Below are 55,122 nucleotides of genomic sequence, written 5' to 3'. Positions count from 1 at the left end.
CGTCGCGCAGCACGCCCATCGGATCGCCGCTGCCGGCGATGTCGGGGAACCAGGCCCGATCCTCCTCGGTCGGCTCGGTGCAGATTCGGGCGATGTCCGTCATCATCGCGAAGCCGATGGCGTAGGGGTTGTGCCCGCCGTAATGCCGGTCGTCGTAGGTCGGCTGCCGGATCACGTTGGTGTGCGATTGCAGGAATTCGAGGTAGGCCGCCTCGTCGATCTGCCCGGTCTCCGACAGCCGGGTCATGATCCGGTAGTGGTTGTAGGTGGCGCAGCCCTCGTTCATCACCTTGGTCTGGCGCTGCGGGTAGAAGTACTGCGCGACGTGGCGGACGATGCGCAGGATCTCGCGCTGCCAGGGCTGGAGCCGCGGCGCCGCCTTCTCCAGGAAGTAGAGGATGTTCTCCTGCGGCAGTTCCAGCAGCGCCCGGCGGCGCTCGGCCTGCGGGTCGGGCTTGCCGGCCTGGGTCTTGGCCGGCAGGGTGCGCCACAGGTCGTTGTACATCCTCTCCTGGTGCTCCTGGCGCTCGCGCTCGCGGCGCTGCTCGGAGGAGAGGTCGGGGCGCTTCTTGCGCGGATAGCGGTGGACGCCCTGGTTCATCAGCGCGTGGGCGGCGTCGAGCACCGACTCGACGGCGTTGTGGCCGTAGCGCTCCTCGCAGCGGGTGATGAAGGTCTTGGCGAAGTCCAGGTAGTCGAGGATGCCTTCCGCGTCGGTCCACTGGCGGAAGAGATAGTTGTTCTTGAAGAAGTGGTTGTGGCCGAAGGCGGCGTGGGCGATGACCAGCGTCTGCATCGTCGCCGTGTTCTCCTCCATGATGTAGGAGATGCACGGGTCGGAATTGATGACGATCTCGTAGGCCAGCCCCATCAGGCCGCGGCGGTAGCCGGCCTCGTGCTGGGCGAAGTGCTTGCCGAACGACCAGTGCTTGTAGAACAGCGGCATGCCGATCGACGCGTAGGCGTCGAGCATCTGCTCGGCGGTGATGATCTCGATCTGGTTCGGGTACCAGCTCAGGCCCAGCTCCGGCCCGGCGATCGCCTCGCAGGCGTCGTGGATGCGCCGGATGGTGTCGAAGTCCCAGTCGTTGCCGGTGAAGAGCGGGGTGTTCTTGACGATCACGGCCGGGCCGGCGGGCCGTGCGCCGAAGGTGGCGGAACTCATCGGGCTTCGGACCTCCCGGAACCTCTGGAGCATTTTCCGACGAAGTGGGTACCGGTTCGTCGAAGAAAATGCGGCTAAACTGACTCGAGAGCATCCCCCGGCGGGATGCGAACCCTGAACGTCGGACCCGCGGCTCCGACGGAGCCGCGGGCCCGTCACGGCGACGCGGCGTCCTGCCCGGCCTTGTTGCGGGCGAACAGCTCGCGGAAGACCGGATAGATGTCGCGGCGGTGGTTGACCTTGCGCATCGCCAGCACCGAGTTGGCCTTGGAGACCGGCTCGTAGGTGCGCCACAGGGTGGTGCGGTGCTCGACGAAGCCCGCCCGCGGACCGCCCTCGTCGCCGACCTCGAGATAGGCGAAGTACTGGCAGGCCGGCAGGATCGCGGAGCGCAGCAGATCCTGCGAGGTGGGGCCGTCGCTCGACACGTTGTCGCCGTCCGAGGCCTGCGCCGCGTAGATGTTCCAGTCCTCGGGATTGTAGCGCTCGGCGATGATCCGCTTCATCTCGACCAGGGCCGAGGAGACCAGCGTGCCGCCGGTCTCGCGCGAGCCGAAGAACGTCTCCTCGTCGACCTCCTTGGCGTGGTCGGTGTGGCGGATGAAGACGATCTCGACGTGCTTGTAGCGCCTCGTCAGGAAGATGTGCAGCAGGATGTAGAACCTCTTGGCGAGGTCCTTCATGTGCTCGGTCATCGAGCCCGAGACGTCCATCAGGCAGAACATCACCGCCTGGGCGACGGGGCGCGGATAGGGCTCGAAGCGCCGGTAGCGCAGGTCGATTGGGTCGACGTAGGGAATGCGCTGCGAGCGGGTGCGCAGGCGCTCCAGTTCCGCCTTCAGCTCGTCGAGGATCACCGCGTCGGGCTGGCTCTCCTCCAGCGCCCGGATCTCCTCCTCCAGAACCTCCATCTCGGCGGCCTTCGGCCGCTTGAGGGCGATGCGCCGCGACAGCGAGTTCCGCAGGGTGCGCCCGAGCGCGAGGTTGGCGGGCGAGCCGGACACCGTGTAGCCGGCCCGGCGCAGGGTCGCGGTCTCGACCACCGCGAGGCGGCGCTTGGCGAGGTCGGGCAGTTCGAGGTCTTCGAGGAAGAGTTCCAGGAACTCCTCGCGGGTGAGGACGAAGCGGAACGTGTCCTCGCCGTCCGCCCCGCCGTCGCTGCCCTCGCCGCTGCCGCCGCCTCCCCCGCCGCCCCCCGGCGGGCGCTCGATCAGGTCACCCTCGATATAGGTCTTGTTGCCGGGCAGGATGTGGTCCTGCATCCCGGTCGAGGGATTGCGGGTGAATTTCGGCTCGCGCACGCCGTCGACTGGAACGGTGACGTTGCCGTCCTTCCCGAGGTCCTTGATGTCCTTCTCCCGGGCCGCCTCGCGCACGGCGCGCTGGGCCACGTCCCGGACCCGGCGCAGGAAGCGCTGCCGGTTCGCCAGGCTCTTGCCGCCGGGATTGAGGCGTCGATCGATGATGTGCATCCGCTTCGCGCTCTCCGATCACGCCACCATACCGTATCGGGGCCATCCCCCGCCACCGCTCCACCCGGGGGAGGCCGGACGGCCCGCGGGGCACTTCTCCTCGCGGGCCGCGATGGGTTGCCTCAGTCTTAGCCAGCTTGCTTGACGCGCATGTACCACTCGACCAGGCGGCGGACCTGCCGCTCGGTATAGCCGCGGTCCTTCATCCGCTCGACGAACTCGCCGTGCTTCTTCTCGGTCTCGCTGTCCTTCTTCGAGCCGAAGGAGATCACCGGCAGAAGCTCCTCGACCTGGCTGAACATCCGCCGCTCGATCACCTCGCGGATCTTCTCGTAGGAGGTCCAGGACGGGTTGCGCCCGCCGTGCTGGGCCCGCGAGCGCAGGGCGAACTTCACCACCTCGTTGCGAAAATCCTTCGGGTTGGCGATGCCCGCCGGCTTCTCGATCTTGGTGAGTTCCTGGTTCAGGAGCTCGCGGTTCAGCAGCTGCCCGGTCTCCGGATCCTTGAAGTCCTGGTCCTCGATCCAGGCATCCGCATAGTCGATGTAGCGGTCGAACAGGTTCTGGCCGTAATCGTGGTACGATTCGAGGTAGGCCTTCTGGATCTCGTGGCCGATGAACTCCGCGTAGCGCGGTGCCAGCTCGCCCTTGATGAATTCCAGGTAGCGCTTCTCGGTCTCGGGCGGCAGCTGCTCGCGGCGCAGCGACTGCTCGAGGACGTACATCAGGTGCACCGGGTCGGCCGAGACCTCGGTGGTGTCGTGGTTGAAGGTGGCGGCCATCACCTTGAAGGCGAAGCGGGTCGAGATCCCGTCCATGCCCTCGTCGACGCCGGCGGTGTCCTTGTACTCCTGCATCGAGCGGGCGCGGGGGTCGACCTCGCGCAGGGACTCGCCGTCATAGACCCGCATCTTGGAGAAGACGTTCGAGTTCGCGTGCTCGCGCAGGCGCGAGAGCACCGAGAACCGGGCCAGCATCTCCAGCGTGCCGGGGGCGCAGCGGGCGGTGGCGAGCTCGGAGCCGGAGACCAGCTTCTCGTAGATCCGCTGCTCCTCGGTCACCCGCAGGCAGTACGGCACCTTGATGACGTAGATGCGGTCGATGAAGGCTTCGTTGTTCTTGTTGGTCTTGAAGCTCTGCCACTCGGCCTCGTTCGAGTGGGCGAGGATGATCCCGGTGAAGGGAATCGCCCCGATATTCTCGGTGCCGACGTAGTTGCCCTCCTGCGTCGCGGTGAGCAGGGGGTGCAGCATCTTGATCGGCGCCTTGAACATCTCGACGAATTCGAGGATGCCCTGGTTCGCCCGGTTGAGGCCGCCCGAGTAGGAATAGGCGTCGGGATCGGCCTGGCTCAGGGTCTCGAGCTTGCGGATGTCGACCTTGCCGACCAGGGACGAGATGTCCTGGTTGTTCTCGTCGCCAGGCTCGGTCTTGGCGATACCGATCTGGCGCAGGCGCGACGGGTTGACCTTGACGACCCTGAACTTCGAGATGTCGCCGCCGAACTCGTCGAGGCGCTTGAGGCACCACGGGCTCATCAGGCCGGTGAGGCGCCGCCGCGGCACGCCGTAGCGCTCCTCGATCATCGCCCCCATCGTCTCGGGGTCGAACAGCACCAGCGGGCTCTCGAAGACTGGGCTCATCTCGTTGCCGGCCTTGAGCACGTAGATCGGGTGCACCTCCATCAGGGCCTTGAGCCGCTCGGCCAGGGACGACTTGCCGCCGCCCACGGGACCCAGCAGGTAGAGGATCTGCTTGCGCTCCTCGAGACCCTGCGCGGCATGGCGGAAGAACGAGACGATGCGCTCGATCGTCTCCTCCATGCCGTAGAACTCGGAGAAGGCGGGGTAGGTACGGATGGTCCGGTTCATGAAGATCCGGCCCAGACGCGGATCCCGCGCCGTATCGATGAACTCCGGCTTCCCGATCGCGTCGAGAATGCGCTCCGGCGCACTCGCGTACATCAGGGGATTGTCACGGCAGGCTTCGAGATATTCGGACAGGGACAGCTCCGCGTCCCGACGGGACTCGTAGCTGCGCGCGAAAGTTTGAAAGAGGTCGCTCGCTGACGGCATTGGCATTCCGGACCCTCACGACATCGCCAGGATCATCCTGTCCCGCCTCGGATGCAATCGATATCCCCATGTTTGTCGCAGCGCGGCGACGGAAGGAGGGGTGCGGAGGCGGCCAGGAGCCTGTATGCAGGCCGGTTGCGGGCAAGGCGCGTGCCGCGGTGGCCGGGAAAGTCTCAGATCCGCCAATACGAAAGCCGGTGACCCACCGGCCCTGTGCCGTAAAGGACACGCCTGTTCCGGTTTTTCCACACCCCCCGGAGTGCCGTCGGCAGCCCCGCGGGACTAAGTAAAGAACGCCGGCCGCGAGGTCGGCGTTCCCGCTTCGTTTCGCCCTCTACCAGGGTCTCACACACTGAGTGCGGAGCTGGCCGGCGATCAGAGGTCGACGGAATCCTTCTTCGCGCCGTCCTTGGCCCCGTCCTTGGCCCCGTCCTTCGGGCCTTCCTTGGTGCCGGCGGCCCCGACCGTGAGCTTGATGGTCTGGGTGCTGACGGCGCCGTCGGTGCCCTTGATCTCGACGGTGACCTCGTCGCTGCCGGTGAAGCCGGCCTTGCTCTCGTAGAACAGAGCCTGGACGTTGGCCTCGACGTTCGGGCAGCGATAGGTGGCCGGCGTCTTCACCTTGCCGGCGCGCTGGATCGTGGCGCCGTTCTTCGGCGCACCCGTCACCTTCAGTTCGGGCTGCGGCCCGAGCGAGCAATCCTTCTTCAGGTTCGGCACCATCACGAGCCGGACCTGCTTGCCGGAGGCGACGGAGTGCTCGCGCACCTTGGCGGCCTGCGCCAGGGCGGGGCCTGCGGCCAGCACGGGCCCGGCGGCCATCAGGACGGCGAGCGCCAGGGTCGGACGGAAGGGGCTGGTCATGTGGCTCTAAGCTCTCCGAGGGGATGCCGGCCGCATGTGGGGAGCGGTCCCGGCGCCGTCGAGGGCCGGGACGCGGGTTCCGTCGAGGAAACCGCCTAATGCAGGACCAGCATCACGAACAGGTTGAACAGCCCGAGCAGGGCCACGCCGCCGAGCCAGATCCAGTAGCCCCTGCCCTCGACCGGATAGTCGCCGATCATGCCGTCCCCTCCCCAGGCGCGTCGCCGGTCGCGGCCTGCAGCACCGCCAGGGTCGCGCCGGTCACCCGGGCGATCTGGGCCGGCGTGAACTCGCCCGCAAGGGCCGAGGCGAGCCCGCGCTCGATCCGCGCCCGCTCGCCGGCATCGCCGATCGGGTCGGCCGGGATGTCGCTCTCGCGCAGGCGGCAGGCGTCGCGAATCGTGTCGGCGGCGCAGGCCAGCACCTTGCGCTGATCGGGCGTCATGTCCCAGAGCGGCTGGCGCAGCCGCGCGATCACCCGCTTCGCGTCGCGGTAGTCGCGGTCGACGACGGGAATCGCCTCGATCTGGCTCACCAGCAGCACCAGTTCGAGCACGTCGGCGGTCGCCTCCGGGCAGGTGCGCACGACGCGCATCAGCCGGGCGATCAGCTCGGTCGTGGGAGAAACGTGGCGGCGGGGCTCGGCCATGTGCGCGTAACGCGGGCCCGCGCGTTCGGTTCTGAAACAGGACGGAAAATCATGTCGGTGGAACGAGGTGCGGAGCGATGCGGCGTCGAGGGCGATCGTTGCACCCACGCATCCGACATCCTCCTGGTCATTCCGGGGCCGCGAAGCGGAGCCCGGAATGACCAGAAGGGCGTGATCTCCGGCAAGCAAATCGGCGGAGGTCTTGCGGATGACGATGCCTTGGCGTGACCGACGCTGCCGTCACTCGCGTGCACAATCCTCGTCCGCCATCCGCAACCCGGCCAACGACCGCCGGCACGCCCGCAACTCGTCCAGCACCGCGGTGAGGCTCGCCCGGTCCGCCCGCCCGAGAGGCGGCGGGGCGGTCTCCGGCTCCGGCTCGTGGTCGGATTCGACGAAGGCGGGGGCGACCTGCTCGCCGCGGCCGACCGCCTGAACGAAGCGCATGCCGCGCTCGCGCAGCACCCGCTGGGCGCCGCGGATCGTGTAGCCCTGGCCGTAGAGCAGGCGGCGGATGCCGCGCAGGAGATCGACGTCGTCGGGGCGGTAGTAGCGCCGGTTGCCGCCGCGCTTGAGCGGTCGCACCTGGGTGAAGCGCGTCTCCCAGAAGCGCAGCACGTGCTGGGGCAGGTCGAGGTCCTGGGCGACCTCGCTGATGGTGCGGAAGGCGCCGGGTTCTTTCTCGGGCAGAAGGGCGCGGCCCGGGGTGTCGGCTCCGCCGGACTCCGGAAAATCCTCGTCCTCGATCGGCATCCCGGTCATCGGCCCGATCCTGCGTGAGAGCACTTCACGATTGCATTGCGCTCGTGAAGTGCTCTGGGTCTTTGATTTTGCCGCATTTTCTACGACGAACCGGTGTCCACGTCGTCGGAAAATGCTCTAGCCCGTGCGGCGCCCGGGCAGGCTCAACTGTCGTCGTCGTCCGGGGCGGCCTCGCCGTTGATCCGGGCCTTGAGGACGTTCGAGGGCTTGAACACCATCACCCGGCGCGGCTCGATCGCGACCTCGACGCCGGTCTTCGGGTTGCGGCCGACCCGCTTGCCCTTGTCGCGCACCACGAAGGAGCCGAACGAGGACAGCTTCACGGTCTCGCCGGAGGAGAGGCAGCCGCAGATCTCCGACAGCACGGTCTCCACCAGGGCGGCGGATTCCGTCCGCGACAGGCCGACCCGCTGGTAGACGGCCTCGCTCAGATCGGCCCGCGTGACCGTCTTGCCTGCCATCGTGCTGCTCCCCCGGCGGCTGATTCACGAACAACGTATGTCTATGATTGCGCACGCTAATCGGCGATGCGCGCCGGGTCAACCGGGCACCGGGCGGCTTCCCGGATAGTTTGCCGGCCTCACTCGGCCGTTCGCGCCGGAGAACCTACCAGCGGATCAGCGCGCTGCCCCAGGTGAAGCCGCCGCCGATCGCCTCGATCATCACGAGGTCGCCGCGCTTGATCCGGCCGTCGCGGCAGGCCGCGTCGAGCGCCAGCGGGATCGAGGCGGCCGAGGTGTTGCCGTGGCGGTCGACGGTGAGCACCACCTTCTCGCGGGCGATGCCGAGCTTGTCGGCCGAGGCCTCGATGATGCGGCGGTTGGCCTGGTGCGGCACGAACCAGTCGAGGTCGTCGGCGGTGGTGCCGGTCGCCTCGAAGGCCTGCGCGATCACGTCGGTGACCGAGCCGACGGCGAACCGAAACACCTCCTTGCCGACCATGCGCAGCTTGCCGGTCGTGCCGGTCGAGCCCGGGCCGCCGTCGACGTAGAGTTTTTCCCGGTGGCGGCCGTCGGCCCGGAGCTGACTCGTCAGCACGCCGCGGTCGCCCGAATGGCCCTCGCCGGGTTGAGCTTCCAGCACCAGGGCGCCGGCGCCGTCGCCGAACAGCACGCAGGTGGTGCGGTCCTCCCAGTCGAGCAACCGTGAAAAGGTCTCGGCGCCGACGACGAGGGCGCGGGTGGCCGCACCGGTGGTCAGGAACTTGTCGGCGGTGGCGACCGCGTAGACGAAGCCGGCGCAAACCGCCTGGAGGTCGAAGGCGGCCCCCGTCTGGATGCCGAGCCCGGCCTGGATCTGCGTCGCGGTCGACGGGAAGGTGTGGTCCGGCGTCGAGGTGGCGCAGATCACGAGGTCGATCGAGGCAGGGTCGATGTCGGCGTCGCGCAAGGCGGCCTCGGCCGCCTTGATGCCGAGCACCGAGGTGGTCTCGTCGGGCTCGGAGATGTGGCGCTGGCGGATGCCGGTGCGCTGGATGATCCAGTCGTCCGAGGTCTCGACCCGGGCGGCGAGGTCGTCGTTGGTGACGATGGTCCGCGGCAGGTAGGAGCCGCAGCCCCGCACCACCGAGCGAAGGCGGGTCATGATGCGTCCTCCCTTATGCCGAGGCGGTCTTCACGCCGAGGCCTGCGCCGGGGTCGCGTCGAGGCGCTCCCGGATCGTCCGCATCAGGTCGTGGCGGGCCATGTCGTAGGCGAGGTCGATCGCCGCGGCGAAGCCCTCGGCGTCGGCGGCGCCGTGGCTCTTGATGACGATGCCCTCGAGGCCGAGGAACACGCCGCCATTGGCCCGGCTCGGGTTCATCTTCTCGCGCAGGGCCCGGAAGGCGCCGCGGGCGAACAGGTAGCCGATCTTCGCCATCAGGGTCCGGCCCATCGCCCCTTTGAGGTACGCGGCGATCTGCTTGGCGGTTCCCTCGGCGGTCTTGAGCGCGATGTTGCCGGTGAAGCCCTCCGTCACCACCACGTCGACGGTGCCGCGGCCGAGATCGGTGCCCTCGACGAAGCCGTGATAGGCGAGCCCCGCCAGGTCGCCCTCGCGCAGCATGCGCGCGGCTTCCTTGACCGCCTCGTTGCCCTTCATCTCCTCGGTACCGACGTTGAGGAGCCCCACCGTCGGCCGGTCGAGGTCGAACACGATGCGGGCCATCGCGGCGCCCATCACCGCCATGTCGACGAGGTGGTTGGCATCGGTGCCGATGGTGGCGCCGACATCGAGCACCACGCTCTCGCCGCGCACCGTCGGCCACAGGCAGGCGATGGCCGGGCGCTCGATGTGCGACATCGTCTTGAGGCAGATCTTCGACATCGCCATCAGCGCGCCGGTATTGCCCGCCGACACCGCGGCATCGGCCTCGCCGTCGCGCACGGCCTGGATCGCCTTCCACATCGACGACTTGCCGCGGCCCGAGCGCACCGCCTGGCTCGGCTTCTCGTCCATGGCGACCGCCACGGTGGTGTGGCGGATCTCGACCGCTCCCTTCAGGCGCGGCTCGGCCGCGACCAGGGGAGTGAGCACCGCCTCGTCGCCGAACATCAGGAAGGTCGTCTCGGGGTGGCGCTCGCGGGCGAGCCCCGCACCGGGCACGACCGTCGAGGGGCCGTGATCGCCGCCCATCGCGTCGAGCGAGATGCGCACTCTCTGGGACATGGGGGTGTCGAACAGCCTCTCGGATCCGCCGGGGGCGCGCGAACGAGGGGTCCGCGGCGCGGCGGAAAATAGCGACCCGGGCCCAAGCCGCAAACGAATTCTGAACTCTTTTCGCTGCGACGGCTTCCGGGCGTCGTCAGTCGTCCTTGCCCTTCAAGCCTTGCAGCGCGGCAAAGGGCGTCTCTTCCTCTTCGGCCGCCGGTGCCTCGAAGGCGACGCCGGGTTTTCGCGGATAGGGATCGAGGCCGAGCGCCAGGAACTCGGCGGCCAGGCTGCCGAGGTCGATGCGGCCGTTGACGATCGGGTCGGGGATGTCGGCATCCTCCGCCGGCGTACCCGCGAAGGCGTCCTGGGCGGCGAAATCGACGTCGACCTCCTCGCTCACGCTACCGTCGAACGGCTCCAGCGTGACGACGCAGGTCTGCGTGACGGCCGCCTCGACGGTGCCGGTGACCTGGAGCCGGTGCAGCGAGCCCGAGAGCCGGAAGGTGCCGGTGAGCCGCGCGATCCCCGGCAGGCCGAAATCGCGGGCCAAAGCCGCGCGCTCCTCCTCGTTCGCCTCGACGGTGACGGGCTGACCGGTCTTCAGGGTGCGTTCGACCAGGATCGGGCGGGAGAACGGGCCGACGCTGTCGGGGGTCATCAAGGGCTCCTTCTCGGATCCTGGGGTTGGGACGGGCGCGGCAGCCTGAGGGGCGCTCGCGCGGCAGGCGGTCAGACGCTCGTCGCCTGGAGATGCGTCGCGGCCCGCTCCGGTGCAAGAGCCGTCCTGGTGCAAGAGCCGCCCCGGGGCGACGGGCTTCTCCGGAGCGGGAGCCGTCAGGCCGGGCCTGCGGCGAAGCCCGCCGGATCGGGCAGGACCGGGCCCGTCGCCATCAGGGCGTCGAGGTCGGTCGCGGCCAGCCCCGCATCGGCCGCCGCCACGTACGCGGCGAGCCCCCGTGCTGCCTCCGGCTCCTCGCGCGCCAGCACGTTGCGGGCGAGCGCCGCCGCGAGCGCGCCGCGGTCGCCGGCATCGAGGGCGGCATCGTAGGCGCTCGCGCGGCCGTAGAAGGCCTGGGCCAGCTTCTTCATCCGCTTCGAGACGCCCATGTCGCCGACGCCGAGCTCGCGCAGGGACGAATCGAGCTGCGCGAAGACCGAGTTGACGAGGTCCTGGGCGATGTCCGCCGCCGGGGCCGGCAGGCGGCGCAGGTGGCGCAGCACCAGCACGACGTGCAGGCACAGGGCCTCGAACCGGCCCTCCACCGTGTCGGGCACGCCGAGATCGAGGTAGAGCGCCGGCACCCGGGCCCCGGCATTGATCCGCACGTGCAACGCCTCGATGGCACGCCGGCGGGCATCCTCGCGGCGGAAGGGGTTTCGCATCATCGTGAGGTGTCTCGCCTTCCGCCATCGCCCCGCGCCGGCGGGGCCTCACTCGCATCCATCGTCGAACATCGGCGGCGCCAACCTTGGCCGTGCCTTGCCAACGCCACAACCCCGGGGTACGGCAGCGGTCGCTTCTCGCGCAAGGCTGCCATCCGGCCGGCCGACACACTGTCCCGCACCTGTTTCCCGAGGTCTCGATGCCGCGCCGCTTCACACCGTCGCTCCTCCGCCTCGCCGCGGCCGGCCTGATCGGTCTGTCGGCCGCGGGCTGCGTGATCGGCGAAGAGTTCCGGCACGGCTACATCATCGACGATGCCGCCGTCGCCCAGGTGCGGCCCGGCGCCAGCGCCGAGCAGGTGCTCCAGCTCCTCGGCACGCCGACCACCGTCTCCACGGTCGGCAACAAGTCCTGGTACTACATCAGCCAGAACACCCAGCGCCCGGTGATGTTCATCGGCGAGCGCCCGAAGGACCAGCGAGTCCTGGCGGTGTACTTCAACGCCGGCTTCAAGGTCGAGCGCGTCGCGCTCTACGGCGAGCAGGACGGCAAGGTGTTCGACTTCATCTCCCGCACCACGCCGACCAGCGGCGGCGAGCAGGCCTTCCTCGGTCAGCTGATGCGCGGCCTGACCAAGTTCGAGCCGTTCGGCAACGCGCGGTAAGGGGTCGCGGGGCGCGCCCCGCCTCCCGGAATTCCAAAAAACTTGAACGACCGGCGGAGCAGGTCCGCCGGTCGCTGACGTGCGTCCGTCTGCGGGTGAATCGGCGCTCAGGGACGCGTCACGGCCGCCCGGTGAGCTAAGGTCTTCCGGTCAGCCAGGTCTTCGCCCGCACGAGGTCCGCCTGCGACAGGCCGTGGCTGGCGGGCAGCACCTCGTGGGTGACGGCAGCACCCGCCTCCTTCAGCATCGCGGCGAGGCGCGCGGCGTTGTCGGCGGGCACGATCGGATCCATCCGGCCCGACAGGATCAGCACCGGTTCCCCCGTCAGGCGCCCGGCCGGCGGAGTAGAGAGCGGCACCATCGCCCGCAGCAGCACGGCGCCGGCGAGCACGCCCGGATGCAGCAACATCACGGCGGCGGCGATGTTGGCGCCGTTCGAGAAGCCGACGGCGAGCGGCGCCGCGAGGCCGTATTCCGCCCGCGCCGCCGTGACGAAGCCGGCGAGGTCGCCGGCCCGGCGCACCACGTCCGCCTCGTCGAACACGCCCTCGGCGAGGCGGCGGAAGAAGCGCGGCGCGCCGCCCTCCAGCACCTGGCCCCGGGGCGACAGCAGGGCCGCCCCGGGCAACAGCGCCCGGCCGAGGGGCAGGAGGTCGTCCTCGTCGCCCCCGGTGCCGTGCAGGAGCAGGAGCGGCACCGCGCCTGAATCCGTGGCGGGCTCGAAGCGGTGCTGGAACGACAGGGCGGTCATCGGCTCGTCTCCGGAGCGGGGTTTCAGGTATCGAAGAGCTTCGCGACCCGCTGCGTCTCGCGGGCGAGGAGGTGCGCGTCTCCGGCCACCGCCACGAAGCCGAATCCGGCCTCGAAATCGGCCCTGGCGCCGGCCTCGTTGAAGTTGAGCAGGCCCGCGGCCTTGCCGGCCCCGCGGATCCGCGGCAGGGCGGCGGCGATCGCCGCGCGGACCGGGGCCGCGTTGGGCTGTCCGAGATGGCCCATGCTGGCGGCCAGATCGTTGGGGCCGATGAACACGCCGTCGACGCCCTCGACCGCGGCGATCTCGCCGGCGGCCTCCAGCGCTTCCTTGGTCTCGACCTGCACCACGACGCAGACCTCGTCGCCCGAGCGGGCGTGGTAATCGGGCCGCAACCCGTAGCCGGTGGCCCGGGAGGTGCCGGCGAAGCCCCGGATGCCGTGCGGCGGGTAGCGCGTCGCGGCGACCGCCCGGCGCGCCTCCTCGGCGCTCTGCACGAACGGGAACATCAGCGAGCGGGCGCCCTGGTCGAGCAGGCGCTTGACGATGACCGGCTCGTTCCACGGCACCCGCACCACCGGCTCGGCGGTGCCACCCTCGGCCGCCCGCAGATGGTCGACGACCTGGATCAGGTCGTTGGGCGAGTGCTCCATGTCGATCAGCATCCAGGCGAAGCCGGCGCCGGCGGCGAGCTCGGTGATGCCGGGCGAGCCGGTGGTCATCCACAGGCCGGCCTGGCGGCGTCCCTCGGCGAGGCCGCGCTTGAACGGGTTGTCGAAGGATCTCATGGCGTGTTCTCCCCTCTCTCGACCGATTTCACACCCTCCGGGTCATTCCGGGGCCGCGCAGCGGAGCCCGGAATCCGGAAACTCAGGTGCCTCCGAAGAGAGCGGCCTCGTCCCGCCCCTTCCTGCACACTCAGCGCTTCTGGATCCCGGGCTCTCGCCAAGGCTCGCCCCGGGATGACCCTGTGCGGTGGAGACCGGTGTGGAATTTTCTCTTGATACCGCCGACTCTCAGGCCGCCGGCGTCAGGTGCTTGAACATGTGCCCGCGCGCCTCGGCATCCAGCTCGGCCTTGAAGGTGAAGCGGTCCTTCAGGGCGATGGCCTTGGCGGCGGCGGGACGCGCGGCGATCGCGTCATGGTGGCGCTTCACGTTCGGGAACGCCGCGAAGGCGCCCTCCCCCAGCACGAAGGGCAGCATCCGGGACCAGCCCCAGACCGCCATGTCGACGATGCCGTAGGCGTCGCCCACCATCCACTCGCGCCCGGCGAGGTGACCGTCGAGCACGCCGTAATGGCGCTTCACCTCGTACTGGTAGCGGTCGTTCGCGTAGGCCACCGGCTCGGGGGCGAAATGGCGGAAATGCACCGCCTGGCCCGAGAACGGCCCGATCCCGGTCGCCACGAACATCAGCCAGGACAGGAGCGCGCCGCGCTCGGCGGGCGGGGCCAGGAAGCGGCCGGTCTTCTCGGCGAGGTAGAGCAGGATCGCGTTCGAGTCGAACACCACCGTGCCGTCGTCGACGATCGCCGGCACCTTGCCGTTCGGGTTGAGCTTCAGGAACTCGGGCGCGAACTGCTCGCCCTTGCGGGTATCGACCGCCACCGGCTCGTAAGCGAGCTCCGCCTCTTCCAGGAAGAGCGCGACCTTGGTCGGGTTGGGCGAGCCGTTGAAGTAGAACGTGATCATCCGGGCCTCCGGGCAGCGGCGTGGAGCCGTGGGCCACAGGGCCCCAGATCCGGGCGCGGATCAATCGAACGGCCTGAAACCCAGCGTTGCCGTGCAGGGCCTGGACTCCGGGCGCCGATCCGCCATGGTGCGGGATCGGATCCTCGGGAAGCCTCCATCCTGTTCCTCACCCCCGACGAGTGGAGCGCGCTTCGGCTCAGCCTGCTGGTGGCGAGCGTGGCGACGCTGGCGAGCCTGGCCCCGGGCCTCGCCGTCGCCTACCTCCTCGCCCGCCGGGAGTTCCGTGGCCGGGCCTTCCTCGACGGGCTGGTCCACCTGCCGCTGATCCTGCCGCCGGTGGTGACCGGCTACCTGCTGCTCCTCGCCTTCGGGCGCCGCGGCTGGTTCGGGGCGGCCTTGGCCGAGGTCGGCATCGTGTTCTCGTTCCGCTGGACCGGGGCGGCGCTCGCCTGCGCGGTGATGGGCTTCCCGCTGATGGTACGGGCGATGCGGCTCTCCCTCGAGGCGGTCGATCGCAAGCTCGAACAGGCCGCCGGGACCCTCGGGGCCTCGCCCGCTTCGGTGTTCCTCGTCGTCACGCTGCCGCTCGCCCTGCCGGGGATCCTGGCCGGCGCGGTGCTCGCCTTCGCCAAGGCGATGGGGGAGTTCGGCGCCACCATCACCTTCGTGTCGAACATCCCGGGCGAGACCCAGACCCTTCCCTCCGCGATCTACACCCTGACCCAGGTGCCGGGGGGCGAGGCCGGGGCGCTGCGCCTCACCCTGGTCTCGGTCGCCCTGTCGATGGCGGCCCTCCTCGCCTCGGAGGGGCTGGCCCGGCGGGCGCGGCGGCGGCTGGGCGCATGATCGAGGTCTCGGCATGATCGAGGTCGCGGTCCGGCACGTCCGCGGCGCCTTCGCCCTCGACGCGGCCTTCACCGCCGAGGGGCGGGTCACGGCCCTGTTCGGCCGCTCCGGCTCCGGCAAGTCGACCCTCGTCGACGTGATCGCCGGGCTCGTGCGGCCCGATCGCGGGCGGGTGGTGGTCGACGGCGTCACCCTCCTCGACACGGATCGCGGCGTGCGGGTGCCCGTGCACCGGCGCCGGATCGGCTACGTGTTCCAGGAGGCGCGGCTCCTGCCGCATCTGAGCGTGCGCCAGAACCTGCTGTTCGGGCGCTGGTTCTCCCGCGACCGCTCCGGCGGCAGAGGTCCAGCGGAGGACCCGAGCCTGGAGGCGGTGGCCGATCTCCTGGGCATCGCCCCCCTGCTCGACCGGCGGCCGGCCGGGCTGTCGGGCGGGGAGCGCCAGCGGGTGGCGATCGGCCGGGCGCTGCTGGCGCGCCCGCGGCTCCTCCTGATGGACGAGCCGCTCTCGGCCCTCGACGAGGCGCGCAAGGCCGAGATCCTGCCCTACGTGGCGCGCCTGCGCGACGAGGCGCGGGTGCCGATCGTCTATGTCAGCCATGCGGTCGCCGAGGTCGCGCGCCTCGCCGACACGGTGGTGGTGCTCGATCAGGGCAGGGTCGCGGCCTGCGGCCCCGCCGCCGAGGTCCTGCGCCGGGGCGCCCTCTTCCCGGGCGGCGAGACCGGCGCGCTCCTGCACCTCCGGGTTGCCGCCCACGACGACGTCTTCGGCCTCACCCGCCTCGACGGCCCGCCCGGCCGGCTGACGGTGCCGCGCCTCGGCCTGCCGGTGGGGGCCGGCGTGCGGGTGCGGGTGCGGGCCCGCGACGTGCTGGTGGCGCGCGAGGCGCCGCGCTCCCTGAGCGCCCGCAACGTGCTGTCCGGCACCGTCACCGCCGTGACGCCGGGCGACGGGCCCCATGCCCGGGTCGAGATCGCCTGCGGCGCCGCGAGCCTGGTCGCCGAGGTGACGCGGCTCGCCGTCCACGAGCTCGCCCTGGCGCCGGGCCTGCCGGTGGTGGCGATCGTCAAGAGCGTGGCGTTCGACGAGGAGACGATCGGGGCAGTGGAGATTTGAGTTGGAGCTGCGAGCGTCGGCAGCGCGCCGAGGTTCGAAAACGGCCGGATCGGATGGAGACAAGCGGTCCAACCGGCGCTAGGTTCCTTAACGTCAGGAGACACCTTCCCGGCTGCGAGAACCCCGTGGCGCGTGGGGTTTACGGTGGACATCGCCGGCCACCGTCGAAACCCGCAAGGGCTGAGCAGGCACGGCTGGGAAGGAGGTGAAGGATGTGATCGGCTTCCCGATGCTCACCATCACCATCGCGAAAAGCCCGACCGGATGGTCTCTGACCATCACGATCGGGCTCATGTAGCGACTAGGATCGCCTGACAGAGGGCTCGCGGACACCACCCGCGGGCCCTCACTGTCGAAGGTAGGGCCATCGGCCTCGCCGATCAATCAGTGCCAGCTGATTTTCGCGAATGGATCTCGTGCGTGGCGGTATAGACGAATGACGCTATGCCCTTCGGAACGGCACGACGCAACAATCCGGGTTCGCCCACATGGAACGGCGAAGTTCCGGCGAAGACAGCGGCCCGACCAGCGCTAGTTTCCTTGCGTCAGGCGATGCCTTCCCGGCTGCGAAGGCCCTGCGGCGCTCGGGGCTTGCGGCGGATCTCGCCGGCCGCCGTCGAGACCCGCAAGGGTCGAGCAGGCACGGCCGGGAAGGAGGTGAAGGATGTGATCGGCTTCCCGATGCTCACCATCACCATCGCGAAAAGCCCGACCGGATGGTCTCTGACCATCACGATTGGGCTCATGTAGCGAGCAGGTCTAACTGACAAGAGGGCTCGCGGACCGCCATCCGCGGGCTCTCGCCTTTGAACATAAGGTCAACGAGCCGCCCGATCAATCGACGCCAATCGATCTTTCCCCGGCGGCGCCGCTGCCCAAACGGAAACGGCGGGCTTTCCGGCCCGCCGCTCCGTCACACCATTAGGTCGCGACGCTCAGCGGGCGCCCGGCAGGCGCTGGGCCATCGCAAGGTGATGCTGCATCACCGGCAGGGCCTGCTGGACGTAGGAGCGCAGGGCCGGGTTCGGGCCCGACTGCGCGTAGGCCTGGTAGCTGGCGACGGTCATGCCGTGGGCCTGCACCTGCATGCGGGCGTAGGTGCGGTCGAAGGCCGGGCCGGCCGGGGTCTCGGCGAGTTCGGCGAGCATCGCCTGCTGCTGCGGGCCGAGCGGGATCGCACCGGTGGCCGCCGTGGTGGTCACGTCGCCGTCGAAATCGACCGCGTTGGCGCCGACCTGGGCGCCGCGAGCCGCGCCGGTGCCGAGGCCCTGGAGGCCGCCGACCGGGCCGCCCTGGAGGGTGCCACCGACCACGCCGGCCGCCGCACCGGTGGCCGCGCCGACCGCCCCGCCCGCGATGGCGAAGGGCGCCTCGACCAGGCCGCCGATGCCGTCGCCGTTGCCGCGAGCCACGTTCTCACGGCCGCCGAGCAGGGCGACGTTGGCGGCGCGGTGGTCGCGGATCATCTCGCGGGCGTACTCGCGGATGCGCGGGTTGCGCGACTTGTCGAGGGCGATCTGGCTCGACTTGACCTCGAACGCGTTCGACATCAGCGCCATCGAGCGGAACCCGTTGAAGCCACCGACCTGCGCGAAGGCGGGGGTCGCGAGAGCAACGGCGAGGCCGGTCAGGGCAACGAGCTTCTTCATGTCTGATCTCCTGGAATTCTGTTCTTGAGCATCACGTTCGGTCGTCGGCCGAACATCGAGCCGTCTATGCAGCTCGCCTTGGCCAGATCATTCTCGATAGAATGCATTCTTGGCAGGACGCTTTCGGGCTGGACAACGAGCTTTCGCGGACATTGTTCCCGCCGCTGCGTCATCATTCGAGGCGCCCGCCCCTGGCCGTGAGGCGGCCGCCTCCGGTATGAAGCGCCTCCATGCCCCGGACGGTCCGGGGCGGACGCGATGCGGCCTCCCGTGACACGCCCCACCTCGCTGCCGCTGATCCAGATCTTGCGGGCGCTCGCCGCCCTGATGGTCGCGGCCGGCCACGCGCAGTTCGAGGTCGCGGGCGTCGCGGCCCGGGCGGGCATCCCTTACGCGCCGGCGGCCTGGCTGCCCTGGCCGGCGGGGGTCGACGTGTTCTTCGTCATCTCCGGCTTCATCATCGTGCACGCGGCGTCCCCCCTGCACGGGCGGGCCGACGCGCGGAGGACTTTTCTCGCCCACCGAATCGCCCGGGTGGTGCCGCTCTACTGGCTCGCCACCACGCTCTACCTCGGCCTCGCCTTGCTCCGGCCGGGCCTCCTCGGCGCCGGCGCCGAGGGGCCGGCCGCCCTCGCCGCCTCGTACCTGTTCTGGCCGATGGCCCGGGCCGACGGGGCGGTGCAGCCGCTCTACTCCCTCGGCTGGACGCTCAACTACGAGATGGCGTTCTACGTACTCTTCGCCCTCACGTTGCCCTTGGGGCCGCGGCGGTCTGTCCTCGCCGTGCTCGCGCTCCTCGCCGGCCTCGTCGTCTTGGGGCAGGCGGCAGGGCCGCTGCCGGTGGCACCGGCCTTCTGGAGCGACCCGATCGTGCTCGAATTCGCCTGCGGGGCGGCGCTCGCCCTCGCGCGCCAGGAGGGCTGGCGCCTGCCGGGTCCCGTGCGCCTCGCGCTGGCGATCGCCGGCCTCGCCGTCCTGGCGCTGGCCGGCGAGGCGCCCGCCCTGCCCCGCTGCCTCGCCTGGGGCGGGCCGGCCGCGTTACTGGTCGCGGCCGCGGCTCTCGGGCCGGCGGGGACGGCCGGCGCCGGCTTGCGCCCGTTCGTCCTCCTGGGAGACGCGTCCTACGCCCTCTATCTCGCTCATCCCTTCGTCGTACGGGGCGTGCGCGTGGTCGCCGAAGCCGCCGGCCTCGCGGCCCCGCTCGGGCCGGGCCCGCTGACGGTCCTGATGCTGGTCCTCGCCGGCCTCGCCGCGCTCTTGCTGCACCGCATCGTCGAGCGACCCCTCACCCGGGCGGCGCGGGCGCTGCTCGAACCGGCGCCCAAGCCGGAACCGGCCGTGAATAAGGTCTGACAAGCCCGGTTCACCCCTTGCGGGGGCGGCTCGAACCCGTTGACACTCCATCGGCGGCATGCTGTTTCGCTATGCGATACGCGCATAAGCGCGAGTGAGGAAACGCAGGGGTGACGCGCCGACATGGCCCAACCGACCACCCACGTTGAGGAGCGGCCCCGCGCCGGTGCCAAAGGCCAGGACATCGTCCTGTCCACCGAAGGGCTGACCAAGGAGTTCAAGGGCTTTCGCGCCGTGAACGGCGTGACGCTCGAAGTGACGCGCGGCACCATCCATGCGCTGATCGGCCCGAACGGCGCCGGCAAGACCACCTGCTTCAACCTGCTGACGAAGTTCCTGACGCCGTCGGCGGGCTCGATCCGCTACAACGGCCGCGACATCACCGGCATGAAGCCGGCGGACGTGGCGCGGCTCGGCCTGGTGCGCTCGTTCCAGATCTCGGCGGTCTTCCCGCACCTGACGGTCAAGGAGAACGTCCGCATCGCGCTGCAGCGGCGCAAGCGCGGCGACTCCTTCGACTTCTGGCGCTCCGAGACCGTGCTGCGGGCGCTCAACCAGGAGGCGCTGCAGCTGGTCGAGGCGGTCGGCCTCTCCGATTTCGCCGACATTCCGGCGGTGGAGCTCTCCTACGGCCGCAAGCGGGCGCTGGAGATCGCCACGACGCTCGCCCTCGAACCCGAGATGCTGCTCCTCGACGAGCCGATGGCCGGCATGGGTCATGAGGACGTCGACCGGACCGCGGCGCTGATCCGCCGGGTCTCGAAGAACCGCACCATCCTGATGGTCGAGCACAACCTCTCGGTCGTCGCCTCGCTCTCCGACCGCATCACCGTGCTGGCGCGCGGCCAGGTGCTGGCGGAGGGCGATTACGCCACCGTGTCGAAGGATCCCCGCGTGGTTGAGGCCTATATCGGAGCCGGTCATGGCTGAGGCGGTGATGACGAAGCCGGTCGCGGCGGGCGCGGGCGCCGCCCCCCTCCTGGCGATCCAGGGGCTCGAGGGCTGGTACGGCGAGAGCCACGTGCTGCACGGCATCAGCTTCGACGTGAAGCCCGGCGAGGTGGTGACGCTGCTCGGCCGCAACGGCGCCGGCAAGACCACGACGCTCCGCGCCATCATCGGCATCCTGGGCAAGCGGAAAGGCTCGATCCGCTACGACGGCACCGAGACCATCGGCATGGCCTCGCGCAACATCGCCAAGCTCGGCCTCGGCTACGTGCCGGAGGAGCGCGGCATCTTCTCGAGCCTGTCGGTCTACGAGAACCTGATGCTGCCACCGCGGGTGAAGCCCGGCGGGATGACGGTGGAGCAGATCTACACCCTGTTCCCGAACCTCAAGGAGCGCTCGGGCAGCCAGGGCACCAAGCTCTCGGGCGGCGAGCAGCAGATGCTCGCCATCGGCCGCATCCTGCGCACCGGCGCCAAGCTGATCCTGCTCGACGAGCCGACCGAGGGCCTCGCCCCGGTCATCGTGCAGCAGATCGGCCGCACCATCGCCCGGCTGAAGACCGAGGGCTACACGATCGTCCTGGTGGAGCAGAACTTCCGCTTCGCCCAGACCGTGGCCGACCGGCACTTCGTGGTCGAGCAGGGCCGGGTGATCGACATGATCCCGAACGCCGAACTCGACGCCAACATCGACAAGCTGCACACCTATCTCGGCGTGTGATGCGGGTGCGGGTCCTCCTCGCGGCCCTCCTGGCGGGCCTCGCCTCGAGCGTGGCAGCCATGGCCGGAACGCCGGTGAAGATCGGCGTGCTGAACGACCGCTCGGGCGTCTACGCCGACATCTCGGGCGAGGGCTCGGTCGTCGCCGCCCGCATGGCGGTGGAGGATTTCCGCCCGCTCGGCCACGATCTCGCGGTGGAGATCGTGGCCGGCGACCACCAGAACAAGCCAGCCGTGGGGGCGGCGCTCGCCCGCGTCTGGTACGACCGGGAGGGGGTGGACGCGATCTTCGACGTGCCGACCTCCTCGGTGGCGCTCGCCGTCCACCAGGTCACCCGCGAGAGGAACAAGGTCTTCGTCGATTCCGGCGCCGGCACCGCCGACCTCACCGGGCCGGACTGCTCGCCCAACACCGTGCACTGGACCTTCGACACCGTGGCGCTCGCGAACGGCACCGGCGGCGCCATGGTCAAGCGCGGCGGCACCACCTGGTTCTTCGTCACCGCCGACTACGCCTTCGGCGAGGCGGTGCAGCGCGACACCACGGCGTTGATCCTGCGCAACGGCGGCACGGTGCTGGGCAGCGTCAAGACGCCGTTCCCGGCCTCGGACTTCGCGCCCGCCTTGCGCCAGGCGCAGGCGTCCGGCGCCAAGGTGATCGGGCTGGCGAATGCCGGCGGCGACACGATCGGGGCGGTGCGCGAGGCGGCGCGGCTGAAGGTGACGGAGGGCGGCCAGGCGCTGGCCGGCCTCTTGATCTTCTCCTCCGACATCCACTCCCTCACCCCGAAGGTGGCCCAGGGCCTGGTCCTGACCGAGCCGTTCTACTGGGACCTCAACGACGCTACCCGCGCCTTCTCCGACCGGTTCGCCCGCCGGTTCGGCGGCCGCAAGCCCACCGCCGCCCAGGCCGGGGTCTATGCCGGCGTGCTGCACTATCTCAAGGCCGTGTCGGCCCTGCGGTCGCGCGACGACGGTCGCCGGGTCGTGGCGAAGATGAAGGAGATCCCGACCGAAGATCCGCTCTTCGGCAAGGGCACCATCCGGCCCGACGGCCGCAAGATCCACGACATGTACCTGTTCGAGGTCAAGAAGCCGGCCGAATCGAAGGGCGAGTGGGACCTCTACCGGGTGCTCGCGACGATTCCCGGCAACGAGGCGTTCCGGCCCCTCGACCAGGGCGGCTGTCCGCTCGTCGTCAAGGCGGCGCAGGCGGAGGGGACGAGGCCCTGAAGCGCGGTCGTCGGCCCCGGCCGCGACCATGATGCGGGAACGGACGGAACCGCGCCCCGCGGGTTCGTCGGAAAGGGGGCCGGCAAGGCCCCGCACGAGAAGCGGGTGCGGCGCTCCTTGAGCGACGCCAAGCCCGCCCGGACAGCCGAAAGTCGCTTCGCCGCCGCGTGCGGGCGGTGTCATCAGGGAGGATGTTTGATGCTGAAACGGTTGTTGCTCGCCAGCGCGCTCTGCGCCGCAGCCAGTGTCCAGGCGCTGGCGCAGACGCCGGTGAAGATCGGCGTGCTGAACGACCGCTCGGGCGTCTACGCCGACATCTCGGGCGAGGGCTCCGTCGCCGCCGCCCGGATGGCGGTGGAAGACTTCAAGGCCGCCGAGAAGGGCCTGAAGGTCGAGATCGTCGCCGCCGACCACCAGAACAAGCCGGATGTCGGCGCCTCGATCGCCCGGCAATGGTACGACCGCGACGGCGTCGATGCGATCTTCGACGTGCCGACCTCGTCGGTGGCGCTCGCCATCAACCAGGTCACCCGCGAGAAGAACAAGGCCTTCGTCAATTCGGGCGCCGGCACCGCCGACCTGACCGGGCCGCAATGCTCGCCCAACACCGTGCACTGGACCTACGACACGGTGGCGCTCGGCAACGGCACCGGCGGCGCCATGGTCAAGCGCGGCGGCACCACCTGGTTCTTCCTCACCGCCGACTACGCCTTCGGCCAAGCCTTGCAGCGCGACACCACCGAGGTCGTGACCAAGAACGGCGGCAAGGTGATCGGCGCGGTCAAGACCCCGTTCCCGACCGCCGACTTCTCGTCCTTCCTGCTCCAGGCTCAAGGCTCGGGCGCCAAGGTGATCGGGCTGGCGAATGCCGGCGGCGACACCATCAACGCCATCAAGCAGGCGGCGGAGTTCGGCATCACCGAGGGCGGCCAGGCGATCGCCGGCCTGCTGATCTTCTCCTCGGACATCCACGCCCTGACGACGAAGACCGCGCAGGGCCTGGTCCTGACCGAGCCGTTCTACTGGGACCTCAACGACGGCACCCGCACCTTCTCCGACCGCTTCGCCAAGCAGGCCGGCGGCAAGAAGCCGACCGCGGTGCAGGCCGGCGTCTATGCCAGCGTGCTCCACTACCTCAAGGCGGTCGAGGCGCTGAAATCGGCCTCCGACGGGGGCAAGGTCGTGGCGAAGATGAAGGAGATCCCGACCGAGGATCCGCTCTTCGGCAAGGGCACCATCCGGCCCGACGGCCGCAAGATCCACGACATGTACCTGTTCGAGGTCAAGAAGCCGGCCGAGTCGAAGGGTCCCTGGGACCTCTACAAGACGCTGGCGACGATCCCCGGCAACGAGGCGTTCCGCCCGCTCAACCAGGGCAACTGCCCGCTGGTGAACAAGAGCTAGCTCAAGTTTGGGCCGGAGGCGCGAGGGCGCCGCCGGCCTCCCCAAACCCGGCCCGGTCCCCACGTGAGTCGCCAGACCCCATGCCCACGATCCTCGGCGTCCCCATGCAGGCGCTCTTCGGCCAGCTCCTGCTCGGCCTCATCAACGGCTCGTTCTACGCCATCCTGTCGCTCGGGCTGGCGATCATCTTCGGGCTGTTGAACATCATCAACTTCACCCACGGCGCGCAGTACATGATGGGCGCCTTCGTCGCCTGGATGCTGCTGAACTACGCCGGCCTCGGCTACTGGTGGGCGCTGCTGCTGGCGCCGATCGTGGTCGGCATCTTCGGGGTGATCCTGGAGCGGCTCCTGATCTCGCGGCTCTACAAGCTCGATCACCTCTACGGCCTGCTCCTGACCTTCGGCCTGGCGCTGATCATCCAGGGCCTGTTCCGCAACGAGTACGGCGTGTCGGGCCTGCCCTACGCGATCCCCTCCGAATTGTCGGGCGGCCAGCGCCTGCCCTTCATGTTCCTGCCGAACTACCGCGGCTGGGTCGTCGTCGCCTCGCTCGTCGTCTGCATCGCCACCTGGCTCGTGATCGAGAAGACCAAGCTCGGCGCGTACCTGCGGGCCGCCACCGAGAACCCGACCCTGGTCCAGGCCTTCGGGGTGAACGTGCCGCTGCTGCTGACCCTGACCTACGGCTTCGGCGTCGCGCTCGCCGCCTTCGCGGGCGTGCTCGCCGCCCCGGTCTACTCGGTGAACCCGAACATGGGCGCCGACATCATCATCGTGGTGTTCGCGGTCGTGGTGATCGGCGGCATGGGGTCGATCCTCGGCTCGATCGTCACCGGCTTCACCCTCGGGCTGATCGAGGGCCTGACCAAGGTGTTCTACCCGGAAGCCTCCTCGACCGTGATCTTCGTCATCATGGTGCTGGTGCTGCTGGTGAAGCCCGCCGGCCTGTTCGGCCGCACCGCCTGACCGCCTCGCCTGAAGGAACGCAACGATGTCCTCCGCCGCGGCGTCCACCGACGCCACCCCGATCGCCACCGCCCTGCCCGAGGGCCGGGACGCCAAGGCGTTCCACCGCCTCGTCTTCGTCATCATCGCGATCCTGCTCGCGGTGCTGCCCTTCATCCTGTATCCCGTCTTCCTGATGAAGGTTTTGTGCTTCGCGCTGTTCGCGCTGGCCTTCAACCTGCTCCTCGGATACGGCGGCCTGCTCTCCTTCGGCCACGCCGCCTATTTCGGCATGGCGAGCTACGTCACCGCCTACACCGCCAAGGTCTGGGGCCTCACCCCGGAGCTCGCGATCCTCGGCGGTACCCTCATGGCGGCGCTGCTGGGCCTCGTCTTCGGGGCGCTCGCCATCCGGCGCCAGGGCATCTACTTCTCGATGATCACCCTGGCGCTCGCCCAGATGGTGTTCTTCTTCTCGCTGCAGGCGAAGTTCACCGGCGGCGAGGACGGCATCCAGGCCGTGCCGCGCGGCCACCTGTTCGGGGTCATCAGCCTCGCCGACGACCGGGTGCTCTACGCGCTCGTCGCGGTGATTTTCTTCCTCGGGCTGCTGCTGATCTACCGCATCATCCACTCGCCGTTCGGCCAGGTGCTGAAGGCGATCCGCGACAACGAGCCCCGCGCGATCTCGCTCGGTTACCGCGCCAACCAGTACAAGCTCGCGGTGTTCGTGCTCTCGACCACGCTGGCGGGCCTTGCCGGCTCGACCAAGGCGATCGTGTTCCAGCTCGCCTCGCTGACCGACGTGCACTGGTCGATGTCGGGCGAGGTGGTGCTGATGACGCTCGTCGGCGGCATGGGCACGGTGTTCGGCCCGATTCTCGGCTCCTTCGTCATCATCGCGATGGAGAACTACCTGGCCCAGTTCGGCGCCTGGGTGACGATCATCCAGGGCTTCGTGTTCGTGATCTGCGTGCTGGTGTTCCGCGAGGGAATTCTCGGGCTCGTGGCGCGGACGCTGAAGCGGCCGCTCTAGCTGTATCCGGGTTGGCATGAAGGCGGCGCCGGCCCCGCGAGGGGCCGGAGCCGTCGTCGTTCAGGCCTCTATCGGAATTCCGCCGGACTTGAGCGGTGCCGCGCCGGCCGATCTTCTCTCCCATCCGCGACCTCATCCTGAGGTGTGAGCGAAGCGAGCCTCGAAGGAAGCCTCCAGAGAGCGCCAAGACATCTGGAGGCCTGCGTCGAGGCCAACCGATCTTTGATCGGCCGGCACCTCAGGATGAGGTGGCGGATGGGACTTTTCGAAGGGTCCGGTGGGGGCTCCCCTCACCGCCCCCGCCCGTCCCGCCACTTCAGGAACTCCTGGTACAGCTGGTCGCGGTCGACCTCGCCCGCGCCCCGGCGCTGGCCTAGGAACTGCGCCACCTCGCCGGGCGCCGCCGCGACCCGCGGGGCCGGGGCGATGCGGTTCTCCAGCCAGTCCCTGGCCGCGGGGAAGCGGGGCCAGTCGGCGACTTCGGCGGTGAGGTTCACCTCGCGCCATTTCGGGTGCCGGGGCGCCTTGAGGAAGCTGTCGTACTGGCTGAAGAAGGCGTCGACGAAACGCGCGATGCGGTTGTAGCGCTCGCTGCCCTTCGGCCAGTTATAGGCCGCCAGGATGGAGCCGACCGCCAGCGTGCGCACGGCGTTCCCCTCCGGCGCGAGGCGCGGATAATCGGCGTGGGTCAGCTCCGCCGGCATGTAGCTCTCGGCGACGCCGCCCGCGAAGGGCACGTCGAGCAGGTGGAAGCGGTCGCCGCCCTGGAACTCGGCCAGCACCGCCACGGGCTTGGCCGCCACCGAGACCACGGCGGCGATCTCGCCCCGCTCCAGCATGCCGAGCGCCGTCGGCTGGTCGACGTTGACCGCGTCGACGTCCAGGCTCAGGCCCGCGAACATCGCCCGGCCGGACGCGTCGGTGCCGCTCCCGCGCACGTCGAAGCTCACCTTCCGGCCGGCGAGCTGGCGGATGTCGGTGATCTCCCGCGCGGCCACCACGTGCAGCTCGTCGTTGAACAGCCGGGCGATGTAGGCGATGTGCGACTGGGCGTTGCCGACCCGCTTGTCCTTGCGCAGCTGGTCGAGGGAATCGGTGCGCACGAAGGCGATGTCGATCCCCCGCAGGTAGCGCAGGTCGTAGGCGTTCTGTCCGGCGCCCTTGCCCATCACCGGCAGGACCCGCAGGTCCTTGACGCCGTCGAGCACGAAGGCGAGGTCGCTCGCCATGCGGAAATAGGTGCCGCCCGGCGTGCCCGAGATCACCGCCACCGTGTTGGCGTTGAGGTGGCTGCCGAGCGCCACGTCCTCGGCGCTCTCCCGCGGGGCGGAGGCCGGCGACCGCGGCTTCGGGGGCATGGTCCGGGCCGGCCGGGCCGGCGCCGGGGCCGCGACGGGCGGGGGATCGGCGGGTTGCGCGCCGGCCTCGGGGCCGGTCCAGGGCAGCAGGAGGGCGAGCCAGAGCGCGGCGCGGCGGGTCATGCAATCTCTCCCCGTCCCAGCATCATTCGCCGAAGTGGTCGCCGGTTCGGCGCTGAATTGATGCAAAAACAAGACCCTGAGCAGGACTGCACCAGGCGGTCCTGCTCAGGGTGCGGATCACTCGCCGCCCCAGGGGGCGGCGAGCGAGGGCACGAAGGGGGCCGGCAGGCCGGCCTGGCGGACCGGGTTGATCCAGCCCGGCTGTCCGCGATGCGTGGGACCGGCCGGCGTCTCCGCGGGATCCCGGCTCGCGACGTCCCGGTTCGCCGGGCTCACATCGATCGGGCCCTGGCTCCCTTGCGCCTGGCGGTACAGGGCGCTCGCCTTCTCGGGATCGCCGCGCAGGCCGCGGACCTGCAGGGCGGCGAGCCTGTCGGGGTCGTAGGTCTCGGCGAGGAGCGCCGTCGCCTTCGCGCTGCCGCTGCGCACGCCGAGGGTGAGGAAGAGCCGCGCCCCGCTGATGTCGCCGCGCCCGAGCAGGACCGCGACCCGCGCCAGCAGGCGCGCCTCGTCGAGCGTCTCGGCGGCGCCTGCCGGCACCAGCACGGTCGACGGCGCTGCCGGCACTGCCGGGCCGGGGCGGGCCTGGAGCACCGGCGCGGGCTGGTGCGCCTTCGCGGCCCTGGAGACCGGGAGGCTGGCCTCGTCCCCGCGGTCGCGGCCGGCCTTCAGGCGGTCGAGACGCCCGCGGGTCTCGGCGGCGACCCGCTCGGCGGCGAGCCGACCCTGCTCGGCCCGGTCGCGGGCGCCGGCGGTCTGCGCCTCGCGGGCGACCGCCTCGGACTGGGCGACCTGGGCGGCGCGCAGCGCGACGGCGAGGCGGCGCAGGCCCGCCCGCATCATCGCCCGCTCCCGCGAGGCGGCCTGGGCCTGCGCCTGGTGGGCGACCTGCGCGGCCTCGGCCGCGGTCTCCAGCACGGCGACGCGCCGGCGCGCCTCGGCGAGGGCCACCGCCAGCTGCTCGGACCGCGCTCGCTCCTCCGCGAGCGCCTGCCGGCGCTCCTCCGCGATCTCCTCCGCGGCCCGGCGGGTCTCCTCGGCGGCGGTCGCGGCCTGCGCCGTCGCGCCGTCCGGCGCGTGCGCCTGTGCCGCCCGCGTCCGCAATTCCTCGACCTCGGCCCTCGCGGCGATCAGGTCGCGGCGGGCGGTCATCGCGGCGTCGGACAGGGCGTTGGCGCGCGCCTCCTCCTGCTCCAGGCGCCGCCGGGCCGTGTCCGCCTCGGCCTCCGCCTGCCGCACCCGCCCCTCGGCCCGCCGCCGGACCTCGTCGAGGGCCTGCGTGTCCGCAACGGCCCGTACGGGCTCGGGTGTCTTGGATGTCGTGCGGGCGGGATCACGCGGCGGACTCGCCGGATCGCCGGCCTGGTCGCCCGTCGGGCGGACCGGCTCTGCCGCTTGACCGCTCCCTTGGCCGTTCGCTTGGCCGCCCCCTTGCCGGGCCAGGATGACGCGCGCCTGCATCTGGCGCGGCACGCCGGCCCGGTCGGCGTCGGAGACGTCGGTCCAGGCCTGGGCGGCGGGTGGGCGCGCCGCCGGGACCGGCTCCGCCGGCGGCGCGCCTCCCTCGATCGTCAGCATCGCGCCGAGCACCCCCAGCGCCAGGCATCCTGCCAGGCCGAGCCAGAATTTCATGACGCGCCCCTCCGGCGTGAGCGGGCGGGTCTCCACGGGGGAGAGCCGCGCCGTCTCCTCGCGGCCGACATTGGGCCGTTGGGGCAGTCGGGAGCTATCTGCGCGATGGGGGCGGTCGGGGCCCCTACCCTCCCCCGAAAGGCGTAAGCCGCACTTCCCCCTTTCGGGTCAGGCGAGCGCCCGCCGGATCGCGGCCCGGACCCGCTCCGGGGCCTCGAAGGGAAGGAAATGGGTGGTGCCCGGCAGCGTCTCGACCGCGACCGGTCCGCGGCTCTCGGCGAGCGCGCAGGTGCTGCCGGTCTCGGCCCGCAGGATCTCGGCCGGGCAGGACAGGCGGGCGAGCGCCCCCCAGGAATCGTGCCCTTGGGCCATGTAGTTCGACGCTTCCCAGGCCCCCGGGCAGGCCAGCGTCACGCCGCCCGGACAACTCCGGAAGCCGTCCGCGACGTAATCGGCGAGCGGCGCCTCCGGCCAGGTGCGGAACGCCCCGCGTCCGCGATAGGCGGCGAGCGCCTCCTCCCGGGACGGGAAGTCGCTGCGTCGCTTCAGCGCCCTTTCGGCGATCTCGGGATGGCCCTCGCCGCGGCGTTCCGGCGGCGGGATCACCGGATCGAGGAGCACGAGGCGGCGCACCCGTTCCGGCCGCGCGGCGGCGGCGAGCAGCGAGACGGTCCCGCCCATCGAGTGGCCGATCAGCACCAGGGGCGGCGCATCGAGCCGGTCCAAGAGCCGGTCCAAGAGCCGGTCCATGAGGGCGACGAGGTCGTCGGTGACGTCCTGCCAGTCGCTTCGCCCGGCGGGCTCCGCCGGCAGGGTGGTGCGGCCGTGGCCGCGATGGTCGTAGGCGAGGATCCGCCGGTCGGCGAGCGGCGCCAGCAGGCTGCGATAGGTGCGGGCGTTGAAGCCGTTGGCGTGCAGGAGGAGCGCGTCGAGGGGCCGGTCGGCCGGCCCGAATTCGAGCGCCGCGAGGTGCCCCCCGGACGGGTCGCCGATGTCGATCGTCCGCCGCACGAAACCGGTGTCGCTCACGCCCGTATCCCCTTCGGTCGCGCCAGGGCGGTGCCGGCGGCGCCCAGCGCCATCAGGACCGCCGTGCCGAGGAAGACCGCCCGCATGCCGATATGCCCGCCGACGAAGCCGCCGAGCAGCGGCCCCACCACCTGCCCGACATATTGCGACGAGGTGGAATAGCCCAGCATCGTCCCGGCCACCCGGTCGGGCACCGAGTGGCGGATCACGCTGGCGATGCAGGGCAGGAGGCCGCCGAGCGCCAGGCCCATGAGGAAGCGCAGGGCGACGAGCTGCCACTCGCTCGTCACCAGGGCCTGGGGCACGAGGAGCACCGCCGAGGCGGTCAGGCTCGCGGTGATGACGGTCCAGGGGCCGATCCGGTCGGCGAGGCGTCCGAGCCGCGGCGCCGACAGGATGCTCCCCAAGGCGGTCGCCGACATCGCGAGCCCCGCGACCAGGGTGACCCGGGCGGGATCGGGGGTGAGCTCGGCGACGTAGACGGTGATGATCGGTTCGACCGACATCACGGCCAGCATCAGGAGCATCCCGGTCGCCAGCATGGCGAGCGCCGGGCCCTTGTCCGGGATGCTGGCGAAGCCGCCGCCGCCCCGGGCGGATTTCGGCGGGCGCGGCTCCTCGCGGATCAGGAACAGCGTCGCCAGGAAGGCGAGGAAGATCACCCCGCCCGCGGCGAAGAAGGTGGCGCGGATGCCGATGACCGGCGGCAGCACCCCGCCGACGAGCGGCCCGACGAGGTTGCCCGCCATGATGCCCGAGGCCAGCGTCCCGAGCGCCCAGGCCGAGCGGTCCTTCGGCGTCTGCGTCGCGATCAGCACCGTCGAGCCCGAGGCGTAGCCGCCGAGCAGCCCCGCGAGCAGCCGCAGGCCCACGAGCTGCCAGACGTTGCCGGCGAGCCCGATCAGCGACATCGCCACCGCCATGCCGAGGCTCGCCCGGATCAGCATCAGCTTGCGGCCGTAGAGGTCGGCGAGGCGTCCCCAGAGCGGCGCCACCAGGGCGGCGCTGAAGAAGGTCGCCCCGAAGGCGACGCCGGACCACTGGACGATCGCCGCCTGGTCCTTGACGCCGAGCTCCTCGACGTAGAGCGGCAGGAACGGCAGCAGCAGCGTCATCGCCACGATGGTGGTGAAGGAGCCGAACACGCAGACCGCGAGGTTGCGCCGCCAATAGGCCTCCGCCGGCACCTCGGCCGGAGCCGCGAGGCTGCTGTCGCGGGTCATCGTCGTTTCCCCTCCCCCGTCACGCGTTCGCCATCGAGACGCTGGCTTCTCCTCCCCCGCCCGCAGGGAGAGGCGATGCGCGCGATCCGGTGTGTGAAGCGACAGGCCTTTCCGGAGGAGAAGCCTGCGCTGCTCGCAAAATTCAGAAGTCGGACCGTAGACGCCTCCTTGCCTGGCGCGAAGCCGCCTTCGCCGCGCGCCGTCATGCCCCCATGTCATGCCCCCATGTCATGCCCCCCGCCGCCACTCCGGCCAGGCCGCGACGCGGTGCACCAGGCGCCGGTCCCGCGCCACCTCGCCGAACGGCGCCAGGACCCACTCCCATTCGCGCGGCGCCGGCCCCGGATCGACGCCGTAGAGGAGATCGATCCGCTCCAGGACCCGCCCGTCCCGGTCCTCCTCGGTCTCGTCGCGGTCGGCGACGAGGCAGACGCGGGCCGGGAGCCCCGCCAGGGCGTCGAGATGGGCCGCCACGATGCGGGCGCCGAAGGCCTCCGGGTCGGTCCAGGGCCCGAGACGGCCCGCCGCCTCGAGCCGCGCCACCGGCAGGATCGGCAGCTGCGACAGGAGGTTGGCCGAGACCACGAGGTCGGCCTCGCGGCAGACCGGCGGCAGAACCGGCCCGAACCCCTCGCCGCGGCCGAGCAGCAGGTCCTGCGTGCCGCTCAGGTCGTGGACGAGGCGCGCGACGTTGGGGTGGCCGCGCGCCCGGAGGCGCCCCCGCCAGGGATGCACCGCATCGACCAGCACCACCCGCCGGAACGCGCCGGCGAGGCTATCGATCGGCACGTCGTCGAGGAGGCCGGAGCCCAGCACCACGGCGGTGTCGCGCCGGGGAAGGTTGTCCATCGCCGCCCGCACCGCGTCCTTCGCCGCCGCCAGGTGCGGCGCCCAGGCGGCCCGGCAACGCCGCGAGCGCGAGGCGAGCCGCACGCTGTCGCCGGCATAGCCGAGGCGCCGCGCCGCCGGCGAGGCCGGCTGGACGAGCCAGTGCAGCAGGTCGAGGAGCACTAAAGCCCGCCGGCCTCCACCACGAACCGCGCCACCGCCTCGACGCCGTCGCCGTGGCGCAAGGAGGCGAACACATAGGGGCGCGTGCCGCGCATCCGCTTCGTGTCCTCCTCCATCACCCCGAGATCGGCGCCGACGAGGGGCGCGAGGTCGGTCTTGTTGATGACGAGGAGATCCGAGCGGGTGATGCCGGGACCGCCCTTGCGCGGGATCTTTTCTCCGCCGGCGACGTCGATGACGTAGATCGTCAGGTCGGCGAGCTCCGGCGAGAAGGTCGCCGCGAGGTTGTCGCCGCCGGATTCGAGCAGCACCAGGTCGAGGGCGGGGAAGCGCCGGCGCATCTCGGCCACCGCCGCGAGGTTGATCGAGGCGTCCTCGCGGATCGCCGTGTGCGGGCAGCCGCCGGTCTCGACGCCCATGATCCGCTCCTCGGCCAAGGCGCCGGCCACGGTGAGGAGGCGCGCATCCTCCTTGGTGTAGATGTCGTTGGTGATGGCGCAGAGGTCGTAGCGCTCGCGCAGGGCCTTGCACAGGCCCTCCATCAGGGCGGTCTTGCCCGATCCGACCGGGCCGCCGATGCCGACCCGCAAAGGTCCATGAGTGGACGTCATGGTGTGTTCGATCTCCGTGAGAATCAGTACAGCCGCCCGCCATTCGGCACCGGCCGCTCGGGCGCGATCAGCACGACGGCGCCCTCTTCGTCCGGTACCCCGAGGGTCAGGACCTCGGAGCGCACCGGGCCGACCTGGCGCGGGGGCAGGTTGACGACGCAGAGCACCTGCCGGCCGATCAGCGCCTCGGGCGTGTAATGCACGGTCACCTGGGCGGAGGACTTTTTCAGGCCGAGCGCCTCGCCGAGATCGATGACGAGCCGGTAGGCCGGGCGGCGCGCCTGCGGGATCGGCGCCGCCTCGACGATGGTGCCGACCCGCACGTCGAGCTTCAGGAAGTCGTCGATGGCGATCGGGGCCGGCGGCTGGGTCTCGTCCATGGGATATCCGGACTTGAGGAAGGATTCGCCACAATCCCTAGCCCAGCCGGCGCGGCCCGGCGAGCCGGCCCCTCACCCCACCGACATGGTCAGCGGCGGCTGCACCTCCGCCGGCAGCGGCGAGACGTAGCCCTCCGGACCCGTGCGGGCCTTCAGGTCCGCCTTGGCGGCCTCGCGCAACGCCGCATCGGTCGCGAGCCGGGCGCCGAGCGCCGCCATGGCTTTGGCCACCTGCACCATCGCCTTGTGGGCCGCCGGGGTCTTGCCCTGCGCCACCACCTGCCAGGTGTGGAACGGCGTGCCGATCGCCACCGTCGGGGCGTGGGCCTGGACCGTCGGCACCACCCAGCTCACGTCGCCGACATCGGTCGAGCCGATCGCCGGGTTGCGGCGGGCGTCGAGCGGCACGAGGAAGTCGGCGAGCGGCGCGTCGGTCACCGGCAGCCCGATGGTATGGTAGATCGCCGCGATGTCCTGCGGTGTCAGCGTGCCCTGGATCTCGCGCGCGAAGGCGCGGTCGGCCTCGTCGAAATGGGGCGTGCCGAGATCCTCCATCACCCCGTGCAGGGCCTCCTCCAGCGGCGTGTTGCCGACGAGGTTCGAGACCGCGCTGACGATGCGCATCTCCATCGTGGTCTCGGTCATGAGCGCCGCGCCCTCGGCGATCTTGCGCACGCGGTTCACCAGGTCGCGCATGCCCGGCAGGTCGCGGGCGCGGATCGAGTAGCGCACCCGGGCATGGGCCTGGACGACGTTGGGGGCGATGCCACCGGTGTCGAGGAGCGCGTAATGCACCCGCGCGTCGCTCGGCATGTGCTCGCGCATGTAGTTGACGCCGACATTCATCAGCTCGACCGCGTCGAGGGCCGAGCGCCCGAGATGCGGCGCGGCGGCCGCGTGCGAGGCGCGGCCGGTGAACACGAAATCGGCCCGGGTGTTGGCGAGCGAGAGCGGCGGCGAGACCTCCCAGAAGCTCGACGGATGCCAGGTCACGGCGGCGTCGGCATCCTTGAACAGGCCCTCGCGCACCATGAAGGCCTTGGCGGCGCCGCCTTCCTCCGCCGGGCAGCCATAGTAGCGCACGCGCCCCGGCAACCCGGTCTCGGCGAGCCAGTCCTTCATCGCGGTCGCGGCGAGCAATGCCGCCGAGCCGAGCAGGTTGTGCCCGCAGCCGTGGCCGTGGCCGCCCTGCTCGATGGGAGTATGCGCCGCGACGCCCGCCTCCTGGCTCAGGCCCGGAAGCGCGTCGTACTCGCCGAGGAACGCGATGACCGGGCCGCCCTCCCCGGCCTCGCCGATCACCGCGGTCGGGATGCCGGCCGCACCCTCCGTGACGCGAAAGCCCTGGTGGCGCAGCTCGGCGGCATGGGCCGCGGCCGAGCGCTCCTCCGTGTAGCAGACCTCCGGCGTGCCCCAGACCTCGTCGGAGAGGGCGATCAGCCGGTCCTTGTGGGCGTCGACCTGGCGCCAGACGGCGTTGCGGTTGTCCATGGGGTCCTCCCGGAATTCCTGAGCCGCGCGGCCCTCCGGCGGGCCGCCTTGCGGGCGAGCCTCATGCAGGAGGCTTGCCGGCTCAAGCGCGGCGGGAGCGGACGTGGCGCGCGAATTGCGAATGGCTGGGAGAGTATTCCACGGCGGCTTGCGGTCCGGGACCGCGGGCGCGATGCTGCCGGCCGCCAGAGGCCAGCCAGAAGGGTGTTTGTCCATGACCGAGCGTGGCGTAACCGAGCATGACCTGCGCACCCTGATCGGCGAGGTGAAGGACGGGAGCCTGTCGCGGCGCAGCTTCGTGCGCCGGATGCTGGCGCTCGGCCTCTCCGCCCCGATGGCCGGGATGATGCTGGCCCAGAGCGGCGTCGCCTTCGCGGCGAACCCCCTGCGCGACGCCTACAAGCCGGCGAAGGCCGGCGGCGGCGGGCCGCTCAAGCTCTTGTTCTGGCAGGCCGCGACCCTGATCAACCCGCACTTCGCCATCGGCACCAAGGACCAGGAGGGCTCGCGCATCTTCTACGAGCCGCTGGCGGCCTGGGACGCCGACGGCAACCTCTTCCCGATCCTGGCGGCCGAGATCCCCTCGAAGGAGAATGGCGGCGTCGCGGCGGACGGCCTCTCGGTGACCTGGAAGCTCAAGCCCGGCGTGAAGTGGCACGACGGCAAGCCCTTCACCGCCGACGACGTGGTGTTCACGGCGGAATACGCCGCCAACCCGGCCACCGCCGCCGTCACCGGCGGCAGCTACACCAACGTCAAGGTCGCGAAGGTCGACGATCTGACGGTGAAGCTGACGTTCAAGGAGCCAACGCCGTTCTGGGCCGACGCCTTCGTGTCGAGCGCCGGGATGATCATCCCCAAGCACGTCTTCGCGGATTATGCCGGCGACAAGTCCCGCGACGCGCCGGCCAACCTCGCGCCGGTCGGCACCGGGCCCTACAAGTTCAGCGAGTTCCGCCCCGGCGACATCCTGCGCGGCGTGCGCAACCCCGACTACCACGTGCCGAACCGGCCGTTCTTCGACTCGATCGAGATGAAGGGCGGCGGCGACGCGGTCTCGGCCGCCCGCGCGGTGCTGCAGACCGGCGAGTACGACTACGCCTGGAACATGCAGGTCGAGGACGAGATCCTCAAGCGGCTCGAGGCCGAGGGCAAGGGCCGGGTCAAGATGGATTACGGCGGCAACCTCGAATTCCTGCTGCTGAACGCCACCGACCCGAACGTCGAGGTCGACGGCGAGCGCGCCTCGCTGAAGACGAAGCATCCGGCCTTCTCGGATCCGGCGGTGCGCAAGGCGATGAACCTGCTCGTCAACCGGGCGGCGATCCAGCAATTCATCTACGGCCGCACGGGGCGGGCCACCGCCAACGTCTTCAACGGCCCGGCCCCCTTCGTCTCGAAGAACACCTCCTTCGCCTTCGAGCCCGACAAGGCGGCCCAGATCCTCGAAGACGCTGGCTGGAAGAAGGGCAGCGACGGCATCCGCGCCAAGGACGGCAAGAAGCTGAAATTCGTCTTCCAGACCTCGATCAACGCGCCGCGCCAGAAGACCCAGGCGATCATCAAGCAGGCCGCCCAGAAGGCCGGCATCGACATGGAGCTGAAGTCGGTGCCCGGCTCGGTGTTCTTCTCCTCCGACGTGGCGAACCCGGATACCTATCCGCATTTCTACTCCGACATGGAGATGTATACCTGGAACATGACCCAGGCCGACCCGGCGGTGTTCGCGCTGCAATACGTGTCGTGGGAGGCCGCCACCAAGGCCAACAAGTGGCAGGGCCGCAACATCTGCCGGATGCAGAACCCGGAGGTCGATGCCGCCTACCGGCAGGCGCAGGGCGAGCTCGACCTCGTCAAGCGCGCCGCCCTGTTCGTCAAGATGAACGACCTGGTGGTGGCCGACTACGTCCTGCCGCTGCTCCACCGCGCCCAGGTCTCGGCGATCAACGGCAAGCTCGAGGCGCCCGCGAGCGGCTGGGACAACTCGCTGGCCTTCCTGGCCGAGTGGTACAAGCAGGCGTAACGATCACCCGATGGGAGCCTATCTCCTCCGCCGCCTCCTCATCGCGATCCCGAGCCTGCTCGGGATCAGCCTCATCCTGTTCACCGTGCTGGCGCTGGCGCCGGGCGACCCCTTCGGCGAGCTTGCCACCAATCCCAACGTGCCGCCCGAGGTGCGCGAGGCGCTGCGGCTGAAGTTCGGCCTCGATGACCCGATCCTGGTGCGCTACCTGCACTGGCTGACGGCGATGCTCCAGGGCGACTGGGGCTTCTCCTTCGCCAGCCGCGTCAATGTCGACGAGCTGATCCTGCAGCGCCTGCCGACCACGCTCTTCGTGGTCGGCTCGTCGCAGGTGCTGGCGTTGCTGATCGCCGTGCCGGTCGGCATCCTGGCGGCGATCCGGCCCTACTCGGTCTTCGACCAGGTGGCGAACACGCTGGCCTTCGTCGGCTTCTCGCTGCCGACCTTCTTCACCGGCCTGCTGTTCATCCTGCTGTTCAGCCTCACCCTCGACTGGCTGCCCTTCGTCTACCAGGCCGACATTTCGGCGACGGGCTGGCGCTGGGCCTGGGAGCACGTCCGGCAGGCGATCATGCCGGTCTGCGTGCTGGGCTTCTTCCAGGCCGCCTCCTACACCCGCTACGTCCGCGCCTCGGTGCTCGACGTGGCGCGCCTCGACTACGTCACCACCGCCCGGGCCAAGGGCCTGTCGGACGGCACCGTCACGGTCCGCCACATCGCCCGCAACGCGCTGATCCCGGTCGTGACGCTCGTGGCGCTCCAGATCCCGGCGGTGTTCGGCGGCGCCATCGTCACCGAGCAGATTTTTCGCATCCCCGGGATCGGCTCGCTCCTCATCAACGCGATGCTCGCCAACGACACGCCGGTGGTGATGGCCGTCACCTTCGTGTTCGCCTGCCTCGTCGTCCTGTTCAACCTCGTCGCGGACCTCCTCTATGGCTGGCTCGACCCTCGCATCTCCTACCGCTGAGGCGGCCCCCGTGCCGGCCCCGGCGGTCTCGGGGCGGGACACCTGGCGGCGCTTCCGCCGCCACCGCCTCGCGGTCGTCAGCGTCGGGGTGCTGGGCCTGCTCGTGCTCGCGGTCCTCGTCGGCGGCTGGGTCTGGCCGGTGGCGATCGACGAGATCGACTTCGCGGCGACGCTCCAGGGCCCGTCCTGGGCCCATCCGCTCGGCACCGACGACCTCGGCCAGGATCTCCTGGCGCGGATGATCTATGGCGGGCGGATCTCGCTCGCCGTCGGCTTCGCCGCGATGGTGGTGGCGACCTTCGTCGGCGTGCTGGTCGGCGCCCTCGCCGGCATGTCGCGCCGCTTCCTCGATCCGGTGCTGATGTGGCTGACCGACCTCTTCCTGTCGCTGCCGCAGCTGCCGCTCCTGCTGCTGATCATCTACCTGTTCCGTGACCAGCTGAAGCAGCTCTTCGGGGTCGAGGGCGGCGTGTTCGTGATGATCGTCGCGGTCATCGGGGGCCTGCGCTGGATGCCGGTGGCGCGGCTGGTGCGGGCGCAGTTCCTGTCGCTCCGCGAGAAGGAGTTCGTGGAGGCGGCGCGCTCGCAGGGCGCGACCGCCTGGCACCTCGTCACCCGTCACATCCTGCCGAATGCGCTGGGTCCGGTGATCGTCGCGGCGACGATCGAGGTGTCGTCCGCGATCATCGCCGAATCGACCCTGTCGTTCTTAGGCCTCGGCTTCCCGCCCGACATCCCGACCTGGGGCCGGCTCCTCTACGACGCCAAGGACCATCTCGACGTGGCGCCGCACTGGGCGCTGTTCCCGGGCGCCGCGATCTTCCTGACCGTCCTGTCGATCAACTTCATCGGCGACGGCCTGCGCGACGCCCTCGACCCGCGGCGGGTGCTGTGAGGATGACACCCATGACCACCCCGATCCTCTCGGTCCAGGACCTCACCGTCGCGTTCCGCTCCGAGCAGGCCTGGCGCCCGGTGGTGCACGGCGTCTCGTTCGAGATCGGCCCCAAGGAGACGGTCGCGCTGGTCGGCGAATCCGGGTCGGGCAAGAGCGTGACCGCGCTCTCGATCATGCGGCTCACGCCCCGCGACGCGACCCGCACCGGCGGCCGGGTGCTGCTCGAGGGCCGCGACCTCCTGCGCCTGCCCGACGCCGAGATGCGGCGCATCCGCGGCGACGACGTCGCGATGATCTTCCAGGAGCCGATGACGAGCCTCAACCCGGTGCTCACCGTCGGCTTCCAGATCGGCGAGGCCCTGCGGCTCCACCGCGGCCTGTCGCGCGCCGAGGCCGAGGCCGAGACGGTGCGGCTGTTCGACAAGGTGCGGATCCCGGCCGCCGCCTCGCGGGTGCACGATTACCCGCACCGCTTCTCCGGCGGCATGCGCCAGCGGGTGATGATCGCGATGGCGCTCGCCTGTCGGCCGAAGCTCCTCATCGCCGACGAGCCGACGACGGCCCTCGACGTCACGATCCAGGCCCAGATCCTCGACCTGATCAAGCTCCTCCAGGAGGAGGAGGGCATGTCGGTCCTGTTCATCACCCACGACATGGGGGTGGTGGCCGAGATCGCCGACCGGACCGTGGTGATGGTCGACGGGCGCGCCGTCGAGATGGGGGCCACCGAGCAGATCTTTCGCCGCCCGGCCCACCCCTACAGCCGCGCGCTGCTCGCCGCCGTGCCGACCCTGGGGGCGATGAAGGGGCAGCCGCACCCGGCCCGCTTCCCGATCGTCGACCGCGCCACCGGCGAGCCGGAAGCGGCCGTGCCGCTGCCCGACACGGTGCGCGAGGGCGCGCGCCCGGTGCTGGAGGTGAAGGGCCTCACCACCCGCTTCGACATCCGCGGCGGCCTGCTCTCGCGGGTGCGCGGCCGGGTCCACGCGGTCGAGAACGTCTCCTTCGCGGTGCGCGAGGGCGAGACCCTGGCTCTCGTCGGCGAATCGGGCTGCGGCAAGTCGACCACCGGCCGCTCGGTGCTGCGGCTGATCGAGCCGGTCGCCGGGTCGGTGCTCCTCGACGGCGAGGACGTGCTCGGCCTCTCGCCCGCCGCGCTCCGCGCCTGCCGCCGGCGGATGCAGATGATCTTCCAGGATCCCTTCGCCAGCCTCGATCCACGCATGAGCGTGGGGGCGGCGATCGCCGAGCCGCTGCTGATCAACCGCCTCTGCTCCCGGGCTCAGGCCCGCGAGCGCGCCGCCGACCTCCTGCGCCGGGTCGGGCTGAAGCCCGAGATGGCGAGTCGCTTCCCGCACGAATTCTCCGGCGGCCAGCGCCAGCGCATCTGCATCGCCCGCACGCTGGCGCTGGAGCCGCGGCTGATCGTGGCCGACGAATCGGTCTCGGCCCTCGACGTTTCGGTGAAGGCGCAGGTGGTGAACCTGATGCTCGACCTGCAGGCCTCGCTCGGCCTCGCCTACCTGTTCATCTCGCACGACATGGCGGTGGTGGAGCGGGTGAGCCACCGGGTCGCCGTGATGTATCTCGGCGAGATCGTCGAGATCGGCCCCCGCGCGGCGATCTTCGGCGCCCCCCAGCACCCCTATACGAAGAAGCTGATCGCCGCCGTGCCGGTCCCCGATCCCGGTCGCCGGCGCCAGCTCCACGCGGTGCGCAGCGACGAGATCAAGAGCCCGATCCGCCCGGTCGACTACGTGCCGCCCGAGCGGCTCTACCGCGAGGTCTCGCCCGGGCACGTGGTGCAGGTCTGGGGACCGGAATGGGAGGCGCCGGCGGGCGGCATGGCGGCGGTGGCGTGAGGCCCGGCGCTGCCCGCTCGATGTCCGGCATGGCGGAGGGCTGCCCAAGGAAAGAAGTAACGCGGGTTTCCCCTCTCCCCGCGGGCGGGGAGAGGACTTCATCGACCTTGTCGTCGATGAAGTGAGCGCAGGCGAAGCCGAAGCGAGGGTGAGGGGGTCTCGACGCGTGAGACTCCTCCGGAAATACCCCCTCACCCCCGCCCTTCGGGCTCTCTGAGCCCCTTCGGAGCTCAGGCCTCTCCCCGCCCGCGGGGAGAGGAGAAACCTGCGCTCTTCAGCTTTCCCTGTTCAGCTCCGCACATCGTCCGCCCCGCCGCCTTTGCCCTTGCGGGAGCGATCCGGCGCCCCATCTCGTCGGCTCGTGCCGGAGGGAGCCCCGATGTTCGACGCCAAGCGCCTGCTCGACCAGTTCCTCGGCGGCGGGCCGAGAGGCGGATATTCCGGCGGGTATCCCAGTCAAGCGCCCCACGGCCACGCGCCCTCTCCCCTCGAGCAGGTCGCCCGCTCCCTCGGCGGTGGAGGCGGCAAGGCGGCGATCCTCGGCGGCCTCGCCTCACTCGTCCTCGGCGGGCGCCGCGGCCAAAGTGGGTTCGGCTCGGGCTTCGGCGCGCCGGGCGCAGGGATGGGCTCCACCGGCCGGCTCGGCGGCCTCGCGTTGATCGGCACCCTCGCCTACCAGGCCTACCAGAGCTGGCAGGCGAACCAGGGCCAGCCGAACCAGGCCCAGCGCGGATCCGCCCCGCCTCGGCCTACCGGCTTCATCCCCTCCGCCGACGAGGCGGCGCGGATGCTCGGCGGCACGCGCTTCGCGCCGTCCTCCCCGGCCGACGAGCAGGACCGGGCCCGCGCCCTCCTGATCGCGATGATCACCGCCGCCAAGGCCGACGGCCACATCGATCCGGACGAGCAGGGCCGCATTTTCGGCGAGATGGACCGCCATGCCCTGGATGCCGACGACAAGGCCTTCCTGATGGACGCCCTGCGCGCGCCCGTCGACGTCGAGGCGGTGGCGCGCCTCGCCCGGAGCCCCGAGCAGGCGAGCGAGATCTACGCCGCCTCCCTGATGGCGGTCACCGTCGATACGGCGCAGGAACGGGCGTATCTCGATCATCTCGCCCGGCGGCTCGGGCTCGATCCGGGCTTCGCGCGCCACATCGAAGCCACGCTCGCCGCGGCGTCTTCGCAAAGGTGAACACTTCGTTACGGCCGTTAACCATTCGCTAACCATCGAGCGCGCCTGATGGGCTGGTAACGAGTCGTAAAGACGTGACCAGCCAGACCCAAACCCGCCCGCCGATCCGCTTCCGTGGCCGCTCGTTCCTGGCGGTCGTGTTAGCCCCAGAGGCGCCGATCGAGGATTGGCTCGCCGACCTCGACGCCCTTGCCAAGCGCTCTCCGGCGTTCTTCGCCGGCCGCGCCGTGATCCTCGACGTGACGGCCCTGGCGCCGAGCCGGGACGCGCTTCACGACTTGGTGGTCGCCCTCAACGAGCGCGAGATCCCCATCATGGGGATCGAGGGCGCCGGGGCCGGCTCGCTCGGGCCCGGGATGCCGCCGCCGCTCAACGGCGGCCGGCCCTCCGGCGAGGTGGCGATGCCCGGCGAGGCCCCGGCCGCCGCCCCGGTCGAGCGGGTGACGGGCGCGAAGTCGCTGATGCTGGAGAGCCCGGTGCGCTCCGGCCAGGCGATCCTCTTCCCCGAGGGCGACGTGACCGTGATGGGCTCGGTGGCCTCGGGCGCCGAGATCATCGCCGGCGGCTCGATCCACATCTACGGGGCGCTGCGGGGCCGCGCCATCGCGGGGGCCGCCGGCTCGCCGGGCGCCCGCATCTTCTGCCGCAAGTTCGAGCCCGAGCTGCTCGCGATCGACGGCCTCTACCGCATCGCCGACGACATCGACCCGTCCTTGCGCGGCCGCGCCGTCCAGGTCTGGCTCGACGGCGACGCGATGCGCACCGCCGCCCTCGACTAAAGGTACCGTTCTTCGTCACCGCTCCGGGGGCCCCGCGGCAACGATCCGCGGACGGGGCGAAACTCAAGAAAACACACGCAGCGGCCGCGCCGGCCGCGACTTCGCATCGCAAGGTTAAGGGGGACCAATGGCCAAAGTCATCGTGGTGACATCCGGCAAGGGAGGGGTGGGCAAGACCACCACGACGGCGGCCCTGGGCGCGGCCCTGGCCCGGACCGGACAGAAAGTCTGCGTGGTCGATTTCGACGTCGGCCTGCGCAACCTCGACCTCATCATGGGCGCCGAGCGCCGGGTGGTCTACGACCTGATCAACGTCGTCCAGGGCGACGCCAAGCTTCCCCAGGCGCTGATCCGCGACAAGCGCCTCGACACCCTGTCGCTGCTCCCCGCCTCGCAGACCCGCGACAAGGACGCGCTCACCGACGAGGGCGTCGCCCGGGTGATCGGCGAGCTGCGCGAAAAGTTCGACTGGGTGATCTGCGACAGCCCGGCCGGCATCGAGCGCGGCGCGACGCTGGCGATGCGCCACGCCGACATCGCGGTCGTCGTCACCAATCCCGAGGTCTCCTCGGTGCGCGATTCGGACCGGATCATCGGGCTGCTCGATTCCAAGACCGAGCGGGCCGAGAAGGGCGAGCGGCTGGAGAAGCACCTGATCCTCACCCGCTACGACCCCAACCGGGCCGAGCGCGGCGAGATGCTGAAGATCGACGACGTGCTGGAGATCCTGTCGATCCCGCTGCTCGCCGTGATCCCGGAGAGCGAGGAGGTTCTCAAGGCCTCGAACCTCGGCAGCCCGGTGACGCTGAACGCGCCCCAGAGCGCCCCGGCCCGCGCCTATGCCGACGCGGTGCGGCGGCTCAAGGGCGAGACCGTGGCGATGACCGTCCCGTCCGAGAAGCGCTCGCTCCTCGGCAAGCTGTTCACCCGGAGGGCGGCATGAACCTGCTGAGCTTCCTGTCGCGGCGCGGCACCGCGCCGGTGGCGCGCGAGCGGCTCCAGATCCTTCTCGCGCACGAGCGCACCGCCTTCGGCCGCTCGGACCTGGTGGCGGTGTTGCGCGAGGAGATCCTGGCGGTGATCGCCAAGCACGTCGCCATCGACAAGGAGAAGGTGAAGGTGACGATGGAGCGGGGCGATGCCGTCTCGACCCTCGGCGTCGACATCGAGCTCCCGGACAACAAGGTCGCCCGGCTCGCCAGCGCGTGACCGCATCCTCCCGCGGTCGCAGCGAGCGCCGGAGCACCATCCGGTCGCGTTGCGACCGGATGGTGCTCCAGATCTTTGGTTTTGCCGCATTTTCTTCGACGAACCGGCATCCACTTCGTCGGAAAATGCTCTTGGGCACGATATAGCCCGGGCAGGCAGCGGGATCCCCGCGCCTGCCCGGAAGAGGTCGAGGTCATGCCGGACGCGCCCACCATCTACGCCAACACCCTGATGGCGCTCAGCCTGCGCCGGCCGGGCATCCTGCAGGTGACCCTCGGCACCGCCGGCTTCAGCGGCGAGGACATCGAGGTCGCGCTGCGGCTCGCCGTGCCGGAGGACACCGCGGTCGAGCTGGTCGAGGCCCTGGTCGAGGGCCTGCAGGCCGCCGCCGAGGAGGACGAGGACGACGAGGTGCCGGAGCCCTACGAGGCCTCGGTCGGCGACGTCGCGACCGCGGGGCTGCTCGCCACCACGCTCGCCACGGCCATGGGCGACGCCCTCGACCTCCTGGCGGCGCGCCCCGATTTCCTCGAGCGCCTGACCGAGATCGAGGAGCGCGCCGTGCTGACCACGCGCAACTCCGTCTCCGAGGGCGTCTCGGTCGACGACGAGGCCAAGGCGGTGCGCGACACCGTCGCGGTGCTCCAGAGCCTGTTCGCCCAGTGGCGCAAGGATCACGTCCCGCCGGCGCCCCCGGCCGATCCCGAGGCGCCCTCCCCCGACGCCCCGCCGCCCGAGGACGGCGAGCCGAAGGCCTGAGCCCTCAGCCGAGGAAGGCGAGGAGCGCCGCGCTCACCTCCTCCGGGCGCTCCTCCTGCAGGGTGTGGCCGCAATCGAGCGCGCGGCCGCGCACGTCGCGCGCCTTCTCGCGCCAGGTCTCCAGCACGTCGTAGGTCCGCCCCACGGTTCCCTTCGCGCCCCACAGGGCGAGAAGCGGCGCCTCCACCCGCGCCTCGGCATCGGCGGCGTCGTGGGCGAGGTCGATCGTCGCGGCGGCGCGGTAATCCTCGCAGATCGCGTGACGGGTCGCCGGATCGCGATAGACCCGGAGGTACTCGGCGACGAGGTCCGGGCGCGGGCAGCCCGGGGTCTTCGACTGGCCCTCGAGATGGGTGCGCAGGAAGTATTCCGGGTCGGCGCCGATCAGCCGCTCCGGCAGCGGCGCCGGCTGGATCAGGAAGAACCACCAGAAATACGCGGTCGCGAAGGCCTTGTCGGTCCGCGCATACATCGTGGCGGTGGGCGCGATGTCGAACACCGCGAGGTGCGAGACGGCTTGGCGGTGGTCGAGGGCGAGCCGATGGGCGACGCGCCCGCCCCGGTCGTGGCCGACCACCGCGAAGCGCTCGTGCCCGAGCGCCCGCATCACCGCCACCGCATCCGCCGCCATGGCGCGCTTGGCGTAGGCCCCGTGATCCGCGCCCCCGGGCGGCTTGTCCGAATCGCCGTAGCCGCGCAGGTCCATCGCCACGACGCGAAAGCGCGCGGCGAGGCACGGCGCGACCGCGTGCCAGGTCGCATGGGTCTGCGGGTGGCCGTGGAGGAGCAGGACCGGCGGCCCCTTGCCGCCGACCGAGGCCCGGATGCGCAGGCCCGCGGCGTCGATGTCGTGGAGGGTGAAACCGGTGAGGAAGGGATCGGCTCGCATCGTGCGCGGCTCCTGATCGTGGGCGGCCCTGTCGCCTTCCCAGAGCTTGTTCGAGTTGGAGGAGCGACTTGCAACCCTCCGTGTCATCCCGGGTTCCGCTGTCGCGGCCCCGGGATGACACGGAGAGATGCCGACCTAGTCCCGGGTCGACATGCGCAGCCAAGCAGACAGGCTCTTGAGGCAAGCAGGATATCGGGAAGCGTTCGGCCGGTTGCCCGCAAAGACTGGCCGGCAACTCGAAACCGGACGCGCATTTTCTGCGCGGGACGGACATCCGGGCACCGTCCACCCCCGCCCGTCGAGGCTCCGGCGCGCGACGCGGAGATCCGCCTCTCCATCGCGCCAGCCCGCGCAATGTTACCGGGACGCAATATTCCCGAATTCCGGCCATGATACCGGCACAGTCAAGCTGATGCCTCGCACGAGACCTGAAACAGGTCCGGGATCGATGCAGAGGCCGATCAAAACCGCATCGCCGATGCTGTCCGAGACGGCCCGGAGCCCGGAATCACCGGGATGTTCGGGCAAGATCGATTCGCGCAAGACCGATTCGGGGAAGTCCGATTCGGGGAAGAAGATGGAGGTCGTTTTCGATGATCGTCGGAATGATTGATATTTTCTCGCGAGGCGAGTCGTCTTGCCTGTCGTCGTCCCGGATATCGTCCGGCCGAGCGGAGCGGTCGCCCGGCACGCCCGGCGCGGACGGATCGTCATGAACGAGCGCACACAACGGTCCGCCGCGATGGAGTGGCCGGTTCCGGAACGCCGGTCCGCCGCGATCTTCGCGGCCGACATCGCCGGCTATTCCAAGGCGATGCATGCCGATGAGGCCGGTGCCATGCGGGCGCTCCAGGCCACCCGGCGGATCGTCGACCGCCTGATCTCGGCCCGAAGCGGCCGGATCGCCAACACTGCCGGGGACAGCGTGCTCGCCGAATTCGCCTCCGTGACGGATGCGGTCGCCTGCGCGGCGGCGATCCAGCGGACGCTGGCCGAGGCCGAGGGCGATGCCGGGCGGTTCCGCCTGCGCATCGGCATCCATCTCGGCGACGTGATGGTGCACGAGGGCGACCTGTTCGGCGACGGCGTCAACATCGCGGCGCGGCTCCAGGCGGCGGCCGAGCCCGGCGCGCTGCGGCTGTCGGACGCCGCCTACCGGCAGGTGCGCGACATGCCCGGCCTGCGCTTCGTCGATCTCGGCATGCAGCGGCTCAAGAACATCGCCCGGCCGGTCCGGGTCTACGCCGTGCCGTCGCCGGAGGCGCGCGCGCCCCGGATGGCCCGGGCCGTTCGGGGAGCGCTCGGCGCCGTCACCGCCATGGTTCTCGCAGGCCTCGCCCTCGCCTGGCCGCATTCGGCCGTCGAGCGCGTGGAGGACGCGCAGCCGGCGCGGCCGCGGCTGTCGCTCGTCGTCCTGCCGCTCGCCAACCAGAGCGGCGACGCGGAGCAGGACTACCTCGCCGAGCAGCTCGCCGAGGACCTCTCCGCCGACCTCGCCCGCGCGCCCGGCACCTTCGTCATCGCCCACGGCACGGCCCAGTCCTACCGGGGGCGCCCGGTCGAGCCGCGTGCCGTCGGCCGGGAGCTCGGCGTGCGCTACGTGGTGCAGGGCAGCCTGCGCCAGAGCGCCGAGCAGGTCCGCTTCGCCGTGCAGCTCACCGACGTCGAGACCGGCGCCACCCTGTGGGCCGACCGCTACGACGGGGCCCGCGCCGACCTCGCCGCCGCGCAGGACACCCTCGTCGCGCAGGTCGGGCGGGCGCTCGGCATCCGCCTGCTGGAGGCCGAGACGCAAGCGCGCGCCGGCCACCCGGCGGACGCGGTCGACCTCGTCATGCGCGGCCAGGCCCTGCTCAACCGGCCCTTCGCCCGGGAGAACCACGCCGGCGCCCAGCCGCTGTTCGAGCGCGCGCTCGCCCACGACCCGGGCAACGTCCACGCGCGGCTCGGCCTCGCCGAGGTGCTGGTCGACGGGGTGCTGAACGGTTGGACGAGCGAGCGGCAAGCCGACCTCGACACCGCCGAGCAGGCCGTCACCTCCGTGCTCCAGGGCGATCCGACCCATCCCTTCGCGCATTACCTGCGCGGCGAGACCCTGCGCGCCCGGGCCCGCTACGACGAGGCGCTCGCCGCCTTCGACCGGGTGCTCGCCCTCAACCCGAGCTTCGCCCGGGCGCACGCCTACCGGGGCCTGATCCACATCTTCCTCGGCCGGGCGGAGGAAACGGAGGCCGACATCGCGGCCGCGATCCGCCTCAGCCCGAAGGATCCGCTGCTCGGCGCCTGGCTGGCGCGGGACGGGCTGGCGAAGCTCCATCTCGGCCGGGACGAGGCGGCGATCGCAGCCTTGCGGCGCGCCGCGGCGGTGAACCCGCTCTTCGACTTCCCGCACCTCTACCTCGCCTGCGCCTTCGCGCGGCTCGGCCGGGACGCGGAGGCGCGGGCGGCGCTCGCCCGGTTCCTGGAGCTCCGGCCCGGCTACACCATCGCCCGCTACCGCAGCCTGACCTCCACCGACCCGACCTTCCTCGCCCAGCGCGAGGGGATCTACGACGGCCTGCGGCGCGCCGGCCTGCCGGAGCGGTGACGGGGATCGCCCGACGTGAGAATCGCCCAGTGTGAGAGGATCGCCCAGTGTGAGACTTGGCGCAGCCCGGATGTGTTGACGAGGTTCCCACGGAGCCCCGTCAACCATGCCAGCCCTCATCGCCCTGATCGCCATCCTCGCCGGCGCCCTCAACACCGTCCAGGCGGGGGCGAACGCGACGCTCAACAAGGCGCTCGGCCAGCCGGTGCTGGTCGCCCTCACGGTCTCGGTCGCCAATGCGGTGGTCTATCTCGCCGCCGCGCCGTTCGTCGGGCTCGGCTGGCCCGGGGCGGGACGGCTCGCCCAGGCCCCGTGGTGGGCCTGGCTCGGCGGCGCGATGGGCGGCGCCTACGTGCTGGCGATGACGGTCTTCGCCGGGCGGCTCGGGGCCGCCACCTTCGCGGGCTTCACGGTCACCGCCGGCCTCGTCACCTCGGTGCTGCTCGACCATTTCGGCTGGGTCGGCTTCGCCCAGCACCCGGCCGGGTCCGGGCGCATCCTCGGCTGCGGGCTGATGATCGCCGGAGTCGCGCTGATCGCGCTGAACTGAATCTGAGCGCCGTTTGATCGGCGTCCATACCTACCGGGTCATTCCGGGCTCCGCTGCGCGGCCCCGAACGACCCGGAGGGTACTGGCTCTGGTAGAGCCAACGAAGCAGGTTCTCAGCGCCAGCCGCGCGACTCGTCGGCGCGGCGCAGGTCGCGCGCGTCGCGGCCCGGCACCGGGGGCGTCTGCGCGGTGAAGGCCGGCGCGCGGCTCGAGCCCGGGTCGACGGTGTTGATGTCGGCGAGCAGCACCGTCGCCGCGGACGCGCCGAGCCCGGTGACGACGAAGCCGTAGATCACGGCGCGCGGCGCGCCGAAATGGCGGACGATCAGCGCGACCGCGATCGCGACGGCGAGGAAACCGACGGCACTGTGCCACATGTGAACGATCTCTCCCGGAGCGGGACACTCTTCCCCGCGTACGGGAGGAGGGTGCGAGCGGCATGCCGACAGGGGCGCGTGGTCAACGCAAGGCGATCGATCCCGGCAAGATCCGGGAGGTTGTCCGCGCCGTGACCGCTCCCCACCCGTCGCGATCGACCTGCGTTCCCCCGGCGCCTGTTCGGCCTTATGACGGGCGCCTTCCGTTCTCCAGGGATCCCCGATGCCTCAGCCCGACCAACCCCTCGCCCTCGGCATCATCGGCGCCGGCATCATGGGCGAGCGCATGCTCGACGCCATAGCGGGGCAGGACCCGGCCCCGGTCCGCGTCGCGGCCCTGTGGGATCCGGACCCGGCGGCGCGGGCGCGCATCGCCGCGCGCTTTCCCTCCCTGCCCGTGGTGCCGGACGCCGCCGCGGTCGTAGCGGCGAGCGCCTGCGTCTACATCGCCTCCCCGCCCGCCTCGCATCTCGGCCACGCCCGGGCGGCGCTGGCCCAGGGCCGGAGCGTGTTCTGCGAGAAGCCGCTGGCCGTCGACCTCGCCGAGGCGCGCGCCTTCGTGGCGGCGGCCGGCCCCCGCGGGGCGGTGAACTTCCCGTTCGCCTCCTCCCTCGGGGTCGCCACCCTGGCGCAGTGGATCGCCGAGGGCGCGGTCGGCACGCCGCGGCGCCTCACGATCGAGGTCGCCTTCGCGCGCTGGCCGCGGGGATGGCAGGCCGACGCCGCGGGCTGGCTCGACGCGCCGCAGGAGGGCGGCTTCACCCGCGAGGTGGTCTCGCACTTCCTGTTCCTCAGCCGCCGCCTGCTCGGGCCCCTGGACGGGCTGCGGGCGCAGGCCCGGTTCCCGGAAGCCGGCCGGTCGGAGCGGGCGGTCGATGCCACGTTCCGGGCCGGTGCCGTGCCGGTGGTTTTGCGCGGCCGGGTCGGCGAGACGGCGCTCGACGACCACAACACCTGGACGCTGGAGGGCGAGGCCGGCACAATCCGCCTGCGCGACTGGGCGGTCGCCGAGCGCCAGGGACCGGACGGCGGCTTCGCGCCCGCCCCCGACGCGATCCCGAACGAGCGCGCCCGCCCGATCGCCCTGCGACGCCAGCTCGAGGGCGTGGTGCGGATGACCCGCGGCGAGCCCCACGCCCTCGCTACCCTGGCGGAGGCGCTGGAGGTGCAGGAGGTGGTCGAGGCCATCCTCGCCGGCCGCTGAGGGGCCGGACATCGCGTCACACCCCGGCGGCCCATCCGTCCGGATGGTCCCGGCGGTCCCTCCCGGGCCTGGAGCCCGCCCGGCCATGCGCGAGGGCGGGTAGGTCGTTGTGATCGCAGCGCAATCCCATTCACTAATCTATTTCTGGTGAATTCCAGGACAATTTTCCATCTCGTTCCGGGACCGCCGTCATGACTGGCGTCGAAATGCCTTGACCCTGCGCGATCGGTAGTCACCCGCAATCGAACATCTTCCGCATAACGCGTTATCTCCCCGAACATCCGGGTGCGTCGCTCCGAATCTCTTCGCCGATGCGAAGGGCGGGGTGCCCGGACGGTGCGGAGGAGCGGGTCGGGAGAGATGGAGATCAGGACGGGACGACACGGACGTCACGGCCCGCGCGGGCGCCGGCGATGAGCGCCGGCAACAGGCCCCTGCGGGTCCTCCTCGCCCATAACCGCTACCAGGTCCGCGGCGGCGAGGATGCGGCGGTGGCCCGCGATCTCGCGGCCCTCGAACGGGCGGGCTGCGCGGTCGAGGCGGTCTTCCTCGACAACGAGGCGATCGCCTCCGGTCCCGCCCGGCTGCGGGCGGCGATCGCCGCGACGCACGCGCCCGAGGGCATCGCCCGGGTGATGGCGGCCCTGCGCCGCTTCGCGCCGGACGTGGTCCACGTCCACAACTTCTTCCCGCTCCTCTCGCCGGGCATCCACGCCGCGGCGCGGGCGGCCGGCTGCGCCACGGTGCAGACTCTGCACAATTACCGCCTGATCTGCGCCAACGCCTTCCTGATGCGCGACGGCGTGCCGTGCGAGCTCTGCGTCACCGGCTCGCCTTATCAGGCGGTGCGGTTCGCCTGCTACCGCGGCTCGCGGACCGGCACGCTCGCGGTCGCCCGGATGATCGACCACCACCGCCGGGCCGGGACCTGGCGGCGGGACGTCGACCGGTTCGTGGCGCTCACCCCCTTCGCCCGCGGGCGCTTCGCCGCGGCGGGCTTGCCGGAGGAGAAGATCCGCATCCGCCCGAACGGGCTGCCCGATCCGGGACCGCCCGCGGAGGGCCCGCGCCAGGGCCTGCTCTTCGTCGGCCGGCTCAGCCCCGAGAAGGGCGTTCACGTCCTCGCCGAGGCCGCCGCCCGGGCGAACGTGCGGGTCACGGTGATCGGCGAGGGACCGCTCGCGGGGGCGCTCGCCGGGCATCCGGGTCTCGATCTGAGGGGCGCCCTTCCGCCGGACGCGGTCCAGGCCGCGATGGCGCGGGCCGCCGCGGTCGTCGTGCCGTCGCTCTGGTACGAGGGCCTGCCGATGGTGGTGGCGGAGGCCTTCGCGACCGGCACCCCGGTCGTCGCCTCTCGCATCGGGGCGCTGGCGGGCCTGATCGCCGAGGGCGCGACGGGGCTCCTCGCCGAGCCGGGCGACGCCGCCGACCTCGCGCGCGCCCTCTCGCGCATCGCGGGCGACCCCGCGGGGGCCGCCGCCATGGGGCGGGAGGCCCGCGCCGTCTACGAGCGCGAGTGGCGCGAGGACGTCACCACCCGCGCCCTCCTCGACATCTACCGGGACGCCGTCGCCGCGCGAGCGGCGGACGCACCCCTCGCCAGAACGGGAACCTGACCACCGTGGCACACGATCCCCTCGTCCCTTCGTTCACGATCGGCGGCGTTCCGGTCTCGGCCACCGACATGGCGGGGCTCGCCGAGGCGGTCCGGCGCAGGTTGGCCGAAGGGCCGGCGCAGCCCGGCACCTTCGTGGTGTTCCGCGACGCCCACGGCGTGGTGCGGGCACAGAAGGACGCCGCCTTGCGCGCCGCCCACCACGACGCCCTGCTGGTCGTCGCCGACGGCCGCCCCTTGAGCTGGATCGGCCGCTGGCGCGGCCTCGACCCGGTGCGGCAGGTGCCGGGGATCGAAGCGGTCGAGGCCCTGTGCCGGGCCGGCGCGGATCAGGGCTGGCGCCACTACTTCCTCGGCGGAGACAAGGGCGTCGCGGACCTGCTCGCCACGACGATGCGCGCCCGGGTGCCCGGCCTGCAGGTCGCCGGCGTCGAGACGCCGCCCTTCCGCCCGCTCGACGCCGCAGAGACAGAGGCGATGCGCGCACGCATCCGCGCCTCCGGCGCGCAGATCGTCTGGGTCGGCCTCGGCACGCCCAAGCAGGAATTGTTCATGGCGGCCCACGCCCCGCACCTGCCGGGCACGATCGCCATGGGAGTCGGCGCCGCCTTCGACGTCGCGACGGGGCGCATCCCACGGGCGCCGCGTAGGCTCCAGGTCGCCGGGCTCGAATGGGCCTACCGCCTCGCCCGCGAGCCGCGGCGCCTGTGGCGGCGCTATCTCGACACGATCCCGCGCTTCCTCCTGATCGCGGCGCGGGATTTCCTCAATGCCCGAAAGGTGCCCCGGCCGTCGACGACCGGCGCATCCGGGCGGACGGGATCGTCGGCAGCCTGACGCCCGTCCCCTCGGCGAGCCCGGCGAAATCCGCCGGGTCGCTCGAGGTCCGCGCCAGGGTCTCCAGATCGACGCGGGCCTTCGCCGGACCGCGATTGCGGGCGACGTCCTGCTCGGCGGCCTGGCCGCCGTCGGTGAAGCGGGGCGGGTCGCTCAAGGCCAGGAGGTTGCCGGCGATGACGTTGCCGGTCGCGACCGCCGGGCGGTCGTAGAGCAGGCCGGGGAGCCGGGGATAGCGGGCCCGCCAGACGGGCGATTCCACCGGCATCGCCGCGTAGGCCGCCCGCAATTCCGATTGCGGGTTGCTCACCGCGTCCCTGGCCCAGGTCTGCCCGCGGGAATCGACGTGGACCGCCGGGCTCGACGCGACGAAGACGTTGCCCTCGACAGTATTGTCGCGCCCGCCGCCGAGGAAGACCGGCTGGTCGACCCGCAGGAACAGGTTGCCGGTGACGGTGAAGCCGCTCGCCATGTCGTCGAGGTAGACGCCCTTCACCTCGGTGTCGGGGCCGCCCCGGATGTCGTGCAGGAAGTTGCCGGCGATCACGCTGCCCCGGGCGGTCCAGTCGCGTCCGGAATAGATCGCGCCGGTGTCGGTCGCCCCGGCGAGCAAATTCGCGATCTCGTTGCCCGTCACGCGGTGATCGTTGCCGCGGATGTGGACCGCGTAGGCCGGCGAGTCGTGGATGACGTTGCCGGCGACCTCGGCCCCAACGCCGTCGAGGGCGACCGCCGGGTGCTGCGTCGGCTCGCGGCGGGCATAGGCCGTGAGGCGGCTGTCGCGCAGGAACAGGCCGCCGGGGGTGAGCGTGCGGCGGTCGCCCCCCGTCAGGATTACCGCCTCGGCGCCGGTCCCGGCGAGGTTGCAGCGCAGGATCCCGCTCTCGGCCGCGCCCGTGAACACCGCCCCGCGCCCGCCGGCGAGGGAGAGCACGCTGTCGGCGATCGTCACGTCGCGCCCGCCGCGCACGCCGACGAGGTCGCCGCGGGCCATGGCGAGGCGCAGGGACTCGATCCGCAGGTGCGACGCGCCCTCGATCGCGAGCAGCGTCTCGGCGACCGACACCTCGACCGCCTCGCCGCCCCGCGGCCAGGCGAGCAGGGTCCCGCTCCGGCGGTCGCGCCACCAGGTGCCTGGCCGGTCGAGGCCGGCCAGCAGGTGGACGAGGCGGATCGGCGCGCCGGCGCGGATGCCCTCGTAGGGCGTGCGGTCGAGGGTGAGGCGGGTGCCGTTCCCCTGCCGCGCCGTCCGCACCACCGGCAGCGCCTCGAACAGCCAGCCCCAGCGCCAGTACCCCTCGGCCCACAGGTCGGGCTCGTCCCGCAGGGCGTTCGGCGGCAGGTCCGCCAGGGTGAAGGCCGATCCATCGCCGTCCTCGGCTTTGGCGTATCCCTCCGCCGGCCAGCGCGCCGGATGCATCGCGCCCGCGTCGTCGAAGACCTCGAAGGCCGGGGGCGAGGGCGGACCGTTGAGGACGATCGGCGCCTGGATCCGCGGCGCCTGCCGCAGGGCGGGAGGCAGGGCGTAGGCCCGCACCTTGCCTCGCGCTGCCGCCGGCAGGCGGGCGGCCAAGGCCGGATCGAGCGGGACCGGCGCGAGACGCACCGAGCCGACGAGGCGCGCCGATCCGTCGGCGGGACCGCGGATCACCAGCGGGGCCCCGGCGCTGCCGCCATCCTGCGCTCGGAGCCGTACCGGGCCGGCGAGGCGGTGCGTGCCGGGCGCCAGCGCGATCGCGATCGCCGCGCGGGGGTCGCGGGCGCGCTGGCGGCGCGCCTCGGCCAAAGCCTCGACGAGGGTGGCGGTACCGCCGGGCCGGGGCCGGGTGCCCTCGGCCGCGACCGGGATCTCGACCGGGGTCGCGACGGCCGGTGACACGGCGAGGAAGAGGGCTGCGAGGAGGAGCAGGGTCCGCATGGTGGGGTCTCTCGCGGCCGGTCGGGTTCGGTCCTATCTTGCCTCGAAGCCCGGGAGGAAGCGCCCCGTCCCCTCGCGGCGGGACTGGTCTGGGGAAATAATGGTCACAACGGTAGTGCGGGGTTCCCCTCTCCCCGACAGATCCCGGGCTTGCCCGGGATCTGCAAGCGAGGGACGAAGTCGGGCAAGCCCGACTTCGTTACGGGGAGAGGCCTGAGCTCCAAAGGGGCTCAGGGAGCAGCGAACCGTAGGTTCGCCGCGAGGGTGAGGGGGTGGTGCTGGAGGAGTCTCATCCGGAAAGACCCCCTCACCCTCGCTCCGGCTGCGCCTCCGCTTGCTGCATCCCCTGAACGGGGACGCAGCCCTCTCCCCGCCCGCGGGGAGAGGGGAAGTTCCGCGCCCTTCGCTTTCCCCGGACCGCCCCCCCCCTATTCCCGCAGGCCCGCATCCGTCACGACCACCCGCGGCCGGCGGTTCGCCCCGATCGCCTTGAGCGCCCGGTCGACCGCGGCGAGGCGGCCGCGGCGGGCGCTGACGGCGAGGAGCAGGACCGGGATGCGCTCCTCGGCGATCAGGCGCTCGGTCACCACGTCGCCGCCGACGAGGCCGAGATCGACGACGACGAGGTCGGCGTCGCTGCGCAGGAGCGCCTCGGCGAGGGGCCCGGCGAGGTCCCGCGGCAGGTCGGACGGGCGCGGCAGCACCCGGAGGCCCGAGGGCAGGGTCACGAGGGCGTCGCCCAGGGGGGCGCGGGCGCGCAACAGGCCGGCGAGGTCCCGGGGCGCCGCGGCGCCGAGGTCGCGGGTGAGCAGCCCCTTCGGATCGGCATCGACCAGGACCACCCGCTCGCGGTCGGCCAGCGCCGAGAGGGCGAGGGAGCGGGCGAGCAGCGACTTGCCGGCCCGGTCGTCGCCCGCGGTGACGAGGACGACGAGGGGCTTCGCGCCCGGCTCGGCGGCGGCGAGGCGGTGGCGCAGGCGCGCCAGCGCCACCTCGTAGGGGCCGTCGCCGCAAGTGCTATTGAAATCGGCGCTGCCGAAATCGGCCCGCAGGGCGGCGGGCCTGGCGGCCGCGCGGGGCGCCCGCGGCAGGGCGTCGAGGCCGGTGCGGCCGAGATGGCCCTCGAGGCGCCGGCGCGAGCGGACGCGGCCGGCCAGCAGCTCGAGCCCGAGGCTGCCGACGAGGCCGAGGCCGAGCCCGGCGACGAGGGCGGCGACGAACACCACCG

General features: G+C 71.4%; 52 protein-coding genes (2 of these 52 running past the window's edge). 24 read left to right on the top strand and 28 right to left on the bottom strand.

Features of this window, described 5'->3' with window-relative positions; translation table 11 throughout:
• The 11 genes from DK412_RS24490 to DK412_RS24440 form a co-directional block, all read right to left on the bottom strand.
• On the bottom strand, positions 1 to 1,165 hold the 5' portion of the coding sequence (locus DK412_RS24490) for a SpoVR family protein (RefSeq protein WP_109974095.1). 416 nt of this gene lie to the left of the window's left edge; 1,165 of the gene's 1,581 nt are visible here — the first part of the coding sequence; it begins with the start codon at positions 1,163 to 1,165; the stop codon falls past the left edge of the window.
• 155 nt (positions 1,166 to 1,320) lie between these two features.
• Positions 1,321 to 2,637 carry a YeaH/YhbH family protein gene (locus tag DK412_RS24485; RefSeq protein WP_109974094.1) on the bottom strand — a complete coding sequence of 439 codons (1,317 nt, stop codon included), beginning with the start codon at positions 2,635 to 2,637 and terminating at the stop codon, positions 1,321 to 1,323.
• Between the two features lie 128 nt (positions 2,638 to 2,765).
• Positions 2,766 to 4,718 (bottom strand): PrkA family serine protein kinase, encoded by a 1,953-nt coding sequence (locus DK412_RS24480; protein ID WP_109974093.1) that lies wholly within the window; start codon positions 4,716 to 4,718, stop codon positions 2,766 to 2,768.
• Between the two features lie 369 nt (positions 4,719 to 5,087).
• On the bottom strand, positions 5,088 to 5,576 hold the full coding sequence (locus DK412_RS24475) for a 4-aminobutyrate aminotransferase (protein WP_245447237.1): 489 nt from the start codon (positions 5,574 to 5,576) through the stop codon (positions 5,088 to 5,090).
• Positions 5,577 to 5,772: 196 nt separating this feature from the next.
• Positions 5,773 to 6,225, bottom strand: a complete 453-nt coding sequence (locus tag DK412_RS24470) for a hypothetical protein (RefSeq protein ID WP_109974092.1) — start codon at positions 6,223 to 6,225, stop codon at positions 5,773 to 5,775.
• Between the two features lie 240 nt (positions 6,226 to 6,465).
• Complete coding sequence (locus DK412_RS24465; protein ID WP_245447235.1) at positions 6,466 to 6,987, bottom strand: MerR family transcriptional regulator; 522 nt, start codon at positions 6,985 to 6,987, stop codon at positions 6,466 to 6,468.
• 143 nt (positions 6,988 to 7,130) lie between these two features.
• On the bottom strand, positions 7,131 to 7,448 hold the full coding sequence (locus DK412_RS24460; RefSeq protein WP_109974091.1) for an integration host factor subunit alpha: 318 nt from the start codon (positions 7,446 to 7,448) through the stop codon (positions 7,131 to 7,133).
• 145 nt (positions 7,449 to 7,593) lie between these two features.
• Positions 7,594 to 8,571 carry a beta-ketoacyl-ACP synthase III gene (locus tag DK412_RS24455; RefSeq protein ID WP_109974090.1) on the bottom strand — a complete coding sequence of 326 codons (978 nt, stop codon included), beginning with the start codon at positions 8,569 to 8,571 and terminating at the stop codon, positions 7,594 to 7,596.
• A 30-nt stretch (positions 8,572 to 8,601) separates the two neighbouring features.
• Positions 8,602 to 9,636 carry a phosphate acyltransferase PlsX gene (gene plsX / locus DK412_RS24450; RefSeq protein ID WP_109974089.1) on the bottom strand — a complete coding sequence of 345 codons (1,035 nt, stop codon included), beginning with the start codon at positions 9,634 to 9,636 and terminating at the stop codon, positions 8,602 to 8,604.
• A gap of 136 nt (positions 9,637 to 9,772) precedes the next feature.
• Positions 9,773 to 10,279, bottom strand: coding sequence for a DUF177 domain-containing protein (locus DK412_RS24445; protein ID WP_109974088.1), 507 nt, complete (start codon positions 10,277 to 10,279; stop codon positions 9,773 to 9,775).
• Positions 10,280 to 10,455: 176 nt separating this feature from the next.
• Complete coding sequence (locus tag DK412_RS24440; protein ID WP_109974087.1) at positions 10,456 to 11,007, bottom strand: ubiquinol-cytochrome C chaperone family protein; 552 nt, start codon at positions 11,005 to 11,007, stop codon at positions 10,456 to 10,458.
• Between the two features lie 197 nt (positions 11,008 to 11,204).
• Between DK412_RS24440 and DK412_RS24435 the strand changes: the two genes are divergently transcribed.
• Positions 11,205 to 11,669: an outer membrane protein assembly factor BamE gene (locus tag DK412_RS24435; protein WP_093569933.1), complete on the top strand. Its 465-nt coding sequence runs from the start codon at positions 11,205 to 11,207 to the stop codon at positions 11,667 to 11,669.
• A gap of 136 nt (positions 11,670 to 11,805) precedes the next feature.
• Here DK412_RS24435 and DK412_RS24430 read toward each other — a convergent pair whose 3' ends face one another.
• The 3 genes from DK412_RS24430 to DK412_RS24420 all read right to left on the bottom strand — a co-directional run bounded on the left by DK412_RS24430 (position 11,806) and on the right by DK412_RS24420 (position 14,114).
• A complete protein-coding gene (locus DK412_RS24430; RefSeq protein WP_109974086.1) occupies positions 11,806 to 12,420 on the bottom strand; it encodes an alpha/beta hydrolase in 615 nt (204 codons plus the stop codon).
• A gap of 23 nt (positions 12,421 to 12,443) precedes the next feature.
• On the bottom strand, positions 12,444 to 13,208 hold the full coding sequence (locus DK412_RS24425) for an aldolase/citrate lyase family protein (RefSeq protein WP_109974085.1): 765 nt from the start codon (positions 13,206 to 13,208) through the stop codon (positions 12,444 to 12,446).
• Positions 13,209 to 13,436: 228 nt separating this feature from the next.
• Positions 13,437 to 14,114, bottom strand: coding sequence for a glutathione S-transferase N-terminal domain-containing protein (locus DK412_RS24420; protein WP_109974084.1), 678 nt, complete (start codon positions 14,112 to 14,114; stop codon positions 13,437 to 13,439).
• 156 nt (positions 14,115 to 14,270) lie between these two features.
• Here DK412_RS24420 and modB point away from each other — a divergent pair, with 156 nt between their 5' ends.
• Both modB and modC read left to right on the top strand, forming a co-directional pair.
• Positions 14,271 to 14,960, top strand: coding sequence for a molybdate ABC transporter permease subunit (gene modB, locus DK412_RS24415; protein WP_109975467.1), 690 nt, complete (start codon positions 14,271 to 14,273; stop codon positions 14,958 to 14,960).
• Positions 14,961 to 14,973: 13 nt separating this feature from the next.
• Positions 14,974 to 16,077 carry a molybdenum ABC transporter ATP-binding protein gene (gene modC / locus DK412_RS24410; RefSeq protein ID WP_109974083.1) on the top strand — a complete coding sequence of 368 codons (1,104 nt, stop codon included), beginning with the start codon at positions 14,974 to 14,976 and terminating at the stop codon, positions 16,075 to 16,077.
• 545 nt (positions 16,078 to 16,622) lie between these two features.
• Here the strand turns inward: modC and DK412_RS24405 are convergent.
• Positions 16,623 to 16,823 (bottom strand): hypothetical protein, encoded by a 201-nt coding sequence (locus DK412_RS24405; RefSeq protein WP_162596289.1) that lies wholly within the window; start codon positions 16,821 to 16,823, stop codon positions 16,623 to 16,625.
• 189 nt (positions 16,824 to 17,012) lie between these two features.
• Positions 17,013 to 17,726 (bottom strand): DUF4142 domain-containing protein, encoded by a 714-nt coding sequence (locus DK412_RS24400; RefSeq protein ID WP_109974081.1) that lies wholly within the window; start codon positions 17,724 to 17,726, stop codon positions 17,013 to 17,015.
• A gap of 270 nt (positions 17,727 to 17,996) precedes the next feature.
• On the opposite strand from DK412_RS24400, the gene DK412_RS24395 reads away from it, so the two are divergent.
• The 7 genes from DK412_RS24395 to DK412_RS24365 all read left to right on the top strand — a co-directional run bounded on the left by DK412_RS24395 (position 17,997) and on the right by DK412_RS24365 (position 25,367).
• Positions 17,997 to 19,079 (top strand): acyltransferase, encoded by a 1,083-nt coding sequence (locus DK412_RS24395; protein ID WP_245447233.1) that lies wholly within the window; start codon positions 17,997 to 17,999, stop codon positions 19,077 to 19,079.
• Positions 19,080 to 19,202: 123 nt separating this feature from the next.
• Positions 19,203 to 20,009 (top strand): ABC transporter ATP-binding protein, encoded by an 807-nt coding sequence (locus DK412_RS24390; protein ID WP_109974080.1) that lies wholly within the window; start codon positions 19,203 to 19,205, stop codon positions 20,007 to 20,009.
• On the top strand, positions 20,002 to 20,748 hold the full coding sequence (locus DK412_RS24385; RefSeq protein WP_245447231.1) for an ABC transporter ATP-binding protein: 747 nt from the start codon (positions 20,002 to 20,004) through the stop codon (positions 20,746 to 20,748). Before DK412_RS24390 ends, DK412_RS24385 begins: the two co-directional genes overlap by 8 nt.
• Positions 20,748 to 21,980: an ABC transporter substrate-binding protein gene (locus DK412_RS24380; RefSeq protein WP_109974079.1), complete on the top strand. Its 1,233-nt coding sequence runs from the start codon at positions 20,748 to 20,750 to the stop codon at positions 21,978 to 21,980. The genes DK412_RS24385 and DK412_RS24380 overlap by 1 nt, the downstream gene beginning before the upstream one ends.
• Positions 21,981 to 22,178: 198 nt before the next feature.
• Entirely contained in the window at positions 22,179 to 23,384 is a 1,206-nt protein-coding gene (locus DK412_RS24375; RefSeq protein ID WP_109974078.1) for an ABC transporter substrate-binding protein, read from the top strand.
• Between the two features lie 80 nt (positions 23,385 to 23,464).
• Entirely contained in the window at positions 23,465 to 24,352 is an 888-nt protein-coding gene (locus DK412_RS24370) for a branched-chain amino acid ABC transporter permease (protein WP_093569944.1), read from the top strand.
• Positions 24,353 to 24,377: 25 nt separating this feature from the next.
• A complete protein-coding gene (locus DK412_RS24365; protein WP_109974077.1) occupies positions 24,378 to 25,367 on the top strand; it encodes a branched-chain amino acid ABC transporter permease in 990 nt (329 codons plus the stop codon).
• Between the two features lie 290 nt (positions 25,368 to 25,657).
• Here DK412_RS24365 and DK412_RS24360 read toward each other — a convergent pair whose 3' ends face one another.
• The 8 genes from DK412_RS24360 to DK412_RS24325 form a co-directional block, all read right to left on the bottom strand.
• Positions 25,658 to 26,848, bottom strand: a complete 1,191-nt coding sequence (locus DK412_RS24360; protein WP_245447229.1) for a TAXI family TRAP transporter solute-binding subunit — start codon at positions 26,846 to 26,848, stop codon at positions 25,658 to 25,660.
• Between the two features lie 117 nt (positions 26,849 to 26,965).
• Positions 26,966 to 28,480, bottom strand: coding sequence for a hypothetical protein (locus tag DK412_RS24355; RefSeq protein ID WP_162596288.1), 1,515 nt, complete (start codon positions 28,478 to 28,480; stop codon positions 26,966 to 26,968).
• 168 nt (positions 28,481 to 28,648) lie between these two features.
• Positions 28,649 to 29,509 (bottom strand): alpha/beta hydrolase, encoded by an 861-nt coding sequence (locus DK412_RS24350; protein WP_109974075.1) that lies wholly within the window; start codon positions 29,507 to 29,509, stop codon positions 28,649 to 28,651.
• The gene (locus DK412_RS24345) at positions 29,506 to 30,732 is read right to left on the bottom strand and encodes an MFS transporter (protein ID WP_109974074.1); all 1,227 of its coding nucleotides are present in this window, start codon (positions 30,730 to 30,732) and stop codon (positions 29,506 to 29,508) included. Before DK412_RS24345 ends, DK412_RS24350 begins: the two co-directional genes overlap by 4 nt.
• A 228-nt stretch (positions 30,733 to 30,960) precedes the next feature.
• Entirely contained in the window at positions 30,961 to 31,743 is a 783-nt protein-coding gene (locus tag DK412_RS24340) for a hypothetical protein (protein WP_109974073.1), read from the bottom strand.
• Entirely contained in the window at positions 31,743 to 32,354 is a 612-nt protein-coding gene (ureG, locus tag DK412_RS24335; RefSeq protein WP_109974072.1) for an urease accessory protein UreG, read from the bottom strand. Before ureG ends, DK412_RS24340 begins: the two co-directional genes overlap by 1 nt.
• Before the next feature lie 23 nt (positions 32,355 to 32,377).
• Positions 32,378 to 32,734, bottom strand: coding sequence for a tRNA-binding protein (locus DK412_RS24330; RefSeq protein ID WP_109974071.1), 357 nt, complete (start codon positions 32,732 to 32,734; stop codon positions 32,378 to 32,380).
• A 72-nt stretch (positions 32,735 to 32,806) separates the two neighbouring features.
• The gene (locus DK412_RS24325) at positions 32,807 to 34,225 is read right to left on the bottom strand and encodes a M20 family metallopeptidase (protein ID WP_109974070.1); all 1,419 of its coding nucleotides are present in this window, start codon (positions 34,223 to 34,225) and stop codon (positions 32,807 to 32,809) included.
• Between the two features lie 214 nt (positions 34,226 to 34,439).
• Here DK412_RS24325 and DK412_RS24320 point away from each other — a divergent pair, with 214 nt between their 5' ends.
• The 9 genes from DK412_RS24320 to DK412_RS24280 all read left to right on the top strand — a co-directional run bounded on the left by DK412_RS24320 (position 34,440) and on the right by DK412_RS24280 (position 43,917).
• Entirely contained in the window at positions 34,440 to 36,248 is a 1,809-nt protein-coding gene (locus tag DK412_RS24320) for a peptide ABC transporter substrate-binding protein (RefSeq protein WP_109974069.1), read from the top strand.
• A gap of 10 nt (positions 36,249 to 36,258) precedes the next feature.
• The gene (locus DK412_RS24315; RefSeq protein WP_093569959.1) at positions 36,259 to 37,218 is read left to right on the top strand and encodes an ABC transporter permease; all 960 of its coding nucleotides are present in this window, start codon (positions 36,259 to 36,261) and stop codon (positions 37,216 to 37,218) included.
• Positions 37,184 to 38,113 carry an ABC transporter permease gene (locus tag DK412_RS24310; RefSeq protein ID WP_109974068.1) on the top strand — a complete coding sequence of 310 codons (930 nt, stop codon included), beginning with the start codon at positions 37,184 to 37,186 and terminating at the stop codon, positions 38,111 to 38,113. The genes DK412_RS24315 and DK412_RS24310 overlap by 35 nt, the downstream gene beginning before the upstream one ends.
• An 11-nt stretch (positions 38,114 to 38,124) precedes the next feature.
• A complete protein-coding gene (locus tag DK412_RS24305; protein ID WP_109974067.1) occupies positions 38,125 to 39,978 on the top strand; it encodes an ABC transporter ATP-binding protein in 1,854 nt (617 codons plus the stop codon).
• Between the two features lie 379 nt (positions 39,979 to 40,357).
• Positions 40,358 to 41,170 carry a tellurite resistance TerB family protein gene (locus tag DK412_RS24300; RefSeq protein WP_109974066.1) on the top strand — a complete coding sequence of 271 codons (813 nt, stop codon included), beginning with the start codon at positions 40,358 to 40,360 and terminating at the stop codon, positions 41,168 to 41,170.
• 74 nt (positions 41,171 to 41,244) lie between these two features.
• On the top strand, positions 41,245 to 41,949 hold the full coding sequence (minC, locus tag DK412_RS24295; RefSeq protein WP_109974065.1) for a septum site-determining protein MinC: 705 nt from the start codon (positions 41,245 to 41,247) through the stop codon (positions 41,947 to 41,949).
• A 127-nt stretch (positions 41,950 to 42,076) separates the two neighbouring features.
• On the top strand, positions 42,077 to 42,892 hold the full coding sequence (minD, locus tag DK412_RS24290; protein ID WP_109974064.1) for a septum site-determining protein MinD: 816 nt from the start codon (positions 42,077 to 42,079) through the stop codon (positions 42,890 to 42,892).
• Entirely contained in the window at positions 42,889 to 43,158 is a 270-nt protein-coding gene (gene minE, locus DK412_RS24285) for a cell division topological specificity factor MinE (RefSeq protein WP_109974063.1), read from the top strand. The genes minD and minE overlap by 4 nt, the downstream gene beginning before the upstream one ends.
• 195 nt (positions 43,159 to 43,353) lie before the next feature.
• Positions 43,354 to 43,917 carry a hypothetical protein gene (locus DK412_RS24280; protein ID WP_109974062.1) on the top strand — a complete coding sequence of 188 codons (564 nt, stop codon included), beginning with the start codon at positions 43,354 to 43,356 and terminating at the stop codon, positions 43,915 to 43,917.
• A gap of 4 nt (positions 43,918 to 43,921) precedes the next feature.
• Here DK412_RS24280 and DK412_RS24275 read toward each other — a convergent pair whose 3' ends face one another.
• Complete coding sequence (locus DK412_RS24275; RefSeq protein ID WP_109974061.1) at positions 43,922 to 44,806, bottom strand: alpha/beta hydrolase; 885 nt, start codon at positions 44,804 to 44,806, stop codon at positions 43,922 to 43,924.
• Positions 44,807 to 45,518: 712 nt separating this feature from the next.
• On the opposite strand from DK412_RS24275, the gene DK412_RS24270 reads away from it, so the two are divergent.
• Both DK412_RS24270 and DK412_RS24265 read left to right on the top strand, forming a co-directional pair.
• Positions 45,519 to 47,393, top strand: a complete 1,875-nt coding sequence (locus tag DK412_RS24270) for a tetratricopeptide repeat protein (protein ID WP_109974060.1) — start codon at positions 45,519 to 45,521, stop codon at positions 47,391 to 47,393.
• 106 nt (positions 47,394 to 47,499) lie between these two features.
• Entirely contained in the window at positions 47,500 to 47,943 is a 444-nt protein-coding gene (locus tag DK412_RS24265) for a DMT family transporter (protein ID WP_109974059.1), read from the top strand.
• Between the two features lie 113 nt (positions 47,944 to 48,056).
• Here the strand turns inward: DK412_RS24265 and DK412_RS24260 are convergent, their stop codons facing one another.
• Entirely contained in the window at positions 48,057 to 48,320 is a 264-nt protein-coding gene (locus DK412_RS24260) for a hypothetical protein (protein ID WP_109974058.1), read from the bottom strand.
• A 223-nt stretch (positions 48,321 to 48,543) separates the two neighbouring features.
• Between DK412_RS24260 and DK412_RS24255 the strand changes: the two genes are divergently transcribed.
• The 3 genes from DK412_RS24255 to DK412_RS24245 all read left to right on the top strand — a co-directional run bounded on the left by DK412_RS24255 (position 48,544) and on the right by DK412_RS24245 (position 51,976).
• Positions 48,544 to 49,524: a Gfo/Idh/MocA family oxidoreductase gene (locus tag DK412_RS24255; protein WP_109974057.1), complete on the top strand. Its 981-nt coding sequence runs from the start codon at positions 48,544 to 48,546 to the stop codon at positions 49,522 to 49,524.
• A 413-nt stretch (positions 49,525 to 49,937) separates the two neighbouring features.
• Positions 49,938 to 51,140, top strand: a complete 1,203-nt coding sequence (locus tag DK412_RS24250; protein ID WP_245447227.1) for a glycosyltransferase — start codon at positions 49,938 to 49,940, stop codon at positions 51,138 to 51,140.
• Between the two features lie 5 nt (positions 51,141 to 51,145).
• Complete coding sequence (locus tag DK412_RS24245) at positions 51,146 to 51,976, top strand: WecB/TagA/CpsF family glycosyltransferase (protein ID WP_109974056.1); 831 nt, start codon at positions 51,146 to 51,148, stop codon at positions 51,974 to 51,976.
• Here DK412_RS24245 and DK412_RS24240 read toward each other — a convergent pair.
• Together DK412_RS24240 and DK412_RS24235 are read right to left on the bottom strand one after the other, a co-directional pair.
• On the bottom strand, positions 51,906 to 53,894 hold the full coding sequence (locus DK412_RS24240) for a right-handed parallel beta-helix repeat-containing protein (RefSeq protein WP_109974055.1): 1,989 nt from the start codon (positions 53,892 to 53,894) through the stop codon (positions 51,906 to 51,908). The genes DK412_RS24245 and DK412_RS24240 overlap by 71 nt on opposite strands.
• 428 nt (positions 53,895 to 54,322) lie before the next feature.
• Positions 54,323 to 55,122, bottom strand: partial view of an exopolysaccharide transport family protein gene (locus DK412_RS24235; RefSeq protein WP_109974054.1) — the 3' portion only. The gene runs 1,336 nt beyond the window's last position; 800 of the gene's 2,136 nt are visible here — the last part of the coding sequence; its start codon lies beyond the right edge, outside the window; its stop codon occupies positions 54,323 to 54,325.

Origin of the sequence: Methylobacterium sp. 17Sr1-1, from assembly GCF_003173775.1 — a bacterium.
Classification (GTDB): domain Bacteria; phylum Pseudomonadota; class Alphaproteobacteria; order Rhizobiales; family Beijerinckiaceae; genus Methylobacterium.
The sequence above is the reverse complement of the archived record's forward strand: the minus strand, read 5'-3'. Positions and strand labels throughout refer to the sequence as shown.

What these genes read in the sequence shown, in the direction of transcription:
- DK412_RS24300 (WP_109974066.1), top strand. Translation starts at nt 40,358, where the DNA reads ATGTTCGACGCCAAGCGCCTGCTCGACCAGTTCCTCGGCGGCGGGCCG.
- DK412_RS24465 (WP_245447235.1), bottom strand. Translation starts at nt 6,987, where the DNA reads ATGACCGGGATGCCGATCGAGGACGAGGATTTTCCGGAGTCCGGCGGA.
- DK412_RS24440 (WP_109974087.1), bottom strand. Translation starts at nt 11,007, where the DNA reads ATGATGCGAAACCCCTTCCGCCGCGAGGATGCCCGCCGGCGTGCCATC.
- DK412_RS24475 (WP_245447237.1), bottom strand. Translation starts at nt 5,576, where the DNA reads ATGACCAGCCCCTTCCGTCCGACCCTGGCGCTCGCCGTCCTGATGGCC.
- DK412_RS24255 (WP_109974057.1), top strand. Translation starts at nt 48,544, where the DNA reads ATGCCTCAGCCCGACCAACCCCTCGCCCTCGGCATCATCGGCGCCGGC.
- DK412_RS24275 (WP_109974061.1), bottom strand. Translation starts at nt 44,806, where the DNA reads ATGCGAGCCGATCCCTTCCTCACCGGTTTCACCCTCCACGACATCGAC.
- DK412_RS24355 (WP_162596288.1), bottom strand. Translation starts at nt 28,480, where the DNA reads ATGAAATTCTGGCTCGGCCTGGCAGGATGCCTGGCGCTGGGGGTGCTC.
- DK412_RS24400 (WP_109974081.1), bottom strand. Translation starts at nt 17,726, where the DNA reads ATGAAGAAGCTCGTTGCCCTGACCGGCCTCGCCGTTGCTCTCGCGACC.
- DK412_RS24330 (WP_109974071.1), bottom strand. Translation starts at nt 32,734, where the DNA reads ATGGACGAGACCCAGCCGCCGGCCCCGATCGCCATCGACGACTTCCTG.
- DK412_RS24385 (WP_245447231.1), top strand. Translation starts at nt 20,002, where the DNA reads ATGGCTGAGGCGGTGATGACGAAGCCGGTCGCGGCGGGCGCGGGCGCC.
- DK412_RS24480 (WP_109974093.1), bottom strand. Translation starts at nt 4,718, where the DNA reads ATGCCAATGCCGTCAGCGAGCGACCTCTTTCAAACTTTCGCGCGCAGC.
- DK412_RS24345 (WP_109974074.1), bottom strand. Translation starts at nt 30,732, where the DNA reads ATGACCCGCGACAGCAGCCTCGCGGCTCCGGCCGAGGTGCCGGCGGAG.
- DK412_RS24445 (WP_109974088.1), bottom strand. Translation starts at nt 10,279, where the DNA reads ATGACCCCCGACAGCGTCGGCCCGTTCTCCCGCCCGATCCTGGTCGAA.
- plsX (WP_109974089.1), bottom strand. Translation starts at nt 9,636, where the DNA reads ATGTCCCAGAGAGTGCGCATCTCGCTCGACGCGATGGGCGGCGATCAC.
- DK412_RS24370 (WP_093569944.1), top strand. Translation starts at nt 23,465, where the DNA reads ATGCCCACGATCCTCGGCGTCCCCATGCAGGCGCTCTTCGGCCAGCTC.
- DK412_RS24325 (WP_109974070.1), bottom strand. Translation starts at nt 34,225, where the DNA reads ATGGACAACCGCAACGCCGTCTGGCGCCAGGTCGACGCCCACAAGGAC.
- DK412_RS24435 (WP_093569933.1), top strand. Translation starts at nt 11,205, where the DNA reads ATGCCGCGCCGCTTCACACCGTCGCTCCTCCGCCTCGCCGCGGCCGGC.
- DK412_RS24270 (WP_109974060.1), top strand. Translation starts at nt 45,519, where the DNA reads ATGAACGAGCGCACACAACGGTCCGCCGCGATGGAGTGGCCGGTTCCG.
- DK412_RS24360 (WP_245447229.1), bottom strand. Translation starts at nt 26,848, where the DNA reads ATGACCCGCCGCGCCGCGCTCTGGCTCGCCCTCCTGCTGCCCTGGACC.
- DK412_RS24280 (WP_109974062.1), top strand. Translation starts at nt 43,354, where the DNA reads ATGCCGGACGCGCCCACCATCTACGCCAACACCCTGATGGCGCTCAGC.
- DK412_RS24470 (WP_109974092.1), bottom strand. Translation starts at nt 6,225, where the DNA reads ATGGCCGAGCCCCGCCGCCACGTTTCTCCCACGACCGAGCTGATCGCC.
- DK412_RS24310 (WP_109974068.1), top strand. Translation starts at nt 37,184, where the DNA reads ATGGCTGGCTCGACCCTCGCATCTCCTACCGCTGAGGCGGCCCCCGTG.
- DK412_RS24320 (WP_109974069.1), top strand. Translation starts at nt 34,440, where the DNA reads ATGACCGAGCGTGGCGTAACCGAGCATGACCTGCGCACCCTGATCGGC.
- DK412_RS24365 (WP_109974077.1), top strand. Translation starts at nt 24,378, where the DNA reads ATGTCCTCCGCCGCGGCGTCCACCGACGCCACCCCGATCGCCACCGCC.
- minE (WP_109974063.1), top strand. Translation starts at nt 42,889, where the DNA reads ATGAACCTGCTGAGCTTCCTGTCGCGGCGCGGCACCGCGCCGGTGGCG.
- DK412_RS24305 (WP_109974067.1), top strand. Translation starts at nt 38,125, where the DNA reads ATGACCACCCCGATCCTCTCGGTCCAGGACCTCACCGTCGCGTTCCGC.
- DK412_RS24390 (WP_109974080.1), top strand. Translation starts at nt 19,203, where the DNA reads ATGGCCCAACCGACCACCCACGTTGAGGAGCGGCCCCGCGCCGGTGCC.
- DK412_RS24425 (WP_109974085.1), bottom strand. Translation starts at nt 13,208, where the DNA reads ATGAGATCCTTCGACAACCCGTTCAAGCGCGGCCTCGCCGAGGGACGC.
- DK412_RS24460 (WP_109974091.1), bottom strand. Translation starts at nt 7,448, where the DNA reads ATGGCAGGCAAGACGGTCACGCGGGCCGATCTGAGCGAGGCCGTCTAC.
- DK412_RS24430 (WP_109974086.1), bottom strand. Translation starts at nt 12,420, where the DNA reads ATGACCGCCCTGTCGTTCCAGCACCGCTTCGAGCCCGCCACGGATTCA.
- DK412_RS24375 (WP_109974078.1), top strand. Translation starts at nt 22,179, where the DNA reads ATGCTGAAACGGTTGTTGCTCGCCAGCGCGCTCTGCGCCGCAGCCAGT.
- DK412_RS24265 (WP_109974059.1), top strand. Translation starts at nt 47,500, where the DNA reads ATGCCAGCCCTCATCGCCCTGATCGCCATCCTCGCCGGCGCCCTCAAC.
- DK412_RS24240 (WP_109974055.1), bottom strand. Translation starts at nt 53,894, where the DNA reads ATGCGGACCCTGCTCCTCCTCGCAGCCCTCTTCCTCGCCGTGTCACCG.
- DK412_RS24485 (WP_109974094.1), bottom strand. Translation starts at nt 2,637, where the DNA reads ATGCACATCATCGATCGACGCCTCAATCCCGGCGGCAAGAGCCTGGCG.
- DK412_RS24455 (WP_109974090.1), bottom strand. Translation starts at nt 8,571, where the DNA reads ATGACCCGCCTTCGCTCGGTGGTGCGGGGCTGCGGCTCCTACCTGCCG.
- DK412_RS24420 (WP_109974084.1), bottom strand. Translation starts at nt 14,114, where the DNA reads ATGATCACGTTCTACTTCAACGGCTCGCCCAACCCGACCAAGGTCGCG.
- DK412_RS24250 (WP_245447227.1), top strand. Translation starts at nt 49,938, where the DNA reads ATGAGCGCCGGCAACAGGCCCCTGCGGGTCCTCCTCGCCCATAACCGC.
- DK412_RS24260 (WP_109974058.1), bottom strand. Translation starts at nt 48,320, where the DNA reads ATGTGGCACAGTGCCGTCGGTTTCCTCGCCGTCGCGATCGCGGTCGCG.
- modC (WP_109974083.1), top strand. Translation starts at nt 14,974, where the DNA reads ATGATCGAGGTCGCGGTCCGGCACGTCCGCGGCGCCTTCGCCCTCGAC.
- DK412_RS24405 (WP_162596289.1), bottom strand. Translation starts at nt 16,823, where the DNA reads ATGAGCCCAATCGTGATGGTCAGAGACCATCCGGTCGGGCTTTTCGCG.
- ureG (WP_109974072.1), bottom strand. Translation starts at nt 32,354, where the DNA reads ATGACGTCCACTCATGGACCTTTGCGGGTCGGCATCGGCGGCCCGGTC.
- DK412_RS24380 (WP_109974079.1), top strand. Translation starts at nt 20,748, where the DNA reads ATGCGGGTGCGGGTCCTCCTCGCGGCCCTCCTGGCGGGCCTCGCCTCG.
- DK412_RS24315 (WP_093569959.1), top strand. Translation starts at nt 36,259, where the DNA reads ATGGGAGCCTATCTCCTCCGCCGCCTCCTCATCGCGATCCCGAGCCTG.
- minD (WP_109974064.1), top strand. Translation starts at nt 42,077, where the DNA reads ATGGCCAAAGTCATCGTGGTGACATCCGGCAAGGGAGGGGTGGGCAAG.